The organism is Micromonospora sp. NRRL B-16802 (assembly GCF_001279555.1).
Lineage (GTDB): Bacteria > Actinomycetota > Actinomycetes > Mycobacteriales > Micromonosporaceae > Micromonospora > Micromonospora profundi.
Genome location: NZ_LGEB01000048.1, coordinates 1 through 55693 on the forward strand (window position 1 = coordinate 1; position 55693 = coordinate 55693).

Annotated in this window: 55 protein-coding genes, 1 tRNA gene and 1 riboswitch (1 of these 57 cut by a window edge); of the genes, 28 read left to right on the top strand and 28 right to left on the bottom strand. The window is 71.8% G+C overall.

The features are described from left to right. Nucleotides 1-404 (top strand): cellulose binding domain-containing protein (locus ADK66_RS07340; protein WP_197281445.1); only part of this gene is annotated, 404 nt, incomplete at its 5' end. Nucleotides 405-596: 192 nt separating this feature from the next. Here the strand turns inward: ADK66_RS07340 and ADK66_RS07345 are convergent. Both ADK66_RS07345 and ADK66_RS31350 read right to left on the bottom strand, forming a co-directional pair. Further along, complete coding sequence (locus tag ADK66_RS07345; protein ID WP_053653151.1) at nt 597-1004, bottom strand: hypothetical protein; 408 nt, start codon at nt 1002-1004, stop codon at nt 597-599. Nucleotides 1005-1138: 134 nt separating this feature from the next. Further along, nucleotides 1139-1282, bottom strand: a complete 144-nt coding sequence (locus ADK66_RS31350) for a hypothetical protein (protein ID WP_157552313.1) — start codon at nt 1280-1282, stop codon at nt 1139-1141. Nucleotides 1283-1713: 431 nt separating this feature from the next. Here ADK66_RS31350 and ADK66_RS07350 point away from each other — a divergent pair, with 431 nt between their 5' ends. Next, complete coding sequence (locus ADK66_RS07350; protein ID WP_053653152.1) at nt 1714-2076, top strand: STAS domain-containing protein; 363 nt, start codon at nt 1714-1716, stop codon at nt 2074-2076. A 24-nt stretch (nt 2077-2100) separates the two neighbouring features. Here the strand turns inward: ADK66_RS07350 and surE are convergent, their stop codons facing one another. After that, a complete protein-coding gene (gene surE, locus ADK66_RS07355) occupies nt 2101-2928 on the bottom strand; it encodes a 5'/3'-nucleotidase SurE (RefSeq protein ID WP_053653153.1) in 828 nt (275 codons plus the stop codon). Further along, nucleotides 2925-3887 carry a 1-phosphofructokinase family hexose kinase gene (locus tag ADK66_RS07360; RefSeq protein WP_053653154.1) on the bottom strand — a complete coding sequence of 321 codons (963 nt, stop codon included), beginning with the start codon at nt 3885-3887 and terminating at the stop codon, nt 2925-2927. Before ADK66_RS07360 ends, surE begins: the two co-directional genes overlap by 4 nt. Nucleotides 3888-4074: 187 nt before the next feature. On the opposite strand from ADK66_RS07360, the gene ADK66_RS07365 reads away from it, so the two are divergent. Further along, a complete protein-coding gene (locus tag ADK66_RS07365; protein WP_053653155.1) occupies nt 4075-4542 on the top strand; it encodes an SRPBCC family protein in 468 nt (155 codons plus the stop codon). Between the two features lie 116 nt (nt 4543-4658). Here the strand turns inward: ADK66_RS07365 and ADK66_RS07370 are convergent, their stop codons facing one another. The 4 genes from ADK66_RS07370 to ADK66_RS07385 form a co-directional block, all read right to left on the bottom strand. Next, nucleotides 4659-5675, bottom strand: a complete 1017-nt coding sequence (locus tag ADK66_RS07370) for a hypothetical protein (RefSeq protein WP_053653256.1) — start codon at nt 5673-5675, stop codon at nt 4659-4661. Between the two features lie 53 nt (nt 5676-5728). Further along, nucleotides 5729-5860, bottom strand: a riboswitch (cyclic di-AMP (ydaO/yuaA leader). A 141-nt stretch (nt 5861-6001) separates the two neighbouring features. Continuing rightward, entirely contained in the window at nt 6002-6919 is a 918-nt protein-coding gene (locus tag ADK66_RS07375; protein ID WP_053653257.1) for a cation diffusion facilitator family transporter, read from the bottom strand. A 106-nt stretch (nt 6920-7025) separates the two neighbouring features. Then, nucleotides 7026-9143 carry an AAA family ATPase gene (locus ADK66_RS07380; RefSeq protein ID WP_053653156.1) on the bottom strand — a complete coding sequence of 706 codons (2118 nt, stop codon included), beginning with the start codon at nt 9141-9143 and terminating at the stop codon, nt 7026-7028. 107 nt (nt 9144-9250) lie between these two features. Next, entirely contained in the window at nt 9251-10219 is a 969-nt protein-coding gene (locus ADK66_RS07385; RefSeq protein WP_053653157.1) for an alpha/beta fold hydrolase, read from the bottom strand. Between the two features lie 148 nt (nt 10220-10367). On the opposite strand from ADK66_RS07385, the gene ADK66_RS07390 reads away from it, so the two are divergent. Next, entirely contained in the window at nt 10368-11024 is a 657-nt protein-coding gene (locus ADK66_RS07390; RefSeq protein ID WP_231639952.1) for a carbonic anhydrase, read from the top strand. A 101-nt stretch (nt 11025-11125) separates the two neighbouring features. On the opposite strand, the gene ADK66_RS07395 is transcribed toward ADK66_RS07390, so the two are convergent. Continuing rightward, nucleotides 11126-11455: a hypothetical protein gene (locus tag ADK66_RS07395; RefSeq protein WP_030330285.1), complete on the bottom strand. Its 330-nt coding sequence runs from the start codon at nt 11453-11455 to the stop codon at nt 11126-11128. Nucleotides 11456-11762: 307 nt separating this feature from the next. On the opposite strand from ADK66_RS07395, the gene ADK66_RS07400 reads away from it, so the two are divergent. The 3 genes from ADK66_RS07400 (at nt 11763) to ADK66_RS07410 (ending at nt 14429) form a co-directional block, all read left to right on the top strand. Beyond that, entirely contained in the window at nt 11763-12254 is a 492-nt protein-coding gene (locus ADK66_RS07400) for a DUF3145 domain-containing protein (protein ID WP_053653158.1), read from the top strand. Nucleotides 12255-12362: 108 nt separating this feature from the next. Further along, nucleotides 12363-14099: a glycoside hydrolase family 3 protein gene (locus ADK66_RS07405; RefSeq protein ID WP_053653159.1), complete on the top strand. Its 1737-nt coding sequence runs from the start codon at nt 12363-12365 to the stop codon at nt 14097-14099. Nucleotides 14100-14210: 111 nt separating this feature from the next. Beyond that, nucleotides 14211-14429, top strand: coding sequence for a hypothetical protein (locus ADK66_RS07410; protein WP_053653160.1), 219 nt, complete (start codon nt 14211-14213; stop codon nt 14427-14429). Between the two features lie 75 nt (nt 14430-14504). Here ADK66_RS07410 and fabF read toward each other — a convergent pair whose 3' ends face one another. The 8 genes from fabF to ADK66_RS07450 form a co-directional block, all read right to left on the bottom strand. Beyond that, entirely contained in the window at nt 14505-15731 is a 1227-nt protein-coding gene (gene fabF, locus ADK66_RS07415) for a beta-ketoacyl-ACP synthase II (RefSeq protein ID WP_053653161.1), read from the bottom strand. Between the two features lie 2 nt (nt 15732-15733). After that, entirely contained in the window at nt 15734-15973 is a 240-nt protein-coding gene (locus ADK66_RS07420) for an acyl carrier protein (protein ID WP_053653162.1), read from the bottom strand. Between the two features lie 87 nt (nt 15974-16060). After that, complete coding sequence (locus tag ADK66_RS07425; RefSeq protein WP_053653163.1) at nt 16061-17005, bottom strand: beta-ketoacyl-ACP synthase III; 945 nt, start codon at nt 17003-17005, stop codon at nt 16061-16063. Then, a complete protein-coding gene (locus tag ADK66_RS07430; protein WP_053653164.1) occupies nt 17002-17958 on the bottom strand; it encodes an ACP S-malonyltransferase in 957 nt (318 codons plus the stop codon). The genes ADK66_RS07425 and ADK66_RS07430 overlap by 4 nt, the downstream gene beginning before the upstream one ends. Before the next feature lie 78 nt (nt 17959-18036). Continuing rightward, nucleotides 18037-19338 carry a CdaR family transcriptional regulator gene (locus tag ADK66_RS07435; RefSeq protein ID WP_304438217.1) on the bottom strand — a complete coding sequence of 434 codons (1302 nt, stop codon included), beginning with the start codon at nt 19336-19338 and terminating at the stop codon, nt 18037-18039. Between the two features lie 11 nt (nt 19339-19349). After that, nucleotides 19350-20198 carry a septum formation family protein gene (locus tag ADK66_RS07440; RefSeq protein WP_197281446.1) on the bottom strand — a complete coding sequence of 283 codons (849 nt, stop codon included), beginning with the start codon at nt 20196-20198 and terminating at the stop codon, nt 19350-19352. A 96-nt stretch (nt 20199-20294) separates the two neighbouring features. Next, on the bottom strand, nt 20295-20993 hold the full coding sequence (locus tag ADK66_RS07445; protein WP_053653167.1) for a response regulator transcription factor: 699 nt from the start codon (nt 20991-20993) through the stop codon (nt 20295-20297). Beyond that, a complete protein-coding gene (locus ADK66_RS07450) occupies nt 20990-22189 on the bottom strand; it encodes a sensor histidine kinase (RefSeq protein WP_053653168.1) in 1200 nt (399 codons plus the stop codon). The genes ADK66_RS07445 and ADK66_RS07450 overlap by 4 nt, the downstream gene beginning before the upstream one ends. 199 nt (nt 22190-22388) lie before the next feature. Here ADK66_RS07450 and ADK66_RS07455 point away from each other — a divergent pair, with 199 nt between their 5' ends. Together ADK66_RS07455 and ADK66_RS30625 are read left to right on the top strand one after the other, a co-directional pair. Next, a complete protein-coding gene (locus ADK66_RS07455; RefSeq protein WP_053653169.1) occupies nt 22389-22928 on the top strand; it encodes a hypothetical protein in 540 nt (179 codons plus the stop codon). A gap of 102 nt (nt 22929-23030) precedes the next feature. Then, nucleotides 23031-23372: a hypothetical protein gene (locus ADK66_RS30625; RefSeq protein ID WP_082377293.1), complete on the top strand. Its 342-nt coding sequence runs from the start codon at nt 23031-23033 to the stop codon at nt 23370-23372. Nucleotides 23373-23443: 71 nt separating this feature from the next. On the opposite strand, the gene ADK66_RS07460 is transcribed toward ADK66_RS30625, so the two are convergent. Next, nucleotides 23444-24094 carry a hypothetical protein gene (locus tag ADK66_RS07460; RefSeq protein ID WP_053653170.1) on the bottom strand — a complete coding sequence of 217 codons (651 nt, stop codon included), beginning with the start codon at nt 24092-24094 and terminating at the stop codon, nt 23444-23446. 271 nt (nt 24095-24365) lie between these two features. Here ADK66_RS07460 and ADK66_RS07465 point away from each other — a divergent pair, with 271 nt between their 5' ends. Then, nucleotides 24366-24959, top strand: a complete 594-nt coding sequence (locus ADK66_RS07465; protein WP_231639953.1) for a copper resistance CopC family protein — start codon at nt 24366-24368, stop codon at nt 24957-24959. A 200-nt stretch (nt 24960-25159) separates the two neighbouring features. Here the strand turns inward: ADK66_RS07465 and gltX are convergent, their stop codons facing one another. The 3 genes from gltX to ADK66_RS07480 form a co-directional block, all read right to left on the bottom strand. Continuing rightward, on the bottom strand, nt 25160-26569 hold the full coding sequence (gene gltX / locus ADK66_RS07470) for a glutamate--tRNA ligase (RefSeq protein WP_082377294.1): 1410 nt from the start codon (nt 26567-26569) through the stop codon (nt 25160-25162). Nucleotides 26570-26656: 87 nt separating this feature from the next. Further along, nucleotides 26657-27934 carry an MFS transporter gene (locus tag ADK66_RS07475; protein ID WP_053653173.1) on the bottom strand — a complete coding sequence of 426 codons (1278 nt, stop codon included), beginning with the start codon at nt 27932-27934 and terminating at the stop codon, nt 26657-26659. Then, nucleotides 27931-29280, bottom strand: a complete 1350-nt coding sequence (locus ADK66_RS07480; protein WP_053653174.1) for a GH1 family beta-glucosidase — start codon at nt 29278-29280, stop codon at nt 27931-27933. The genes ADK66_RS07475 and ADK66_RS07480 overlap by 4 nt, the downstream gene beginning before the upstream one ends. A 190-nt stretch (nt 29281-29470) precedes the next feature. Here ADK66_RS07480 and ADK66_RS07485 point away from each other — a divergent pair, with 190 nt between their 5' ends. Continuing rightward, complete coding sequence (locus ADK66_RS07485; protein WP_053653175.1) at nt 29471-29917, top strand: SRPBCC family protein; 447 nt, start codon at nt 29471-29473, stop codon at nt 29915-29917. A 185-nt stretch (nt 29918-30102) separates the two neighbouring features. On the opposite strand, the gene aceE is transcribed toward ADK66_RS07485, so the two are convergent. After that, nucleotides 30103-32841 (bottom strand): pyruvate dehydrogenase (acetyl-transferring), homodimeric type, encoded by a 2739-nt coding sequence (gene aceE / locus ADK66_RS07490; protein ID WP_053653176.1) that lies wholly within the window; start codon nt 32839-32841, stop codon nt 30103-30105. 175 nt (nt 32842-33016) lie between these two features. On the opposite strand from aceE, the gene ADK66_RS31810 reads away from it, so the two are divergent. The 6 genes from ADK66_RS31810 to ADK66_RS07520 all read left to right on the top strand — a co-directional run bounded on the left by ADK66_RS31810 (nt 33017) and on the right by ADK66_RS07520 (nt 37934). Then, nucleotides 33017-33436: a hypothetical protein gene (locus tag ADK66_RS31810; protein ID WP_197281447.1), complete on the top strand. Its 420-nt coding sequence runs from the start codon at nt 33017-33019 to the stop codon at nt 33434-33436. Between the two features lie 26 nt (nt 33437-33462). Then, on the top strand, nt 33463-33867 hold the full coding sequence (locus tag ADK66_RS07500) for a secondary thiamine-phosphate synthase enzyme YjbQ (protein ID WP_197281448.1): 405 nt from the start codon (nt 33463-33465) through the stop codon (nt 33865-33867). Nucleotides 33868-34129: 262 nt separating this feature from the next. Further along, complete coding sequence (locus ADK66_RS07505) at nt 34130-36688, top strand: thiamine pyrophosphate-dependent enzyme (RefSeq protein WP_053653179.1); 2559 nt, start codon at nt 34130-34132, stop codon at nt 36686-36688. 112 nt (nt 36689-36800) lie between these two features. Then, nucleotides 36801-37238 (top strand): DUF3052 domain-containing protein, encoded by a 438-nt coding sequence (locus ADK66_RS07510; RefSeq protein WP_030330240.1) that lies wholly within the window; start codon nt 36801-36803, stop codon nt 37236-37238. Between the two features lie 80 nt (nt 37239-37318). Then, a complete protein-coding gene (locus tag ADK66_RS07515) occupies nt 37319-37783 on the top strand; it encodes a peroxiredoxin (protein WP_053653180.1) in 465 nt (154 codons plus the stop codon). A 79-nt stretch (nt 37784-37862) separates the two neighbouring features. Next, nucleotides 37863-37934 (top strand) — tRNA-Val (locus tag ADK66_RS07520). Nucleotides 37935-38104: 170 nt separating this feature from the next. On the opposite strand, the gene ADK66_RS07525 is transcribed toward ADK66_RS07520, so the two are convergent. The 3 genes from ADK66_RS07525 to ADK66_RS07530 all read right to left on the bottom strand — a co-directional run bounded on the left by ADK66_RS07525 (nt 38105) and on the right by ADK66_RS07530 (nt 40043). Further along, nucleotides 38105-38662 carry a GNAT family N-acetyltransferase gene (locus tag ADK66_RS07525; protein WP_053653181.1) on the bottom strand — a complete coding sequence of 186 codons (558 nt, stop codon included), beginning with the start codon at nt 38660-38662 and terminating at the stop codon, nt 38105-38107. 98 nt (nt 38663-38760) lie between these two features. Then, a complete protein-coding gene (locus tag ADK66_RS31360) occupies nt 38761-39189 on the bottom strand; it encodes a hypothetical protein (RefSeq protein ID WP_157552315.1) in 429 nt (142 codons plus the stop codon). 89 nt (nt 39190-39278) lie between these two features. Next, entirely contained in the window at nt 39279-40043 is a 765-nt protein-coding gene (locus ADK66_RS07530; RefSeq protein WP_157552317.1) for a hypothetical protein, read from the bottom strand. 201 nt (nt 40044-40244) lie between these two features. Here ADK66_RS07530 and ADK66_RS07535 point away from each other — a divergent pair, with 201 nt between their 5' ends. The 4 genes from ADK66_RS07535 to ADK66_RS07550 all read left to right on the top strand — a co-directional run bounded on the left by ADK66_RS07535 (nt 40245) and on the right by ADK66_RS07550 (nt 43689). Beyond that, nucleotides 40245-41042, top strand: a complete 798-nt coding sequence (locus tag ADK66_RS07535) for an alpha/beta fold hydrolase (protein ID WP_053653183.1) — start codon at nt 40245-40247, stop codon at nt 41040-41042. Between the two features lie 152 nt (nt 41043-41194). Beyond that, nucleotides 41195-41824 carry an HAD-IA family hydrolase gene (locus ADK66_RS07540; RefSeq protein ID WP_053653259.1) on the top strand — a complete coding sequence of 210 codons (630 nt, stop codon included), beginning with the start codon at nt 41195-41197 and terminating at the stop codon, nt 41822-41824. Between the two features lie 167 nt (nt 41825-41991). Continuing rightward, nucleotides 41992-42459 (top strand): GNAT family N-acetyltransferase, encoded by a 468-nt coding sequence (locus ADK66_RS07545; RefSeq protein WP_053653184.1) that lies wholly within the window; start codon nt 41992-41994, stop codon nt 42457-42459. Nucleotides 42460-42546: 87 nt separating this feature from the next. Next, nucleotides 42547-43689, top strand: coding sequence for a polysaccharide pyruvyl transferase family protein (locus ADK66_RS07550; protein WP_053653185.1), 1143 nt, complete (start codon nt 42547-42549; stop codon nt 43687-43689). Nucleotides 43690-43697: 8 nt separating this feature from the next. On the opposite strand, the gene ADK66_RS07555 is transcribed toward ADK66_RS07550, so the two are convergent. Then, nucleotides 43698-43904 carry a hypothetical protein gene (locus ADK66_RS07555; RefSeq protein WP_053653186.1) on the bottom strand — a complete coding sequence of 69 codons (207 nt, stop codon included), beginning with the start codon at nt 43902-43904 and terminating at the stop codon, nt 43698-43700. A gap of 223 nt (nt 43905-44127) precedes the next feature. Here ADK66_RS07555 and ADK66_RS07560 point away from each other — a divergent pair, with 223 nt between their 5' ends. Together ADK66_RS07560 and ADK66_RS07565 are read left to right on the top strand one after the other, a co-directional pair. Beyond that, entirely contained in the window at nt 44128-47325 is a 3198-nt protein-coding gene (locus ADK66_RS07560) for a DEAD/DEAH box helicase (protein ID WP_053653187.1), read from the top strand. After that, complete coding sequence (locus ADK66_RS07565) at nt 47325-48224, top strand: SWIM zinc finger family protein (RefSeq protein ID WP_053653188.1); 900 nt, start codon at nt 47325-47327, stop codon at nt 48222-48224. Before ADK66_RS07560 ends, ADK66_RS07565 begins: the two co-directional genes overlap by 1 nt. 4 nt (nt 48225-48228) lie before the next feature. Here ADK66_RS07565 and ADK66_RS07570 read toward each other — a convergent pair whose 3' ends face one another. After that, nucleotides 48229-48486: a DUF3040 domain-containing protein gene (locus ADK66_RS07570; protein ID WP_053653189.1), complete on the bottom strand. Its 258-nt coding sequence runs from the start codon at nt 48484-48486 to the stop codon at nt 48229-48231. Between the two features lie 432 nt (nt 48487-48918). Between ADK66_RS07570 and ADK66_RS07575 the strand changes: the two genes are divergently transcribed. From ADK66_RS07575 to ADK66_RS07595, 5 genes are read left to right on the top strand one after another with little or no spacing between them, the layout of a single operon-like run. Further along, on the top strand, nt 48919-51039 hold the full coding sequence (locus tag ADK66_RS07575) for a DUF1800 domain-containing protein (protein ID WP_053653190.1): 2121 nt from the start codon (nt 48919-48921) through the stop codon (nt 51037-51039). An 8-nt stretch (nt 51040-51047) separates the two neighbouring features. Further along, nucleotides 51048-52430, top strand: coding sequence for a DUF1501 domain-containing protein (locus ADK66_RS07580; RefSeq protein WP_053653260.1), 1383 nt, complete (start codon nt 51048-51050; stop codon nt 52428-52430). Beyond that, complete coding sequence (locus ADK66_RS07585) at nt 52427-53845, top strand: ferric reductase-like transmembrane domain-containing protein (protein ID WP_053653191.1); 1419 nt, start codon at nt 52427-52429, stop codon at nt 53843-53845. The genes ADK66_RS07580 and ADK66_RS07585 overlap by 4 nt, the downstream gene beginning before the upstream one ends. Nucleotides 53846-53856: 11 nt before the next feature. Then, entirely contained in the window at nt 53857-54477 is a 621-nt protein-coding gene (locus tag ADK66_RS07590) for an FMN-binding protein (RefSeq protein WP_053653192.1), read from the top strand. 49 nt (nt 54478-54526) lie between these two features. Then, nucleotides 54527-55249, top strand: a complete 723-nt coding sequence (locus ADK66_RS07595) for an FAD:protein FMN transferase (protein WP_053653261.1) — start codon at nt 54527-54529, stop codon at nt 55247-55249. A gap of 391 nt (nt 55250-55640) precedes the next feature. Here ADK66_RS07595 and ADK66_RS07600 read toward each other — a convergent pair whose 3' ends face one another. After that, nucleotides 55641-55693: the end of a bifunctional DNA primase/polymerase gene (locus ADK66_RS07600; RefSeq protein WP_053653193.1), read on the bottom strand. 619 nt of this gene lie beyond the right edge of the window; the window shows 53 of its 672 coding nt (coding positions 620-672); the start codon falls outside the window, past its right edge; it ends in the stop codon at nt 55641-55643.

Genomic DNA, 55693 nt, shown 5'->3' on the forward strand with positions numbered 1-55693 from the left:
CTCCGACGACGCCCCCTCCGACGACACCGCCTCCCACCACGCCCCCTCCGACCACGCCCCCTCCGACGACGCCGCCTCCCACCACACCGCCTCCGGGTGGCGGGTGCGCGGCGACGTACCGGGTGACGGGCTCCTGGTCTGGCGGTTTCCAGGCCGAACTGGTGGTCAGCAATCCCGGCAGCGCGCCCATCGCCGGCTGGACGTTGGGCTGGACCTTCCCGAACGGCCAGCGGATCGGCCAACTCTGGGGCGGCACGCACACCCAGAGCGGTGCGGTCGTCTCGGTTCAGGACAGCGGCTGGAACGGCGCGCTCGGCGCTGGCGCCAGCACCACTGTCGGCTTCCTCGGCACGTGGACCGGCAGCAACGCACCTCCGGCCACCGTCACCTGCACGAGTCGCTGACCTCGGGTGGTCCGGGGGGCAACCCCCGGACCACCTCCGGAACACCGGTCCGCCGGGCTGTCTGAGGGGTCCGGCACCTCGGCGGACCGGCCTGACACCCGCTCAGGTCGAGCACCGAGCCAGCCCGTACACACACAAGAGCGAGCCCCGCCGACCGGTTGGTCGAGCGGGGCTTGTCGTGCGGTTGGGCTGTCAGTCGTCCAGGCCGACGGGGGAGTTGGGGCGGTCCACGTCGACGAACTCGACGTCGTTCACCGCGCGGTCGTCCCGGCTGCCGGCGGCACGGGCGGCGGAGCCGACGGCCCAGCCGACCGCCGCGCCGACAAGCGCGGCACCGATCAGCAGCGTCCACGGCAGCGCCGGCTGGCGACCGGCGAGCGCGTCGAAGGCACGCGAGGCGCGCCGCCGCGCCTCCTCGGCTGCCGAGCCCACCAGGTCACCCGCGCCGTCGGCGAGGCCACCGCTGTTGCGGCGGGCCGAGCGGGCGGTGTCCCGGACGCTGTCCCCGGCGGAGCTGACGGTGGAGACCAGGTGCTCCCACGCCTGGTCCGCGATCCGCTCCGGCTTGCTGCGGCGGTCCAGCAGGTTGGTTCCGAACATCGTGGTTACCTCCTCGGGTGCCGAAGCCACCTACCTCGGACTTCGGCGGCTGTCCAGCGCGTCACGGCTCGCTCACCTCGCAGTGCCCCGCGCCGACCGCGCGCAAACCCGGCCGGCACGGGCTCCCGACCGGTTCAGCGCACCGTCACCACGGCAGCGCCCCGCGCGAAGTCGTCGTCATCGTCGTCATCGTCACCCCCGCCACCGCCGAAACCGCAGGCCAACACGAGGGCAAGCAGCAGGCCGACGCCAGCTATCCCGGCCAGTTTCTTGATCATCGAAGATCCTCTCCGTCACGGTGGGCGTCCCGGGCTGATGCTAGGAGGAAGCGGCAACCTCGGACGGGTGATTCGAGCCGGCATCGGGTTGCCGGATGGAATCACGCCCATCGAGCTCTGCATCCCGGGAGGCGCGACACGCCGGGCTCAGTCGGGCCGAGACGCGGGGCGGGCCGATTGTGGGGCGTGTCGGGTCCGGGCCGCTACCCTTGTCGGCGGCGCGTCGGTTCCGACCGATTGCCGACTGAGCAGATAACGAAAAGTATTGAGTGATCAGATACCGAAATGAAGGGATATGGGCCACTTTGGGTGGCCGGATCCGTGAATTGCTCATCCTGAGGGGTGGCGACCGAGGCCGTCGGAGGAATACTCTCGGTCGCGGCCCGCGTACTGATGAGGCGCCCGGGGGACGGGCGGGTGGAGGTGCTCGCGTGAGCCTGTCGATCGTGCAGTCAGTTCTGTCCGGTGGTGTTGTGGAGATCTCCCCGCGTGGCGAGATCGACGTCGACACCGCGTACGAGGTGCGGGAAGCGATCGCGGAGGTGCTGGCCAAGGGCCGCCCGCTGCGCATCGAGCTCAACATGAGGCTTGTCACCTTCATCGACTCCGTCGGCATCAGCGCCATGGTCGCCGGCTTTCAGACCGCCGAGGTCAGCGGCGTCAAGCTCGTCGTCACCGAGCCCAGCCGGTTCGTGCACCGGCAGCTCTGGGTGACGGGCCTGCTCGGCCTCTTCGGTGCTCCCGAGCCCTACTTCGCCGGCGCTGCCACCCCCGAGGTGCTCCCCGGCGCCTGAGACGTCGACACCTTGCTCGGCCCGTCAGGGCTCCTGGTCGAGACCGCTCAGGTCCACGTCGGCCACCTCGGTGACCGCCCGGATGGCCGTCACCGACGCGTACCCGCCGGCCAGCAACGCGACGTCCGTGCCGGGCTGCGCGGCCTGGCCCGGCTCCTCCAACGAGGTACGCACGAAGCCGTGCCCCGACTCGGCAACAGTCATCTGCACCTGGCCGAAGCTGGCCAGCGAACCACGGCGCACCCCGCGCAGCCGCCCGTGCGGCAGGTCGGGGGCGTTGACGTTGAGCACGCTCTCCGGTGGGCCTGCCGTGAGCCGGGGCAGCAGGTCCAGGGCTACCCGGGCGGCGGTGGCCCAGTGCCGCTCGACGTCGCGTACCCGAGCCGCGGCGTCCACCGCCGCGCCACCACTGGCGGCCGTGGCCTCACCGGCGGACAGCACGTCCAGCGACACCGCCATCGCCCGACAGCCGTTCGTGGCGGCGGTGAACGCGGCACCGACAGTGCCCGAGTGCAGCACGGCGCGGCCGGCGTTCGCGCCCCTGTTGATGCCGGACAGCACCACCGACGGCGGCGGCCCGAACGCGCCGTGCAGCGCGATGAGCGTGATGAAGCCGGGCGAGCCACCCACCCCGTACGCGGGCACACCCGGCAGGTCCGCCAACGGATGATCGTGCACCACGACCCGGCCGTCCCGTTCCACAGCGCTCATCGCGGCGCTGGTGCCGCTTGCCTCTTCCAGCGGTGCCGCGACCACGACGTCCAGTCCCCGCTGCGCCGCCGCCCACGCCAGCGCCTGGATGCCCGGCGCGGCGATCCCGTCGTCGTTGGTGACCAACACCCGCAGGCTCATCTGTCGACCACCCGGTCGGCCAGCTCGTCGGGGGTGGTCCGCTCCTGCGGCCGGCTGTCCGCCGGTGCCAGCTGGACGCGCTCCACCAGCCCGGTGATGGAGTCCAACCGGCCGGTGCCCAGGCCGTGCCGGGTGACGTTCAGTGCCCCGGCGGCGGCGCCGGTACGGATGGCGGTGCGGATGTCCCCACCGCGGGCGATCACGGCGGCCACCCCGGCGGTCATCGAGTCGCCAGCGCCACGCGGGTCGGCGGCCTCCAGCCGAGGCATCTGCACCTCGAAGAGTTCCCCGTCGATGAGCGTCAACGCCGGCTGGTCGGCCCGGCTCACCACCACCGTCTCCGCGCCGGCCGCGTGCAGTTCGTACATCGCCCGGGTCAGCTCCGCTGTCTCGTCGTTGCGGGCGCGCCCGTCGCGGATCAGCTCCTCGTGGCTAACCTTGAGGAAGAACACCCCGCTCTCCAGCGCCGCACCGAGGTGGTCCCCGGAGAGGTCGACCACCACCCGGCTGCCGTTGGCGCCGAGGTCGGCGGCGAAGCGCCGGTACACGTCGGCCGGGACGAGCCACGGCTCGTTCGGCCCGCTCAGGATGCTCACCTCGGCGCGGAGGCCCTCGCCGAGCGCCAGGTTGTAGAGCTCGTCGAGTTCGTGCCGGCTCAGCGGATGCCCCGGCACGTCGACGATCTCCTGCCGGGAGCCGTCCCGACGGTCGTGCACGTAGCCGCCGCTGCCGGAGTCCCGGACCACCACCTTGAGGTCGACGCCCTCGCTGACCAGCAGTGGTTCCAGCACCTGGCCGATCTCGCCGCCGAGCGCGGCGCACAGCACCACCTCGACACCGAGCGACAGGACCATGCGGGCCTGCCAGACGCCCTGACCGCCGGGGTGCAGATGCAGCTCGGGGTGGTCGTTCGGCTGATCCACAGTTACCGTCAGCTGCGGCGTGGGCGCGAAGACCATCACGTGCCCGCTCACCGGTCATCCCCGTTCATGCGTCCACCCTTCGTCACGACCGGTGATACCCCAACAGCCGACGGTAGTGATAACGCGCCGCCAATGCCCGGGCAACGGCCGGTGTCCGTCCGGGCGTTGCCAGCCCCACCTGTGTACGGGACGATCGTGCGACCCATCGACGGCGGGAGACGGCGTGCTCAGCAGCGACACGTTCAGCTACACCGTGCAGGCCCGCTGTTCGCTCGCCGACGCGGCGGCCCTGCTTGGCGACCTGAGCCGCCAGGGCGAGCTGCATCCACTCATCGTCCGGGTGCGGCGAGTTCCGCCCCGGGACGGAGCCGTGGCCAGCTACACCATCAACGACCGGCTGGTCGCCGGCCCGGTGCGCTTCCGAACCACCTATCACGCGGACGTGCTGACCCTCGACGACGACGAGATCGTCACCGTCGCACGCCAGTGGCCGGCCACCACCGTGCGTAACCACACACGTCTACGCGCCGAGCCCGACGGCCTGGTCCGGATCGACGTCGAGATCACCCTGCGGGCACCGAAACCCCTTTTCCGGTACGCCTTCAGCCAGGCCCGCGTCGCCCACCTGGCCCTGGCGGCCCGGCTGGGAGCGGCCCTCGACCGCAGCGACAACCCCCCACCGTCGACCTGACCCAGCCCGCCCCGCTGGCCCTCCGCGCTGCGCGGCGCGAACAGGACGGGCTGCGCCCGCTGACGCACACCGGCCGACGCCCCCCGTGGGGGAGGCGCCGGCCGGGTCGGGGTCGATCAGTACACGGACAGGTGTACGTGGTTCGTGTGGTCGCTGGACGGGTCGCCGTTCGCCCCGCTGTACGACTTCCACCCGCTGCTGGGCAGCCAGATCTGCCTGTACCAGATCACGTACAGCACGGCGAGCCGGTCGGCGTTGCGGATGAAGTACGCGGCGAGGTTGTTGCCGTACGTCTTGTCGCCGCCGGTGGCGTCCCCACCGAAGCCGTTCTTCTGCGCGGCGAAGTCGCAGGCGCGACCCTTCGGGTGCTCGCCGGAGCCGCCGGAGCGGTGGCAGGAGACGTACCTGGTGAAGCCTGCGGCCTTGGCCTGGTTGAGGGCGTGCAGGGTGCGTGGGGTGATGCAGCCGTTGGCCGGGGTGGGGTCGTTGACGCTGCACGACTCGGACGGCCAGGAGCCGTCGGAGTTGCGCGGCGCGGGCTTGGCGTTGGCGGTGGAGGTGCCCCGGTTGGAGCCGGAGTCGGAGGCGGTGGACTGCTGCCTGGTGTTGGCAACGGTCAGGGCGCGTTCGGCCTGCTCCTTGCGCTTGGCCATCACCTCGACCTGCTTGCGCTGCTCGCGGATCTCGCCGTCGAGGGCGACGCGGGTGCGGTTGGCCTCGTCCTTCGTGGCGATCAGGTCGCGCAGCACCCGGTCCTCGTTGGCGGCGACCACGTCCAGCGCGGCGGCGCGGTCCATGAAGCCTTCGGGGGTGTTGGTGTTGAGCAGCGCCGAGACGGTGCTGAGCCGGCCGGTGCGGTACGCGACGCCGGCGATCTCTCCGACCTTGCCGCTGCGCTCGTTCATCTCGGCTTCGGTGGTCTTGAGCTTGGCGGCGAGTTGCTGCTGCCGCTGGACCGAGGTGTCCAGGGCGCGCTTCGCGTCCAGGTAGCCCTTGCTGGCCGCGTCCAGTGCGGCGCGCAGGGCCGGGGTGCCGCCCTCTTCGTCGTTGTCGGGTGCCGCGGCCCGCTGGGTGGCCGGGGGAGCGGCCGAGGCGGCGCCGGCGGGGATGGCGACGCCGAGGGTGAACATCATGACGATCAGCGCCGCCAATCGGGCGGCGGGGGGTCGTGCTCGTGCCACTGCGCATGTCCTTCCGTCAGCCGCCGACCGGGTTAGCTGACGGGTTCGGGACGGAAGATCCCTACCGCTGACGCGGATGCACCCCAGGAACATGGTTCCCCGGTTCGCCCTCTCGGGTGATTAGGCGGCGGCCGCCACCGGCACCGGGAGGGCGCCGCCGGGTGGTGGCCGGGAGCCAGCCTACCGGTGCTCATGGGGCTGGTGCAGCCATTGTGACTGACGGTGTGCACGGCGCTACCCAAAAAGCCGACAAAAGGGATTAAGGGCGGAATCTCGCCCTACCAGGTGACGGCACCGCAGGCCCCCGGGGCCGCGCCGGGCTCGATCTGGAGCGTGGCGTGTTCGATCCGGAACTCCTCCTGCAGGGCGGTGCGTGCCGCGGTGAGCACGGTGCCGACCTCCGCGTCGGGTGCCATTGTCAGGTGTGCGGAGGCCACGTCCATGCCCGAGGTGAGCGTCCAGACGTGCAGGTCGTGCACCTCGACCACGCCGGGTACGGCGGCGAGCCGGTCGTGCACGGCGGTGACCTGGAGGTGTTCCGGGGCGGCCTGCACGAGGATGCGGACCGCGGCGCGGCCGAGCCGCCAGGTGCGCGGCAGGATGAACACGCCGATGGCGACCGCGACCAGCGGGTCGGCCCACCACCAGTCGGTGACCGCGATGAGCAGCGCCGCGCCGATCACGCCGAGCGAGCCGAGCAGGTCGCCGAGCACCTCCAGGTAGGCGCCCTGGAGGTTGATGCTGTCCCGGGCGCCGGCGCGGAGCAGGGCGAACGCGACCACATTGGCGAGCAGGCCGAGCACGGCGACCACGAGCATCGGGCCGACCACCACCTCGTGCGGGTCGCCGAACCGGCCGATCGCCTCGATCAACACGTAGATCGCCACGCCGGAGAGTAGGACGGCGTTGGCAAGGGCGGCCAGCACCTCGAGGCGGTAGAGCCCGAAGGTGCGCTGTGGGTCGCGGGCGGCCCGTTGGGTTGCGGTGATCGCGGCCAGGGCCATCCCGATGCCGAGCACGTCGGTGAACATGTGCCCGGCGTCGGAGAGCAGTGCCAGTGAGCCGGTGTGCAGTGCGGCCACCGCCTCGACCACCATCAGGGTGGCGAGCAGGCCGAACGCTACCCAGAGTCGGCCCCGGTGCTGTTGTGCGGCGTTGCTGACCGAAGCGTGGTGGTGGTCATGACCTGAGCCCACGAAACCCACCTTCCTGTGCCAGCCGGGACCGGGTCAAATGTATGTTCACATCGCTATGTATGCAACTGTAGGGCAACGATGTACCCCCGGCCCCGCCAACACGGATTCAGCCGATCGGGTCGATGGTGGTGAGTCGCTGGGTGGCCCGGGACAGCGCGACATAGAGCGTGCGGACACCCGCACCCGGATCCGCCCGGATCTCACTCGGCGCGACGAGCACCACCCCGTCGTACTCCATGCCCTTGGCCTCCAGGCTCGTCACCACCTGCAACCGCGACCCGCCGAGCGCGCCGAGCCAGCCGGCGACCTCGTCGCGGCGGGGGACCGGCGTGATCACACCGACCGTGCCGTCCACCTCGGCCAGCAGGCCGGTGGCCGCCTCCACCGTCGCGGTCTCCAGCCCTGCGGCCGGTACGACCTGCTCGACCGGATCGACCCCGGTGGAGCGGACGGCCCTGGGCAGCGGCAGGTCCGGATAGAGCCTGCGGATCTCGGCCGCCGCCACCGCGAAGATCTCCGCCGAGTTGCGGTAGTTGGTGGTGAGCGTGAAGTCCAGCCGCTTGCGCCGACCCAGCGCCTGGTCACGGGCCCGCGTCAGCTCCTCCGGGTCACCGGTCCAGGCGGTCTGCGCCGGATCGCCCACGATGGTCCACGAGGCCAGCCGGCCGCGCCTGCCGATCATCCGCCACTGCATCGGCGAGACGTCCTGCGCCTCGTCCACCACGATGTGCGCGTAGTCCCGGTAGTCCGCCGGGCGCTCCCGCGCCGCCGCGCGGGCCGCCCGCTGGCGGTCGCCAAGGGTGCTCAGTTCCCGGACGCCGCCGGCGAGCTGGAACGGGTCACGCCGGGCGCGGGCCGGCTGCACGGGCTTGCCCAGCAGCGCGTCCAACTCGTCGAGCAGCGCCACGTCCGCGATGGTCAGGCCGTCGGTGTCCAGACTCCGGTACGCCGCACCGAGCAACCGGATCTCCGCGCCGGAGAGGATGCCCCCGGCGTACCTGCGCAGCCGGTCGGGACGGGCCAGCCAACCGAGCACGTGCCGAGGATGCAGCCGCGGCCACCACGCCTTGAGGAACTCGCGGAACTCCGGCCGCTCGGCGATCTCGTCCTCGAAGGCACGCTGCTCCGGCAGCCGGCCGATGCCCAGGCGGCGGGCCTGCGCCCAGAGCGCGGCGAACACCCCGTCGAAGCCGGCCCGGCGGACCTCGTTGCGGCGGGCGCCCCGGTTCAGCACGCGGTCCCGGATCGCGTCCAGCTCGGCGCGGTCCAGCCGCAGCAGCGTGCCCCGGTAGAGCAGTCGCAGCTCACCCGGCCCGCCCGGCACCGCGTCCCGGACGGCCCGCTCCAGCACCCGGCGCATCCGCAGCGAACCCTTCACGGCCGCCACGTCCGGCGGATCGGTGCGGGTGGCGGTCATCCCCGGAAAGAGGGTGCCCAGCGAGTGCAGGGTCGCCGTGTCCTCGCCGAGCGACGGCAGCACCGAGGCGATGTACTCGACGAAGACGGTGGACGGGCCGACCACCAGGATGCCGCCACCGGCGTACCGGCTGCGGTCGGAATACAGCAGGTAGGCGGCCCGGTGCAGGGCGACAGCGGTCTTGCCGGTGCCCGGACCACCGGCGACGATCGTCACCCCGGAACCGGGCGAGCGGATCGCCTCGTCCTGCTCCCGCTGGATCGTCGCCACGATGTCCCGCATGCCCCGCCCGGTGGCCTGGGACAGGGTGGCCAGCAGCGCGCCGTCGCCGACGACAGTCATCCCCTCCGGCGTGGCGGTGGGGTCCAGCAGGTCGTCCTCGATGCGGGTGACCCGCTCCCGCCGGGACTGGATGGTCCGTCGACGCACCACGCCCAGCGGCTGCGCCGGGGTGGCCTGGTAGAACGCGGCGGCGGCCGGCGCCCGCCAGTCGACGACAAGTGTCGTGGCGTCCTCGTCGCGGATGCCGAGCCGCCCGACGTGCAGCACCTGACGGTCCCGCAGGTCCAGCCGGCCGAAGACCAGCCCCTCGTGCTCGGCGTCGAGGGTGTGCCGCCGCTGCGCGGCGTGGAAGACCATCGCGTCGCGCTCGACGAGCGCGCCGAACGTGCCCACCCGCGCCATCCGGTAGCCGTCGCGCTCGGCGCGGACCGCCGACTGGCGCAGCTCGGCCAGTCGGGTGTACACCCGGTCGAGATGCCGCTGCTCGACGGCGATCTCCTGCTCCAGGGCGGTCTGGTCGGTCAACGCACGCTCCTTCGATGTCGCCGGCAAGCGGCGCGAACCGCGCGGGCCAACCGCAGAAGGGTACGGCTTCCGCCCGGATCCGCCGCGCCCGAGGTGCGCGAACGTGCTCAGGCACCCGTTCCGACGACGCTCGCGTCGCCCGGGCGCGGCGGCGCGGCGCTCACGGCGTCGGCCGGCAGCGCGGCGAGCACCCGACGCAGGACGCCGCTCAGAGCGGCGTTGACCTCGTCGGGACGTTCCATCATCAACATGTGCCCGGCACCTGAGCAGATGGTCAGCTCGGTGGCCGGCAGCGCTGCGGCGATCGACTCGGCGCAGGGCGGCGGCGTGAGCCGGTCCCGATCGCCGACCAGGGCGGCGGCCGGCAGGTGGGCGAGCGCGCTGAGGGTGTCCAACCGGTGCTGGGCGCCGATCGAGGCGCGGAACCCGCCGATCGAGCGTAGTGAGGCGCGGGCCACCGCCGAGGTCACCAGCCGGATGTCGGCCGGATCGCAGCGGTCGCCGAAGAGCATCCAGCGGATGCTCGGTTGCAGCGCGCGCAGCAGCGGGCGGGGCGGCCGCCACGAGCCGCACCGGGCCAGCACACCGGCCCCGGTGGTCTCGGCGAGCCGGATCAGCCGGGTGATCCGCGGCGAGAGCCCGTAGGCGGTGTGCGTGTGCCCCTCGGCGGTGGTCGAGACGAAGACCAGGCCGGCCGTGCGGGCGGTGAAGTGCGCGGGGTGGCGGTGCGCGTACTCCATGATCGTCATGCCGCCCAGGGAGTGCCCGACCAGTACCACCCGGCCGGCCGGCGCGACCGCGTCGATGACCGCCGCGAGGTCGTCGCCGAGCTGGGCCAGGGTGGCTGTGGGCAACGCCATGCAGCTGGACCGGCCGTGGCCCCGCGCGTCGAAGGTGACCACCCGCACGGCGCCCTCCGACAGCCCGGTGAGCGCGTCGAGCTGCCGGTGCCAGGCACGTCCGTCCAGCGTCCAGCCGTGCAGCAGGACGGCGGTGACAGGGGCGTCCGCCGGCCCCGTGGTCTCGACGTGCAGCCGCACGCCGTCGGGCAGACCGACCTCGAACCGCTCGGGCATCGCCACCTCCCAGGGTCGCCCAGGCACCACCGGCACCGAGATACCCGGTGGTAACACCGGCTACCCGCCAGCACACCACGCCAATCGCGTCGAGGGAACATTCCCGAGCGCCCACCTGCCCACCGCCGACGGGGTCAAGCTGGACGGCATGGGGTCGACGCAGGCGACGCCCGGCCCGTCAGCCGGCGGACCGGCAGCTCAGGGGCGACAGGCAGGGGGTACGCCGAGGGTCGCGCTCGCGGAACTGCTTGCCGGCAACCGGCGCTTCGTCAGCGGTCAGCCCATGCACGGACACGACGTGACGGCCGCCGCCGCGGCCTCCGGCGACCAGCAGCCGTACGCGGTGGTGCTCGGCTGCATCGACTCGCGGGTTCCGCTGGAGGCGATCTTCGACCAGACCTTCGGCGCGATGTGCGTGATCCGCACCGGCGGGCATGTACTCGACCGCGCGGTACGCGGCTCCATCGAGTTCGCCGTGGGCCAGCTCGGCGTACCGCTGGTCATGGTGCTGGGCCACGAGCGGTGCGGGGCGGTGGGGGCAGCGGTGGAGGCGCTGCGCAGCGGTCAGCGGCCGGAGGGATCGCTTGCCCACCTGGTCGACGAGATCGCCCCTGCGGTCGTCGAGGCAGGGCTCGACGATCCGGCGGTGCAGCCGCTGGCGATCCGCCGGCACGTGGGGCGTACGGTGCGCGCGCTGCGCCACGACGACCTGCTGGCCGGGCCGGTCGCCGCTGGCCGGGTGGCAGTGGTCGGCGGCCTCTACGACCTGGCCACCGGTGAGGTCGCACTGCTCGACCCGCCCTGACGCCCGGGGCCCGAGCGCCCGGACCCTGCCGGACGCGGACGCGAAACCGCCCGCCGGGAAGTCCCGACGGGCGGTTTGCTGATGATGCGGTGGGGGAGGGCTCAGCCCTCGAAGACACCGGCCGCGACCAGGCGCTTCTCGGTGGCCTCCCAGCCGTCACCCGGGTGGGTGGCAGCCAGGTTGTTGATCTCCGCCCGGATCTTGGCGGCGTGGCCGGCGGCGGCCAGCACCCGGATCTCCTCGACGAAGGCGTCGGAGTCGGTGCGCAGGTGCGCGGTCTTGCCGTTGGTCAGGTTGCGCACGTAGGCGTGCTTGCCGCCGTTGAGCGGGATGAGGTACTTGAACTCGCCCAGCACGCTGAGGGCGCCACCCTGGCCAGCCTGGCCGGCCCGGACGGACGCGCGCGCGGTCTTAGAGGTGTTGCTCGCCACGGAGGTACTCCTTGCAAGACGTACGGGAGGACTGGACGTCCGGGGGCTGTATGCGGACGACACGTGAGTCGGCCCGCGAGGTGTAACGCGGCATAAGCCGCCGATGGAACTGTACAGGACCACGACATCAAGCTGCTCGTCGCGGTGTCCCCTGAGCCAACCGAGACCACCCGTCCGGCTATTCCGGCCAGCGAATTTTCCGATTCCCTGGCGCACCATCCGTCACAGGAGTCATCATGTGTTGCAGCAACCACCTGGGTGGCCGAGGTCGTAGGGGAAGACGCACCTCGCTCTCCGGGAGGTCACCGTGCCAACGCGTGGCGTCGTATACGTCCACTCGACCCCGCTCGCCGTGTGCTCGCACGTCGAGTGGGCGATCGCGCGCGTCCTAGCCGCGCCGGTCAACCTGCAGTGGACGGCTCAGCCCGTCGACCCCGGCGCACGCCGGGCCGAGTGCGGGTGGACCGGCCGTCCGGGGACGGGCGCCGAGCTGGCTGCTGCCCTCAGGCAGTGGCCCATGATCCGTTTCGAGGTCACCGAGGAGCCGAGTTCCGGCGCCGACGGTGAGCGCTACATGTACGTGCCGGCCCGCGGCCTGTTCCGGGCCACTGTCGGCGCGGCGGGGGACATCCAGCTCGGCGAGGACCGGTTGCGGGCGCTCATGGCGTCCGCTCGGGCCCCGGAGGCGCTGTCGCACGCCCTCGACAAGGCGCTCGGCACGGCCTGGGACGATGATCTGGAGCCCTACCGGTACGCCGGTGACGGGGCTCCGGTGACGTTGCTCACCCGGGTCGGCTGACCGGGCCCGTCGCCCCGGTGCTCACCGGGGTTGGGCAGGCCGGCGCCGCGGGCATGCCGACGCCGACCGGTAAGGTCAAGTTGCCCCGATAAGGGGGGACCTGGTGGGATGGGCGGCGTGCCGATTCGCCCGCGACGCGCCGGCATCGCCGTCGCCGCCCTGACCGCCCTGCTCGTCTCCGGCTGCTCGGGTACCCCGGAACGCCCCGACCCGAGCCCCAGCCCGGCGGCGACCTCCGCCGCGCCGAGCACCGCCGCCGCGACGCCGGCCGCCGCCGACCCGGCCGCCCGCGCCGCCGCGCTTGTCGCCACGCTCTCCGACGAGGACCTGGTCGGTCAGGTGCTGATGCCGTACGCCTACGGCGACTCGGCGACGAAGGTCTCACCCGGCTCGGCGGCCGGCAACCAGGCACTTGCCGGCGTCGACACCCCCGCCCAGATGATCGCCAAGTACCGGCTCGGCGGGCTGATCCTGGTCGGCTTCAGCGCCGACGACCCGACAAAGGGCAACCAGGAGACCACGAACGTCGACAACCCCAAGCAGGTCCACGAGCTGACCGGTGGGCTGCGCGAGGCCGCCGGTCGTCTGGCCGCCGGCCCGGCGCCCTTCCTGATCGGCACCGACCAGGAGTACGGCGTCGTCACCCGCGTCACCGACGGCGTCACGCTGCTGCCCAGCGCCCTGGCGGCCGGTGCGGCGGGCGACCCCAAGCTGACCGAGAACGCCTGGCGGGCCGCCGGCACCGAACTCGCCGCGATGGGCATCAACGTCGACTTCGCCCCGGTCGCCGACGTACTGGCCACCCGCAGCAAGGTCATCGGCTCCCGCTCGTACGGCTCCGACCCGAAGATCGCCGCCGCGCAGGTCGGCGGGGCCGTCCGGGGTCTGCAGGCAAGTGGCGTCGCGGCCACCCTGAAGCACTTCCCGGGGCACGGGCACAGCGCCGACGACTCGCACCAGGACCTGCCCGTGCTCACCCAGTCCGCCGAGACGCTGCGCACCGGCGCGTGGCCGCCGTTCACCGCAGGCATCGACGCCGGGGCCATGGCCGTGATGTCGGCACACCTGGACGTGCGGGCCGTCGACCCGGGCACCCCGGCGACCTTCTCGCACAAACTGCTCACCGACGTGCTGCGCGGCCAACTCGGCTTCAAGGGCGTCGTGATCACCGACGGGATGAACATGCCGCCGGCGAAGCGCTGGGCGCCCGGCGAGGCCGCCGTCCGGGCGTTGAACGCCGGCAACGACCTGATCCTCATGACCCCGAACGTCGGACAGGCGTTCGACGGGCTGCTCGCCGCGCTGCGCGGCGGATCACTGCCCCGCACCAGGCTGGTCGAGGCGGTGACCCGGGTGCTGACCATGAAGTTCCGGCTCGCGGACGCCCCGGCCGCGCAGATGTCAACGCTCAACTCCCCGGCGCACCGGGCGGCGGCGGAGGCGCTGGCCGCCGGTGCCGTCACAGTGCTGCGTGGCGAGTGCGGCAAGGCGGTACGCGGGCCGGTCACCGTCACCTCCTCGGGCGGACGGGACGGCACCCGGGCGGCGCTGACCGCCGCGCTCACCGCTGCCGGCGTGGCAGTGAAGCCGAGTGGCGGCACTGTGGTGCACCTCGTCGGCTACGGCGACGGCGCCGACGATCTACGCGCCGACGCGGCGGTCACCGTCGCCATGGACACCCCGTACGTGCTGGCCGGGGCGGCGTCGCCCACGCTGCTGGCGACGTACTCCTCCAGTCGGGCGTCGATGACCGCGCTGGCGGCCGTGCTGGCCGGCAAGGCCCGGCCCGGCGGCCGGTCCCCGGTTGCCGTGTCGGGCCTGCCCGCCACGACCTGCGGCACCTGACCCCGGGGCCGCGACGCTGAACCGACGCCGGCCGGCGCGGCGCCCCTGACGCCGTTCGGCGGCGCGGAAATTGTGTCGCGGCAGGCCAGGTGATCTGGGACCCTCTGCCGCATGCCAGCACCAGCGGGATTCCGGTACGACCAGCGGGCCGACGGCACCGTGGTGATCACCCATCACGGGCGGGTGGCGAGCACGCTGCGCGGCGGCCGGGCAGCGGAGTTCCTCGCCGAGGTCGACGACGACCCGCAGTTGGTGATGGCCCGCTGGACGGGCAACTACCGCCGGGGCAACGAGCGCACCGCCAAGCGGCACCCCCGCAACCGGGCCTGAAACGACACCTGGCCCTGTCCCGTCGCCAGGCGACGGGACAGGGCCACTGCTCACCCGCTGCCGCGGGCGGTGGTGTCAGGGTCGCGTGAAGACCAGCGCCACGTTGTGACCGCCGAAGCCGAACGCGTTGTTCAACGCGGCCGGGATCTCCATGGGCCGCGCCTTCTGGGCTGCCACGTCCAGGGTGAGGCCGTCGTCCGGGTCCTCCAGGTTGACAGTCGGAGGGACGACACTGTCGCGGATGGCGAGGATCGTGGCGATCGACTCCAGCGCGCCGGCCGCACCGAGCAGGTGACCGGTCATCGACTTGGTCGCCGCCAGCACCGGGTGATCGCCGAGCGCCTTGTGCAGCGCGCCGATCTCCAGCATGTCGCCGACCGGGGTCGACGTGGCATGCGCGTTGACGTGCACGATGTCCTGCTTGGCGACGTCCGCGTCCGCGATCGCCTTGCCGATGGCACGGATCGCGCCCTCGCCCTCGGCGTGCGGCTGCACCATGTCGTACGCGTCGGAGGTGATACCCGCTCCGGCGAGCCGCGCGTACACCCGGGCGCCCCGGGCGGCGGCGTGGTCGGCGCGTTCGAGCACCACGACGCCCGCGCCCTCGCCGAGGACGAAGCCGTCACGGCCCTTGTCCCACGGACGGGATGCCCGCTCCGGGTCGTCGTTGCGGGTCGACATCGCCCGCATCGAGCTGAACCCGGCGATCGGCAGCGGGTGGATGACCGCCTCGGTGCCGCCGGCCACCACCACGTCGGCCCGGCCGGCGCGGATGATGTCCAGACCCAGCGCGATGGCCTCGGCGCCGGTGGCGCAGGCGCTGGCCACCGTGTGCACGCCGGCCTTGGCGCCCAGCTCCAGCCCGACCCAGGCGGCCGGACCGTTCGGCATCAGCATCGGGATGGTGTGCGGGGAGACCCGCCGCGGCCCGGACGCCTCCAGGATGTCGTCCTGGGCGAGCAGGGTGGTGGCGCCGCCGATGCCGGAGCCGATGCTGACGGCCAGCCGCTCACCGTCGAGGCCGGAGTCGGCCAGGCCGGCGTCCGCCCACGCCTGCTGCGCGGCGATGATGGCGATCGCCTCGGAGCGGTCGAGCCGGCGCAGCCGGACGCGGTCGAGGACCTCCGACGGCTCCACGGCCAGCTGCGCGGCGATCCGGACGGGCAGTTGCGCGGCCCACTCCTGGGTGAGGGCACTCACCCCGGAGCGGCCGGCGAGCATTGCGTCCCAGGTCGACGCGACGTCCCCGCCGAGCGGGGTCGTCGCGCCGAGCCCGGTGACGACGACGTCAGGACGACTCATGATCAGGACTGCGCCTCGATGTAGCTGACGGCGTCCCCGACGGTCTTGAGGTTCTGCACCTCGTTGTCCGGAATCTTGACGCCGAACTTCTCCTCGGCCGCCACCACGACCTCGACCATGGAGAGCGAGTCGACATCGAGGTCGTCGGTGAAGGACTTCCCCTCGGCCACGTCGTCCGGGTTCACCCCGGCAACCTCTTCGAGGATCTCGGCGAGGCCGGTGGTGATCTCGTCACGGGTCATTGCGGTTGGTTCCTCTCATAGGGGGATCTCCGGCGGCCGGCGTCGCCGACCGCCGCTCCTCGACGCGTACGCGCCCGAGGGGGTTCATCAGGGGCAGCGGACGACCTGACCGGCGTAGGTCAGGCCACCGCCGAAGCCGAACAGCAGCACCGGGGCGCCCGAGGGCACCTCGCGTCGCTCGACAAGCTTGGACAGAGCCAGCGGTACGCTCGCCGCCGACGTGTTGCCCGACTCCACGATGTCCTTGGCGATGATCGCATTCGGGATGTTGAGCCGCTTGGCGATGCCGTCGATGATCCGGCCGTTGGCCTGGTGCGGCACGAACGCGGCAAGCTCCGACGGGTCGACCCCGGCGCGTTCGCACGCCTGCAGGGCCAGCGGCGCGAGCGCGGTGGTGGCCCAGCGGAACACCGACTGCCCCTCCTGCTGGATGTACGGGCGCCAGCCCTCGATGCGTACCGCGTCGCTCTTCTCCGGCACCGAGCCCCAGACCACCGGGCCGATGCCGGCGGGCTCGTCGTCGGCGGTGGCGGTGACCACCGCGGCGCCGGCGCCGTCAGCGAAGATGATGCAGGTGGAGCGGTCGGTCCAGTCGGTGAAGTCGGAGAGCTTCTCCGCACCGATGACGAGGGCGTTGCGGGACGCCCCGGCCCGGACGGCGTGGTCGACGATGCCCAGCGCGTAGGCGAAGCCCGAGCAGGCGGTGTTGACGTCGAACGCGCCCGGTGCGGTGATGCCCAGCTTCGCGGCGACCCGGCAGGCCACGTTGGGGCTGCGGTCGATCGACGAGCAGGTGGCGACCACGACGAGGTCGATGTCGGCGGCGCTCAACCCGGAGTTGGCAAGCGCCTTGCCGGCTGCGGCGGCGGCCATGTCGGCCACCGTCTCGCTGTCGGCGATGCGGCGGGTGGCGATGCCGACGCGGTCCCGGATCCACTCGTCGTTGGTGTCGACGAGCTGGGCGATGTCGTCGTTCGTCACCACCCGGGAGGGCTGGTAGTGCCCCATCGAGACGATGCGACTGCCGGTCATGAGTTTCCTCCGATGGGGGCGAGCGGTTGGCCCGGTGTGCCGTGACGGGCGATGAGATCCCGCGCGGCCGGCAGGTCGTCCGGTGTGTTCAAGGTGACGATCTCGGGGGCGCCGTCGCCCTTGAGCTCGCGCTTCACAAGGCCGGCGAGGGTGCCGGCCGGGGGCAGCTCGATCACCCCGGTCACGCCGAGGTCGGCCAGGGTACGCATGCACAGGTCCCACCGGACCGGGGCGGTGACCTGGCGGACCAAGCGTCGCACCATCTCCTGGCCGTCGGTCACGGAGGTGCCATCGAGGTTCGACAGCAGGATCCGCGCCGGGTCGGCGGGGGTGATCCCGGCGGCCACCGAGGCCAGCGCGGTCTCGGCCGGAGCCATGTACGGGGTGTGGAACGCGCCCGCCACCTGAAGGCGGATGACGCGGGCCTTCGACGGCCGCTCGGCGGCGAGCTTGTCCAGGCCGTCAAGCGCGCCGGCGGCGACGATCTGCCCGGCGCCGTTGCGGTTGGCCGGATGCAGGCCGTGCCCCTCGATCGCGGCGAGCACCTCGTCCGGGTCCCCACCGAGCACGGCGGCCATCCCGGTCGGCTCCAGCGCGCACGCGGCGGCCATCTCCCGGCCCCGCACACCGGCGAGCGTGATCGCCGCCTCCGGCGACAGCACCTCGGCGAGCGCCGCAGCGCCCAGTTCGCCGACGCTGTGCCCGGCGGTGACCGACACGTCGTGCAGCGGCAGGTGCTCGGCGGCGAGCAGCGCCGCGGCGACGAGCAGCGGCTGGGTGCGGGCGGTGTCCTTGATCTCGTCGGCGTCAGCCTCGGTGCCCAGGTGCACCAGGTCGACCCCTGCCAGCTCGGACCACGACCGCAGTCGTGCCTCGGTGCCGGTCAGGTCGAGCCAGGGGGTCAGGAAGCCGGGTTTCTGAGAACCCTGGCCGGGACTAAGTACGGCGAGCACGCCTATGACTCTTCCGGATGCCGCTACGGAACGCTGTGCCGGCCCGGACCAAACCGCACTAGGACCTTTGGAGGGTTCCTACAAAGATCGGCCAGTATCGTCGCTGATTTGAGCGGATTTCCGGATGGCCGGGGTCAATGTCTGGGTCGGCACCGGCGATGTGACAGGCGCCACCGGATCCAGCCGGCCGACGGTCAACGCCACCTGGAGTGCGAACGAGTCCCGGGGCGACAGCGGCGAGAAACCTGTCACCTCCGCGATGCGGCGCAGCCGGTAGCGCACCGTGTTCGGGTGCACGAACAACGCCCGCGCGGCGCTCTCCAAGGTGCCACCGGCGGCCAGGAAGGCGTCAAGGGTCTCCAGCAGCTCCCCACCGGCGCGGACAAGCGTCGCGTACACGTCGTGCCGCAGCCGCCGGCGTGCCTCCGCGTCGCCGGCCAGGGCCCGCTCCGGCAGCAGGTCGTCGGCAGGCACCGGCCGCGGGGCCGTCGGCCACGCCGGCGCGGCCCGGAAACCGGACAGCGCGGCACGCGCCGACTCCGTGGCCTCGTCCAGACTGGGTACGGCCGGACCGACCACCACCGGGCCGTCCCCGAACGCGTCAAGCAGCTTGCCCGCCGCGCTCAGCGGATCGGCCGCGCCGCCCAGCACGATCACCAGCCGGTCGCCGTGCACCCCGCCGATCACCTCGACGTCGATCCGCCGGGCCAACCGGTAGACCACGTGCAGCACGGCGGAGACCTCCCCGCCCGGGGAACGGCCCACCGCCACCGCGACCGGCGGCGCGTCCGCCCAGCCCAACGCGGCAGCCCGGCTGGCCAGGACGTCCGGCGAATCACCGCGCAGCAGCGCGTCGACAAGCAGGGCCTGCAACCTCGCGTCCCACGCCCCGCGTGACTCGGCGGCCCGCGCGTACACCCGGGCGGCCGAGAAGGCGATCTCCCGGGAGAAGCGCAGCACCGCCTCGCGCAGCTGGTGCTCCTCACCCTCGACGGCCAGGTGCGACACCTGCTCCTCGACCACGTCGATGGTCACCTTGATCAGCGCCACGGTCTGCTGAAGGGTGATCGACCGGGCCAGCGCCAGCGGTGCCGTGGCGAAGACCTCGTCGGAGACCTCCTGCGTGCTGTCGGCCGTGCCGCCGCCGTCGCGCAGCCACTCCACCAGCGATCGCGCGCCGGCCTGAGCCACGAGCATCACCCAGGAACGCTGGTCGGCAGGCAGGGCGCGGAACCACGGCAGCGTCTCGTCCATCCGGGCCACACTTGCGGTGGCCAGCGCCCCCGCCGAACGCTCGATGCGGCGCAGCGTGGCCGACAGGTCTCCACCGCCGGGCGTACTCACCGCCCTAGCCTGACATGTCGTGAGCAGGCCATCCACGCCGGCACCTGTCAACGGGCCGCCGCGAGGCCGGTACGGCCGACACCTTTCAGCGACGTGTTGAGCGGCCGATCGGGGCTGTAGAGGAAACACCAGACGCCGGGCGTGCCCGCCAGCCACTCGGGCTCGCCCTCCGGCAGCAACGCGAACACGTCGAGCCGGCCGTCCAGGTCTCCCTCTGACACCCCGACGTACCCGGAGACGGTCGACCGGCACCCCGCGTCCAGGACTTCGTCGGTGATCTCCTCGACCTCCGGTTCGGCCCACCAGATCCCGGCGAACTCGGTGGCGTGTGGCCCGCTGCAGGAGGTGGGCGGTAGGTCGACGGTGTCGCCGGACTCGGCCGGTTCGGTGAAACAGGTGTACCGCAGCGGCGAATCGCCGGTCAGTCCGTTGCGCAGGCTGTTCGCCCGGGGGTTCGGGAACCACCGGTCCACCGCATGCATCTCCAGCAGGTCGCAGCGGTACCACCGCTCGCCCGCCTTCCAGCGCGCCGCCGACGGGGTCAGCGCCCGCATCGCCAGCCGCGACTCGCGCCACTCGCCGCCCAGGAAACGGGCAGCCTCGGCGTCGCAGGATTCGTACACCCGCCAGATCGCCTCGGTGTCGGCGGCCGGCGGCGCCTTGGCGGCGGCGTCCGCGCCGTCGAACCGGCCGACCAGGAACGTCTCCACCTCGTGCTTCGAAGAGCAGGGGATCGGTGTGTACGACTTGGGGCTGCGCTCGTCGGACGCGGTGGCGTGGCACACCCCCGCCTCGGGAGCGAAGGTAGAGAGCTTCTCCTCGGATAGAACGCTGTCGCAACCGCCTGCCCCTACGGTCAGCGCCACAAGGACCGTCGTCCCCCACCACCGTCGCACGTCGTCTCCATTTCCGGGCAGCCGCCATCGGCATCGATGGCGCGCAGCGTACGGCAGCCGGGACACCCGTCGGTGTCCCATTGGGACCACCCCGGTTCAGGGCTGAGGGGGAGTGGGCAGGCCCAACTCCTGGGCCAGGATCGCTGCCTGCACCCGGCTGCGCAGGTCCAGTTTCGCCAGGATCCGGCTCACATGCGTCTTGGCGGTGCTCTCCGCAAGCGCCAGCCGGTCGGCGATCTGCTGGTTGGACAGCCCCAGCCCGAGGCAGGCAAGCACGTCGCGCTCCCGCGGGGTCAGCGTGTCCAGCGCGGCCCGGCCGCCCGCCGATGCCGCCGGCGCGGTGGCCGCGAAGGCGGTGATCAACCGTCGGGTCACCGCAGGGGCGATGAACCCGTCGCCCCGCGCGACGGTGCGCACCGCCGCGATCAGCCCGGCGGCGTCGGTGTCCTTCAGCAGGAAACCTGCCGCACCGGCGCGCAGCGCGCCGAAGACGTACTCGTCGAGGTCGAAGGTGGTGAGCACCAGCACGTCGGCGAGCCCGTCGGCGACGATGGTCCGGGTCGCGGCGATCCCGTCGAGGCGGGGCATCCGGATGTCCAGCACCGCCACGTCGGGGTGCAGTTCGCGGCACAGGCGAACCGCCTCGTCGCCGTCGCCCGCCTCGCCCACCACCTCGATGCCCGGCGAGCCGGCCAGGATCAGGGCCAGCCCCGCGCGTACCGCCGGTTGGTCGTCGGCGAGCACCACCCGCACCGGCGGTGCCGCGTCGCCCGGGTCGCGCGCCGGCCCGGTCATCCGCCCACCCCGGTGGGCAGGGCGGCCCGGACCTGCCAGTGGCCGTCGTGCGGTCCGGCGGCGAACTGGCCGGCAAGCAGCGTGGCCCGCTCCCGCATTCCGATCAACCCGGCCCCGGCGCCCTCAAGGTCCGTCCCGCCCGGGCGCACCGGGTTCTCCACGGTCAGCACCACCTCCGCCGGTCGGTACGCGATTGTCAGCTCCGCCTCGCCCGTGCCGTGCTTGAGCGCGTTGGTGAGCGACTCCTGCACGATCCGGTACGCGGCGAGATCCACCCCGACGGGCAGCGGGCCGGGCGTGCCGTCGGTGCGCACCCGCACGGCGAGCCCGGCGGCCCGGATCCGGTCCACCAACCCGTCCGCCTCGGCCAGGCGCGCGGTGACCGCATCCGGCAGGGCCGGGTCGCCACCCGCCGAGGGCTGCCCACCGCTGGGTCCGGGCTCGCGCAGCACGTCGATCATCTGCCGCATCTCCGCCAGTCCCTGCACGCTGCTCTCCCGGATCACCCGCAACGCCGACTCGACCTGGGCGCGATCCAACCCCGGCACGGACAGCGCGGCGGTGGCGTGGATGGCCACCGCGCTGAGGTGGTTGGCGACGACGTCGTGCAACTCCCGGGCCATCCGGGCGCGCTCGGCGCTCACCGCCTGCCGACGGTCCAGCTCGACCAACCGGGCGGTCTGCTCGGCGCGCGCCCGCTCGGCGGCGGCCTGGTCGCGGTACTGCCGCACGCTGATTCCGGTCAGCACCGGCAGCAACCCGGCGAGCACCACAGGCACCCCGACGGCGACGCCGCGCCACTGCCCGAACCCGACCACACCGACCACCGCGCCGAGCAGGCTCAGCCCGACGGTCACCCGCAGCAACCACCGCCACAGGCGCGGCGGGCCGTACACGCAGGCGTCGTAGAGCACCTGGGTGTAGATCAGGATCGTCCCCAGCGAGGAGCCGAGCGCGGTGTCCACGACCAGCGCCCCGGTGCCGACGGCCAGGCTCGCGCGCGGGGCGACGCGGCGCAGGCCCACGGCCACGCAGACCGCCAGCAGCGGCGGCAGGAACAGCACCTGCGGCACGTCCGGGTGCGGACGGACCTGCGGTTGCCAACCGAGGCCGTACAGGATCAGGCCGCCGGCCAGCGACGCGCCCGCCAGCATCAGATCCCGGCCGGGGGTGCCGGAGCCGAGCCACCGTCGCATGCCCCGATCCCACCACAACCGTCGGCCATCCGGTTCCGACCGGGGGAGGACCTCGCCACCCGCGACATGCGCCGAAAGGGGTACGCCGAGCGCTCACGGGCGGACGAGTCCGTCGAAGGGAGGACACGATGTCGTCTCTCGTGCCGAGGTCAACGCCCTCTTGATCAGCGACGCTGGGTGGCGACGAAGGGAAGTCGACATGCTGGTCGCCTTGATCATCGGCTGTGAGATCGCGTTCTGGGTGGTGCTCGCCGCCGGACTGGTGGCCCGCTATCCGCTGCGCCGGCCGCGGCTCGGAGCGGCGCTGCTGATCTGCGTACCGCTTGTGGACCTGGTGCTCCTCGTCGCGTCGGTGATCGACCTGCGGCGAGGCGCGACCGCGAGCGTCGGCCACGGCCTCGCCGCCGTCTACCTCGGCTTCTCGGTGGCCTTCGGCCACTCGGTGGTGCGTTGGGCGGACCAGCGCTTCGCCCACCGGTTCGCCGGTGGCCCGCCGCCGGTCCGGCCGCCCCGCCACGGCTGGGCCCGTACCCGCTACGAGTGGCGGGAGTGGGGCAAGGCACTGCTGGGCTGGGCCGTCGCGTGCGGTCTGCTCGCCGCTGCGATCCTCTGGGTGAACGATGCGGAAAGAACCCGTGAACTGGGCGGCTGGATCCGCGGCCTCACCGTCGCGATCGTGGTCTGGCTGGTGGCCTTCCCGGTGTGGGAGACCCTCTTCCCGCGCCGTCCGAAGCACTGACCCCCGGGTACGCGTGCACGAGCCGTCGGCCCCGGCCAGTACGGTGACAGGGCACGGTCGGGGGGAGCACCCGCGTGTGAGTGCGAGCGTGAGGAGACCGGGATGGCGCACGGGGAGGCCGAGCACGGCTGCGCCCAGGGCGAGCCCTGCCGGCCGGGTCACCACGACCACCAGGTGGCAGGCAAACCCCGTCGGCCGGTCGGTGGGTTGCCGGCGCACCCCGCACACCCAGCGGAGCCGACAGGTTGCCGCCCTGCCGAGTGGGCCGACGACGTACCGGTGCCGCGCCAGCGGGCCGGTGAGCAGGCGCTGCCCGCCGAGCCCGACGACGACGCGGGCTGCCGCAGCGGCCTACCCGGCTGGGCGGGGGCCCACCGGCACGGGCCGGTCCGGCCACGTCAGCGGGCCACCCGACGGGAGCGCCCACCGCGCCGCTGGTGCTGACGACGCGGCCGTGCTGACCACTTGGCTGTGCTGACGACGCGGCCGTGCTGACCAGGCGGCCGTGAGGCCGGTCAGCGGGTGCGGCGACGGATGAGCAGGGCGATGCCGGCCAGGCCGACCGTGATGGTCAACATCACCGCGACGTTGAGCAGCAGCAGCCGCTGCAACTCGCCCAAGGCCTCGTCGATGTCCCTGGCGGGGTCGAGGGCCTCCTCCGGGAGCACCCGCTCGCCGCCACCCACGCCGCCGCTGACCGTATCGAACTGCCGCTCCAGCGGCACTCCGGCGGTGCGCAGCGTCTCGGACATACTGAGCCGGCCGAGGAACCAGCCGGCGCTGGTCTTGCGGCCGTCCGGCTGCTTGGCCGGCCGGTAGACGCGCGGCCCGCCCACAGCCTTGGGATAGAGGTCGTACGTCTGCTTCGGGGTGTCCCCGGCGAGCACCACGACCGTGTACTTCGGCCCGAGATTGGCAGCCTTCGGCCCGTTCGGCTGGCCGGTGCGGCCGAGGAAGTTGACCTGGTCGATGACCGCCACCACGTGTGCGTGCTGGGTGTCCGAGCGCAGCCGCAGCGGCTCGGACAGCCCTTCGCCGGTGACGTCCACCCCGGGGGGCGGCGACTTCGGCGCTGCGGTGGCCGGGCCGGTGGTGCCGAGCGTCAGCAGTGCCGCGGCCAGCGTTCCCGCCAGCACGGCGAGTGCCCGCCTCATCTGTCGGACCATCCCGCCTCCTCGCCCCGTTCGATGGATGGCTTCGTCGTGACGTCCGGATCGGTCGGCCGATGATGCCACCGGCCGTGCGGTCGGGCCCACTCTCACAGACTCCGCAGAACGTCGATGAATTGCAGCTTGTGGAACAGTAATTGGAACTATTTGCGATCTCTGCTCGACTAAATGATGAGCCGTTGATCAGCGGGCGGATCGTACCCTTAGGGAGGGGTTCATGGGGGGCAGGGTTACACGTGTTGCGTGGGTCGTGCCAGTGGTGCTCGGCGTGGCGTTCGGTGTGTCGTTGCTGGCCCCGGCACCGGCCGCCGCGCACAACTCGTTGACAGGCAGCGACCCGCGCGACGGGGCCCGAGTGGCGACCGCGCCGGCCCGGATCGAACTGCGGTTCCTGGCCCGACCCGCTCCGGCTACGACGAAGATCACAATAACCGGTCCGGACAATGTGGTCGCTGGGGGGCAGCCCGTCTTTGACGGCAGCAAGGTGCGAGTGCCGTTCACACCGGGTGCCGCCGGGCTCTACATCGTCGGCTACCAGGTGGCCTCCAACGACGGCCATCCGGTGAAGGGCGAGGTGCGGTTCACCCTCACCACCGGCACGGCCGCCCAGCCACCGTCGCCGGTTGCCAGTCCGGATGCCGCGGCGGCCGGTACCACCGTCGCGTCACCGCTGCCGTCGGCATCGCCGACCGCCGTCGCGACCGATGGAACGGCTGCCGCTTCGGGCACGCCCGTGCCTGCCGCACAGGAGAGCAACAACCCGGACGGGCGGAACTGGTGGCTGTGGACGGTCGCTGCGGTTGTGGTGCTGGGGTCTCTCGTGGCGGGACTCCTGTGGCGCCGACGCGCCGCGCGCCGCTGACCACGTGGGCTCGCCCGGCCCGGCCTTGACCAGCCGGGCGACCCCACCTCGCGTCCTTTGCACTGCTTCAACGGACGCAACAAAAATGCCTGCTCGGTGGTGCGTGGAGTGAAGCAGAGCAAGGACGCGCGGGGTTAGGGGGACGGACCCAGGCCGGAGCGGGTGACGCCGACCGGGTGAGGCCCTCGGACCAGAGGCCGTCAGACGAGGCGGAGCCGGGCGGCGCGCATCCGGGTCAGGGTGCGCTCCCGACCGAGCACCTCCAGTGACTCGAACAGCGGCAGGCCCACGGTGCGGCCGGTGACAGCGACCCGGACGGGTGCCTGTGTCTTGCCGAGCTTGAGGCCACGCTCGGCGCCGACGGCCTCCAACGTCGACTTCAACGAGTCGGCGTCCCAGGACTCCAGCGCCTCGAACGCGGCGACGGCGGCGTCCAGCAGGTCGGCGGAGCCGTCCTTCATGGTCTTGGCCCAGGCCGCCTCGTCGATGAGCGGCGAGGCCAGGAAGAGGAAGTCGACGTTCGGCACGATCTCGCTGAGCACAGCGATCCGGGTCTGGGCCAGCGGGGCGACGGCGGCGAACGCGGCGGCGTCGTACTCCTCGGGCTGCCACGGCGGCGGCGCGATCGTCCCCGTGCCGGTCAGCCACGGCTGGCAGGCGTCGATGAACTCGTCCACCGGCAGCGCCCGGATGTACTCGCCGTTGAACGCGCGCAGCTTCTTCTCGTCGAAGAACGCCGGGGAGGGGTTGACCTCGTCCAGCCGGAACTCGTCCTCGATGACGGACCAGGGCACGATCTCCCGGTCGCCCGAGGGCGCCCAGCCGAGCAGCATCAGATAGTTGCGCATGGCGCTGGCGAGGTAGCCCTCCTCGCGGTACGCCTCAAGGGCCACCTTGTCGCGGCGCTTGGACAGCTTCTGCCGCTTCTCGTTGACCACCACCGGCACGTGCGCCCAGACCGGCGGCTTGACGCCGAGAGCCTCCCAGAGCAACTGCTGCTTTGGCGTGTTGGGCAGGTGCTCCTCGGCCCGGATCACGTGGGTGATGCCCATTGTCATGTCGTCGACGACGTTGGCCAGCAGGAAGACCGGAGACCCGTCGCCCCGGGCGATCACGAAGTCCTCGATGAGTTTGTTCTCGAAGGTGGGCTCGCCGCGGATCAGGTCCACCACCACTGTCGCGCCCTCGTCCGGCGTACGGAAGCGCAGCGCCCGACCCTCACCCGGGGCGAGGCCCAGGTCACGGTGGTAGCCGTCGTAGCCCTGGAACTTCGAGCCGGTGCGGGCCTGCACGTCCTCGCGGGTGCAGTCGCAGTAGTAGGCGCGGCCGGACTCGTAGAGCCGGGCGGCGGCGGCGCGGTGCTCGCCGGCGTTCGTCGACTGGAAGTACGGCCCCTCGTAGCTGTCCCGGGAGATGCCGATCCACTCCAGCGCGGTGAGGATGCCCTCGGTCCACTCGGGCTTGTTGCGCGCCGCGTCGGTGTCCTCGATGCGGAGCACGAACACGCCGCCCTGCTGCTTGGCGAAGATCCAGTTCTGCAGGGCCGAGCGGGCACCGCCGACGTGGAACATACCGGTCGGGGAGGGGGCGAAGCGCACACGTACCGTCACGTCCCCCAGCCTACGGCGACGGACAACCGAGTAAGGAAGGGCCCCTTCTTATCGCCTGGTGTTGTACAGGGGGCCCTTCCTAACAGCTCAGGGGACCGAGCGGATCTTGACCACCAGCGCGCTGCCGATCAGGGTGACCACGGCGGTGACCGCGTAGAGCGTGGGGTAGCCGCCCAGGTAGACCACGAGCGGGGCGGAGAGCGCGGGCCCGAGCACCTGTGGCGCCGAGTTGGCGATGTTGATGACGCCGAGGTCCTTGGCCCGGTCGGTGGCCCGGGGCAGCACCTGCGTGATCAGCGCGGCGTCCACCGAGAGGTAGACGCCGTATCCGGCGCCGAGCAGCAGGGCGGCGACGATCGCCATCGGCCAGATCGGCGCGACCGCGAGCAGCAGCGCCGCCACCGCCATGATTAGCCCAGAGGCGATCACGTAGATCTTGCGCCGACCGGAACGGTCCGACAGCCGGCCGGCCACCACAGCGGTCAGCATCATGCCGAGCGTGTAGAGCAGGATCAGCATCAGCAGCCCGCCCTCGGGGTCGGGGTGGCGCACGCCGTCGGTGAGGAAGTACAGCAGGTAGAGGGTGCCCAGCGCGTTGCCGAGCTGGACCAGGAACCGGGTTATCCACGCCCAGGCGAAGTCCGGGTGCTGGCGCGGGCTGACCCACATCGAGGCGAGCAGCGCCCGCATCCGCAGCGCGGGCCGGTGCGTACGCGGCAGTGGCTCGTCGGGTGTGAGCAGCGCGAACGGCAGCGACAGCAGCAGGATGGCCACGGCGATGGCCAGGTAGCCGGCGGCGTTGCCGGTGACCAGGGCGGTGACCAGCACCGCGCCGAGCACCAGCCCGAGCGCCTGCGGGATGCCCACCCAGCCGGACACGCCGCCGCGTTGCGTCACAGGCACCCGGTCCGGGATGGCTGCGGTGAGGCTTGCCAGCATCGCGTTGAAGCAGACCTGCGCGGCGACCCAGCCGAGCGCGACCCCGAGGATGGTCCGCTGCTGGGCCAGCAGCACCAGGGCCGCCGCGCCGAGCACCGCCCCGCCAGCGGTCCAGACGTGCCGGCGGCCGAACTCCCGCCCGGCGATCCGCAGGCAGGTCCGGTCCGACAGCGCCCCCGCGAGGGGGTTGGCGAGTACCGCGGCCAGCGCACCGAGGCCGGTGACCACGGCCAGCATGTTCTCCTTGTTGCCGGGCGCGATCTGCTCGATCTGCTGAGGCAGCAGCACCTGGATGGGGGTGAAGAACGCCATCCACACCCCGAGGTTCGCCGCGAAGATCAACCCGATCCACCCGCGCCGCACCGGCGTGGTCGGCTCGGCGAGCGCCGCCGGCAGCGACGCCGGTGTCGGGTCGACGGTGGTCACCGCGCCGACCCCTCCCGGCTGGCCGCGATCACGTCCCGCAACCAGGTGTACGACGACTTCGGCGTACGCGTCTGGGTGGCGTAGTCGACGTGCACCAGGCCGAAGCGCTTGGTGAACCCCTCGGCCCACTCCCAGTTGTCAAGCAGTGACCAGACGAAGTACCCGCGCACGTCCACCCCGTCGTCGAGGGCGGCCCGGACGGCACTCAGGTGCCCGTCGAGGTACGCGATCCGCTCCGGGTCGACCACGCGCCCGTCCGCGTCGGGTACGTCGTCGTACGCGCAGCCGCTCTCGGTGATCTCGATGGGCGGCAGCGCGTCGCCGTAGGTGTCGCGCAGCCAGCCGAGCAACTCGTGCAGCCCGTTGGGTGCCACCGGCCAGTCGAAGGCGGTACGCGGGTAGCCGTCCAGCGGGACGAGGTCGAACGGCAGGGGCGAGCCCTCCTCCGCAGCCCGTACACCTGTGGGGTTGTAGTAGTTGACCCCCAGTACGTCGATCGGGGCGGCGATGGTGTCGAGGTCGCCCGGGTGGATGAGGTCGAGGTCGAAGCCGGGTAGGTCCGGGTAGCCCCGGCCGAGCAGTGGGTCGGTGAAGAGGCGGTTGTGCAGCGCCTCGTACGCGGCTCCGGCGGCGCGGTCGGCGTCGGTGTCGCCGAGCACCCGCACCGGCGAGTAGTTGTTGGCGATCGCCACCGGGCTGGTGCTCCGGCTGCGCAGCGCGGCGACGGCGAGTCCGTGCCCGAGCAGTTGGTGGTGGGCGACGGGAAAGGCGTCGAAGAGCAGCGTTCGGCCGGGGGCGTGCTCGCCCGTGCCGTAGCCGAGGCTCATGTGGATGAACGGCTCGTTGAGGGTGATCCAGAGTCGGACGCGGTCGCCGAGGCGGGCGGCGGTCTTCTCGGCGTAGTCGGCGAACCGGGCGGCGGTGTCGCGCTGCAGCCAACCGCCGGCGTCCTCAAGGGGTTGGGGCAGGTCCCAGTGGTAGAGGGTGGCGACCGGGTCGATGCCGGCGGCCAGCAGTTCGTCGACCAGCCGGTCGTAGAAGTCCAGGCCGCCGGGGTTGACCGTGCCGGTGCCGGTGGGCTGCACCCGGGGCCAGGCGATCGAGAACCGGTACGCGGAGACGCCCAGCGCGGTCAGCAGCGCGACGTCCTCGGCGTACCGGTGGTAGTGGTCGCAGGTCACCTCGGCGGTGCTGCCGTCGCCGATCCGGCCGGGTGTCTGCGCGAAGGTGTCCCAGATGGACGGTCCGCGACCGTCGGCGGTGGTGGCGCCCTCGATCTGGTGCGCCGAGGTGGAGACACCCCAGCGGAAGCCGGTGGGGAACTGGGGCATCGGTGCTGTCGACATGCGCGCCCTCCCGGTCAACGTGAAACGTGCTCGGGACTTTAGGGCGCTGTCGATGAATGCGCCATAGGCCGGCCTGGCGCAATCCGCAATGGTTGATCGGCGTGTCTTTTTCCGAACCCGTCCAGGTAAGTCCGATTTAACGCATAGAGTGCCGATATCGTGGGATGTCCTCACTGGAGGAAAGACGGAAATGATCCTCGTGGAACGCAGTGCGCACGTGGCGGCGCCGATGGAAGTGGTCTGGGACGTCGTGCAGCGGGCCGAGCAGTTGCCGGCCTGGCTGGCGGGAGTCCGCGCGGCCGAAGTGCTCTCCGGAGAGGGCTTCGGCCGGCGGCAACTGGTCCAGGCGGGGCGCGGTTCGGCGCATGAGGCCGAGGTGATCGCCTATCAGGAGCCGACGTTGATCGGCTGGCGGGAGCGGGCCAAGGGCGCCGGTGCTCGTGCGGAGGCGCGCACCGAAATCTACGTCCAGCTCACCGCGGACGAGGAGGAGGGCGGGACCATCGTGCGGCTCATCGTGGTCCGCTGGCCGGCCGGCCCGGTCAAGGCGGCCCTGCTGCGCCTTGGCCTGCGCCGGGTGGGCGCCGACCTGGAGGAGTCGCTGGCCCGGCTCACCGACCTGGCCGCAGTCGGCTGACCGCTTCACCTCCTGGCGTCACCCGCCCCCGGCGGTGGCCCCGGGTCCCCGCCAGGGACTCCGGACCGCCGTCGCCCCACCTCACCCGCCGTCCGCCCGGTCGATCGGGGAGTACGGGGCGAGGGTGCGGGTGCACCAAAAAGGGCCCGGCGCGGGTGCGCCGGGCCCTTCTCGTCACCGCTGGATCAGCTGTCCCCGCCGGTCTCCCCGACCGGGGCGGCGTTGACGTCGTCGATCGCGTACTTCTTGGCGGCCTCGGCCGGCACCGTGGCCGGCACCGCGCCACTGCGGGCGAGCTGCCGCAGCGTGGCGACCACGATCGACTCCGCGTCGACGTGGAAGTGTCGGCGCAGCGCGTGCCGGGTGTCCGACATGCCGAACCCGTCGGTGCCGAGCGACGTGTAGTCGCCGGGTACCCAGCGGGAGATCAGGTCCGGTACGGCCCGCATCCAGTCGCTCACCGCGACCTTCGGCCCTTCGGCCTCGGCAAGCTTCTGTGCGATGTACGGGACCTTCGCCTCCGCACCCGGGTTGAGCAGGTTGTACTCCTCGACCTGTACCGCGTCGCGACGCAGCTCCGTCCAGGAGGTCACCGACCACACCTCGGCAGCCACCCCCCAGTCCTGGGCGAGCAGCTGCTGGGCCTTGAGCGCCCACTGCATGCCAGTGCCGGAGGCGAGCACGTTGGCCTTCGGGCCGTCCACCTGCGGTGCCGGGGAGTAGCGGTAGATGCCCTTGAGCAGGCCCTCCACGTCCACGTCGGCCGGCTCGGCCGGCTGAAGGGTCGGCTCGTTGTAGACCGTCAGGTAGTAGAAGACGTTCTCCTGCGCGTCCCCGTACATCCGGTGCAGGCCGCTCTCCAGGATGTGCGCGATCTCGTACGCGAATGCCGGGTCGTACGCGACCACCGCCGGGTTGGTGGCGGCCAGCAGCAGCGAGTGCCCGTCCTCGTGCTGGAGACCCTCACCGTTGAGCGTCGTCCGCCCCGCGGTCGCGCCCAGCAGGAAGCCCCGCGCCATCTGGTCGGCCGCGGCCCACAGCCCGTCGGCGGTCCGCTGGAACCCGAACATCGAGTAGAAGATGTACATCGGGATCATCGGCTCGTCGTGGGTGGCGTACGCCGAGCCCGCGGCGGTGAACGAGGCGACCGAACCGGCCTCGTTGATCCCCTCGTGCAGGATCTGCCCGGTCGTCGACTCCTTGTACGACAGGAACAGCTCCCGGTCGACAGAGGTGTAGCGCTGACCGTGCGGCGAGTAGATCTTCGCGGTCGGGAAGATCGAGTCGAGGCCGAAGGTGCGCGCCTCGTCCGGGATGATCGGCACCCAGCGCTTGCCGAACTCCTTGTCCTTCATCACGTCCTTGAGCAGACGGACGAAGGCCTGCGTGGTGGCCACCTTCTGCTTGCCCGAGCCCCGCTTGATGTCGGCGAACCGCTCCGGCCCGGGGATGGCCAGCCGCTTGGTGCTGGTCCGCCGGGACGGCAGGTAACCGCCGAGCTGCTCGCGCCGCTCCTTGAGGTACGCCAGTTCCTCGGACTTCTCACCCGGGTGGTAGTACGGCGGCAGGTAGGGGTTCTCCTCCAGCGCCGAGTCCGGGATGTCCAGGTAGAGCCGGTCGCGGAAGGTCTTCAGATCCTCAAGCGTCAGCTTCTTCATCTGGTGGGTCGCGTTGCGGCCCTCGAAGTGCGAGCCGAGCGTCCAGCCCTTGATCGTCTTCGCCAGGATGACTGTCGGCTGGCCGGTGTGCTCGGTGGCCGCCTTGTAGGCCGCGTAGAGCTTCCGGTAGTCGTGCCCACCCCGCTTGAGGTTCCAGATCTCGTCGTCGCTCAGCGGCTCGACCATCTTGCGGGTCCGCGAGTCGCGGCCGAAGAAGTGCTCCCGCACGTACGCGCCGGACTCCGCCTTGTAGGTCTGGTAGTCACCGTCGGTCGTGGTGTTCATGAGGTTGACAAGCGCGCCGTCGGTGTCGGCGGCGAGCAGCGGGTCCCACTCGCGACCCCAGACGACCTTGATCACGTTCCAGCCGGCACCCCGGAAGAACGACTCCAGCTCCTGCATGACCTTGCCGTTGCCCCGGACCGGGCCGTCCAGCCGCTGCAGGTTGCAGTTGATCACGAAGGTGAGGTTGTCCAGCTCCTCGCGGGCCGCCACACCGATCGCGCCGAGCGTCTCCGGCTCGTCCATCTCGCCGTCGCCGAGGAACGCCCACACGTGCTGCTGGGACGTGTCCTTGATGCCGCGGTGCTGCAGGTACCTGTTGAACCGGGCCTGATAGATCGCGTTCAGACCGCCGAGACCCATCGAAACGGTGGGGAACTCCCAGAAGTCCGGCATGAGCCGCGGGTGCGGGTACGACGGCAGGCCGCCGCCCGGGTGCGACAGCTCCTGGCGGAACCCGTCGAGCTGGTGCTCGCTGAGTCGGCCCTCCAGGAACGCCCGCGCGTACATGCCGGGGGAGGCGTGACCCTGGTAGAAGATCTGGTCGCCGCCGCCGGGGTGGTTCTTGCCCCGGAAGAAGTGGTTGAAGCCCACCTCGTAGAGCGACGCCGAACTGGCGAACGTGGAGATGTGCCCGCCGACGCCGATCTCCGGGCGCTGCGCCCGGTGCACAAGCATCGCGGCGTTCCACCGGACGTACGCCCGGATCCGTCGCTCGACGTGCTCGTCACCCGGGAACCACGGCTCGCGCTCCGGGGTGATGGTGTTGATGTAGTCGGTGGTGGTCAGGGGCGGAACCCCGACCTGGCGCTCCCGAGCCCGCTCCAGCAGGCGCAGCATGACGTAGCGAGCGCGTTTGGCGCCGCGATCGTCGATGACACCATCAAGCGACTCGACCCATTCGCTTGTCTCTTCAGGGTCGATGTCCGGAAGCTGGCTCGGTAGGCCGTCGCTGATCACCGGGCGCTTGCGTTCCGTAGCCACAGGCGGTCCCTCGGTTGTGTGTGGGATAGGTCTCTAGCGCCATCCTGCCCCCTGGTGGCACCCCTCGTCACGTCTAGGTGCCCCGGACGCGATGCTGAACACAGGTACCCATCGGTAACTTAGTGCGACGGTCGCCCGAACCCTTCTCTTGTCCCGCACCACTACCGTGCCGGGCATGGACAGGCGACGGGTGGCGGTGGGTGTCCTTCTCCTGGGGGCCGGCGTCCTCGCGGTGCTTGCCGCCGCGCGGGTGCTGTTGACAGGTGACCTCGCGCCGCTGCCGATAATGATCATCGGCGGCGGCGCCATTGTCTTCGGCGCGGTACGTCTGCGCGCCGGCCTGCGGGCGCCGGCACCACGCCGCTCGGTGCGCCCAGGGCAGGGCGGCCGGCACGCGGACACCAGCATCCCGTGGACGTACTACGGCGGATCAGACAGTGGTGGCTGGTCCGGCGGCGGAGACTCGGGCGGTGGCTGGCCCGGGGGCGGAGACTCCGGGGGTGGCTGGCCCGGCGGCGGAGACTCCGGGGGTGGCTGGTCCGGCGGCTCGTCCGGTGGTGACGGCGGCGGTGGTGGCGGTGGTGGCGGTTCCTGAGCGCGTACTGCGGCAGAATGCGGCCTATGCGCAGTGACGTGATCACCGTCCAGACCGGGTCGCGGCCGACCGTCCGGGACATCACCGCCGAGGCACAGGCGTTCGTCTCCAGCGAAGGCGACGGGCTGCTGCACGTGTTCGTGCCACACGCCACCGCCGGCCTGGCCATCATCGAGACCGGCGCCGGCTCAGACGACGACCTGCTCACCGCGATCGACGCCCTGCTGCCCACCGACGGCCGCTGGCGACACCGGCACGGCTCGCCCGGCCACGGACGCGACCACGTGCTGCCGGCGTTCATCCCGCCGTACGCGACGGTCCCGGTGCTCGACGGCCGACTGACCCTGGGCACCTGGCAGTCGATCTGCCTCGTCGACACCAACGGTGACAACCCCACCCGCCAGGTCCGCTTCTCGTTCCTGCCCGGCTGACGCTCGCGCGGCGCGGATCTTGATCCGGCGCGATCGCCCGCCGCCGGGCAGCGTCGTTCGCCGCCGGTGCGGCACCGCTGCCGGGTGATCGAGGTGATGTCTGACTCCCGACTCGTGGCCGGGCTGGCCGGCCAGGAGCTGTCCATCCCTGCCTGACCTGGCGTGGAAGGTGTCCGACAGTGGCTGCCTACAGCCGTGCGAACCGGAGCCAGTCGACCCGTGCCTGTCGTGTCCCAGTGGGCGACGATGGCCCGCGTCGGTAATGCTGTGCGACGTGACCACCCCGCAAGATCTCGACGACCGCTTCCGGGAGACGCTGGCGGCACTTCCCGCCGCGCAACGCCGGCGTGATGCCGCCGACCCGGTCACCGACGACGCCCCACTGACCGGCGCGCAACTGCTCGACCTGTTCGACGCGCAGGTCACCAGCAGGCAGCTCGACCTTGCCGGTCGTTGGCTACGCAGCTTCGGAGAGGGCTTCTACACGATCGGTTCGGCTGGGCACGAGGGCAACGCCGCGGTCGCCGCCGCGCTACGCCCCACCGACCCGGCGTTGCTGCACTACCGCTCCGGGGCTTTCTACTGCGTGCGCGCCGCCCAGGCCGCCGCCGACGCACCACCGACGTCCACCGTCGAGCCAGGCTCCACCGTAGAGGCGACCTCCGCTGCCGGGCCCGACTCCGCTGCCAGGCCCACCTCCACCGTCGCGCCTGCCCCCAGCACGGATGTGCGGTCCAGTACCGAGCCGCCGTCCGGCGCCGCGCCGTCGACCGCTGGGGAGCCGACGGCAGGCCCGGAATCGGCCGACGCCGCCGAGGGGGAGCCGACCGGGGCCACGCCGCCCGGTGGCTTCGAGGCGTACGCGGAGGCGGCCCGGGACGTACTGCGGGGGATGGTCGCCTCCAGCCAGGAGCCGATCGCCGGCGGGCGGCACAAGGTGTTCGGCCGGGCCGACCTGGCCATCGTGCCGACCACGTCCACCATCGCCTCGCACCTGCCCCGGGCGGTCGGGATGGGGCTGGCCGTGGAGCGACTGCGCCGAATGGACAGTGCGGGTCGGCGTACCGGGGCGGGGGCGCAGGTGGGCGGTGCCGAGAACGCGCCGTGGCCGCCGGACGCCATCGTTGTCTGTTCTTTTGGTGACGCGTCGGTCAACCACGCCAGTGCCACCGCCGCCTTCAACACAGCCGGCTGGTACGACCACGCGGGGCTGCGCATCCCGGTGCTCTTCGTCTGCGAGGACAACGGGCTGGGCATCAGCGTCCGCTCCCCGAAGGGCTGGGTGGAGGCGACGCTGCGGTCCAAGCCGGGCATCCGCTACTTCAGCGCCGACGGCGCAGATCCGGTGGGTACGTACGCGGCGGCGGCCGAGGCGGCAGCCTGGGTACGCCGACACCGGCGACCGGCAGTGCTGCACCTGCACACCGTCCGGCTGATGGGGCACGCAGGGGCGGACGCCGAATCGGCGTACCGAAGCCCGGCCGAGCTCGCCGACGACGTGGCCCGGGATCCGGTGGCCGCCACCGCCCGGCTGCTCGTCGAGGCGGGCGTGGCGACGGGCGATGAGCTGTTGGCCCGGTACGACGAGACCGGCTGGCAGATCCGCCGGCTCGCCGAGGACGTGTTGGGTGAGCCGAAGCTGGCCTCCGCAGCCGAGGTGGTGTCGGCGCTGGCGCCGCGCCGCCCGGTGCGGGTGGCACGGGCGGTGGCCGACGCGGCCGCGCGGGCCAGCGGGCCCGGCGCGGGTGCCCGCGCGGAGGCGTTCGGGGGCAAGCCGCCGGAGCTGGCCGGGCCGCTGACCCTGGCGCAGAGCATCAACGCGGCGCTCGCCGACGGGATGCTCGACCACCCGCAGATGGCCGTCTTCGGTGAGGACGTGGCCGCCAAGGGTGGCGTGTACGGGGTGACGAAGGGTCTGCGCGACCGCTTCGGAGCGGCACGGGTCTTCGACACCCTGCTCGACGAGACGTCAGTGCTCGGGCTCGGGCTGGGCGCCGGGCTGGCCGGGATGCTGCCGGTGCCGGAGATCCAGTACCTGGCGTACCTGCACAACGCCGAGGACCAGCTGCGCGGCGAGGCCGCCACCATGCAGTTCTTCTCGCAGGGGGCGTTCCGCAACCCGATGGTGGTCCGGGTGGCGGGGCTGGCGTACCAGGAGGGGTTCGGCGGGCACTTCCACAACGACAACTCGGTGTCCGTACTCCGGGATGTGCCCGGTCTGGTGATCGCGGTGCCGGCGCGGCCGGACGATGCCGCGCCCATGCTGCGGACCTGCCTGGCAAGTGCGGCCGTGGACGGCAGCGTCTGCGTCTTCCTGGAGCCGATCGCGCTCTACCACACCCGCGACCTGTACGCCGATGGCGACGGGGAGTGGCTGGCCGGCTATCCCGAGCCGGGCTCGTGGGTGACGGGGCACGTGCCGATCGGCCGGGCGCGGGTCTACCAGGTCGGTTCGGCCGACGACCTCACGATCATCACCTTCGGAAACGGGGTACGGATGTCGCTGCGAGCGGCGGCCGCCCTCGCCGAGGAGGGGGTGGGTACGAGGGTCGTTGACCTGCGGTGGCTTGCTCCGCTGCCGGTGGCCGACATCATCAGGGAGTCCTCGGCGACCGGCCGCGTGCTCGTGGTGGACGAGACACGCCGATCCGGTGGGGTCGGCGAAGGTGTGATCGCCGCGCTTGTCGACGCCGGATATGTCGGCGCGGCGCGTCGAGTAGCCGGAGTTGACTCGTTTGTACCATTAGGTCCGGCAGCACGCCAGGTTCTGGTCTCCGCGGAAGCCATTACCGAGGGTGCCCGTACGCTGCTGGCACGGTAAATTCCGATCCACCCGGTGTGCCACTTGCGCGGGGACGCACAACTGTGTGGACTTTGCCAGACGGCGTCGGCACGACGCCGCGAGCAGGAACAAGAAGAGGAGGCACGCGACAGTGAGCGCGACCGCTGGTCAGGCCGCCGACGGGGTACGCAGCCTGGCGGACCGGTTCGGCATCGAACCGGGGATGGTCGTCATGGAGATGGGGTACGACGACGACGTCGACCAGGATCTCCGGGACGCCCTGACCGACCGCTGTGGAGACCTGGTCGACGAGGACACCGACGAGGTGGTCGACGCGGTGCTGGTGTGGTACCGCGACGGCGACGGTGACCTCTTCGAGCTTCTCGTCGACGCCCTTGGCCCGCTGGCCGACAACGGTGTCGTGTGGCTGCTGACCCCGAAGGCGGGGCGCGAGGGTCACGTCGAGCCGAGTGAGGTCGCGGAGTCCGCGCCCACCGCCGGCCTTCAGCAGACCTCGACCGTCAACGCCGGCCGGGACTGGAGCGGCGCCCGCCTGGTGCTGCGCCGGGGGGCCAAGGCCAAGAAGTAGCCCAACCGGCTCCCCGCACCCGGCGGTCGACACCGCCGGGTGTGGCAGGCTGGCGTCATCGAGCAACACGAGGAGTCCTCATGCCCATCCAGGTCGGCGCCGAGGCGCCGGACTTCCTCCTGAAGGACCAGAACAACCAGGAGGTCCGCCTCTCGGCCTTCCGAGGGCGTCGCACCGTGCTGCTGGTCTTCTACCCGCTCGCCTTCACCGGCGTCTGCCAGGGCGAGCTGAGCGAAGTGCGAGACAACCTCGACGAGTACGTCAACGACGCCGTCCAGGTCCTGACGGTCAGCGTCGACTCGGTCTACAGCCACAAGATCTGGGCCGACCGCGAGGGCTACCAGTTCCCGATGCTCGCCGACTTCTGGCCACACGGTGCCGTCGCCCAGGCGTACGGGGTCTTCAACGACGTGGCCGGCGTCGCCAACCGGGGCACCTTCGTCATCGACAAGGCCGGCATCGTCCGCTTCGCCGAGATGAACAGCCCGGGGGAGGCCCGCGACCAAACCCGCTGGCGCAAGGCCATCGCGGAAGCCGCCGCCTGACCGGGGTACGCCGCGCGCCCCGAGCGGGCGGGAGCAGGTAAGCTTGCCAGCCACCGGCCCGCCACACACGGGGCGTTCCGGGCGCGTAGCTCAGTGGGAGAGCACTCGCCTTACAAGCGAGGGGTCGCAGGTTCGAAACCTGCCGCGCCCACCCTTCACCAGAACCATTCAACTCCCCGACCTATGGGTCGTGGCCGCCTGCGAATGCACGACTCCCGTTGTTCTGCGGGGTGGGGTTATCCGTCCGATGCCGTGCTTCCGCTCAGCGCTGCGGAACGTTCGGGAGGGTGCCCGCCTGAACCCCACCGCCAAGACCCCCGCTCAGGCATCTCGCGGAGAAGTGTCTCGGATCTTGGAGAAGACCACCGCGTCAGCACGACGGCCGGCAAAAGAGAGGAAGCTGCGCAGCACGCCCTCCTGCTCGAAGGCAGCCGCGGTGAGAACCCGCCGCGACGCCTCGTTGTCTGGCTCCACCCACGCCTCAACCCGCTCGATGCCCACGACGACCAACGCCCAGGACGACACCAGCCTCGCCGCACGAGTGGCGATTCCTCGCCCTCGCGCCCATGGGACGAGCCAGTAGCCGAGACCAGCCACCCCCGGCTGTGGCCGCAGCATGAGCACGACTGAACCGATCGCCTGGTCGGTCATCGCGTCGGCGATCGCAAAGGAGACGCCCTCACCACTCTCGGCTCGATTCCACTGTCGACGGATGAACGCTCGTCCCGCATCGGCCGAGATCACTCCCGGAACCGTGGTGGACTCGACAATTCGCGCATCCTGGGCTGCGGCGCGAACACAGTCCAGATCAGCTTCCCGCCACGGGCGAAGACGTATCGTCCCATCACAAAGATCAACAGTAGGGTAGGTCAACGACACCGGATCAAGCTACGCCACAGGCCCCTCGGTGCGGTTCTGCTGATTGTGCTTTCCGTGCGCCTGCCGCACGGCATGAGGGCTGGCGTACGAGCGGATCTTCACGTCGCCGTGCCGGAGCGGCCGTCTGGACGACGTGCAACGGCGCGCCCAGTTCCATCAGCAGCGACACGACCGGGTGCAATTCGGTGCTGTGTCGAAGGGCGCCGCCTGCGCCCTCTCTTGATCAGGAGAACCCACACGCTGGCACACACAACCGAGCAGAGGCCCATGACTGCCGCCCCGAACAGATTGCCTTTCGGGCTTGTTGCAGCGCTCATCGATGCAAGCCCGAGCACGACGGCAAGAAGGGGCAACATTACGCGTGTCGCGGCGCGGTGATGACGCCGATTGTGCGCAAGATTGATCCGGCGCTGCTCGTCGGTGAGGTTCTTCTCCCACGGGGTGTTGAAGGGCCAGTTGGCGACCCAGATTATCGAAGCCAACCCCGCAATGATCATCAGCACTGTCGCGATTTCTTTGACGAGCATGCTCTACCTCCAGAAGTCGGCAGTCCGTGACCGAACCGACTGTGTTGGCAAAGGGCCGTGCCCGCTGCGCCACCCTTCACGTGGTGGCCTCACGGTCGTGCTGCTCTCAGTTCGCTTCGAAGTCGGTCCAGCTCATGTTGTGTGCCGATCGCTGACCGATGTTCGGGGTGCTCGACGTAGTGGCGGATCGTTTCCGCGAGGAAGGCTGGATCGACGTCCAGCGGCCGCGTCGGCAGCGAGGTCGGTACGGGTGGGCGGCCCGGCGTCGCCGGCTGTGGCATGAGTGTGAGGTTCGCGGTGCCCCGCGCAGGCGGCGGGCCGCCGGGTAGCAGTTCGTCCCAACGGAGAAGGGTGCGCCGGATCAGGCCCTGTCTGGTGATGCCGTTCCGGTCCAGGATCAGGCGCGGTCGGTCCAGCAGCAGCACGGCCGCCATGGCTGCCAGGACGATGGCCGGGACGGCGATGCTCAGGGCGAGGGCCCCGGGTATCTCGGCGAGCCGCACGCGATCCTCGCCCGGAACCCGCTCGGTGAATACCGCGCCAGCGGCCAGCCATCCGACGAGGATCGCCCAGGGGCCGAGCCAGCGCGGGCTGGCCGAGGCGACAAAGCTCTCCGCCCCGGCCGCGATCTCCCAGGTGGCCGGCCGCTGGCGGACCCGTCTGGTGAGCAGGGCGTGTCCGGCCGCCAGCAGGAGGAAGCATGCGCCCTGGGCGGCAACCCAGGCCAGGAAGGCGAGACCACTCGGTTCGATCCGCCAGGTCACCGGCTTGAACCACAGTTCGGTGCAGATCCGCAGGGCGAGCGCGGCCACCGCGAAGGGCCAGATCAGCAGGCGCGCCACGCGAGGGGACATGTCCGCAAGCTAGACGACCCGGGCAACCCGCCCACCAACTCACCCTGGCCTGCCAGGGGAACACCGGTGCCGCTGCGCGACCGGCACCGGGAGCGCTGGCGTGCCGCGATCGAGGTACGGACTGATCGGCGCGTTGCGTTCGTCGATGCTGTGCGCCCCGTGTTGGATCGGGACCTGTGACGCCGTAGAGCGGGAGGCCGAGTGGGGTACGCGCAGATCAACGGGCTGCGGCTCTGGTACGAGTCGTACGGCACGGGTAGGCCGTTGGTGCTGCTGCACGGCGGCTACGGGTCGACGGAGATGTTCGCCCCGATGGTGCCGGCGCTGGCCGAGCGACGCCGGGTCGTCGCGGTCGACCTTCAGGGCCACGGGCGTACCGCTGACGTCGACAGGCCTCTGCGGTACGAGACGATGGCCGACGACATCGCCGCGCTGCTCGGGCACCTCGACCTGTCCACTGCCGATCTGCTGGGCTACTCACTCGGCGGGGGTGTCGCGTTGCGTACCGCCATCGAGCATCCGGCGCTGGTACGTCGGCTGGTGCTGGTCTCCACCCCGTGCAGGAGCGCCGGCTGGTATCCGGAGGTCCTGGCCGCCATGGCCGCCCAGGACGAGCGGACCGGCGAGCGGATGCGCGGCACGCCACCACACCTGCTCTACGAGCGCGTCGCGCCGCGCCCGCAGGACTGGCCACGCCTGTGGGCAAAGAGCGGTGACCTGCTACGCCGTGACTACGACTGGTCGGCGGAGGTGGCCCGGCTGAGCATGCCGACGATGTTGGTCTTCGCCGATGCCGACTCGATCCCGACAAGCCATGCGGCGGAGTTCTACGGGCTGCTCGGCGGCGGGCACCGCGACGCCGGCTGGGACGGCACGGACCGGCCCGCCGCCCGACTGGCTGTGCTGCCCGGCCACACGCACTACGACATCGTCGGCGCGCCGGCCCTGCCGACGGCGGTGCTGTCGTTCCTCACCCACCAGGTCGGTACGCCCACCTGACCCCCGAGCCGGCACGCCCACCTGACCCGTCGATGCGGCGTACGCCGGGTGGCGGGCCGGTTGTGGTCCAGGACGCGACGGTGGCCACCTGGCCGGCGGTCCGATCCGAAGCGCCCTACCCTCGGGGCAGAGCGTATTCAGGGAGCGTGATCGTGGAACTGGCGCACATCGACGCGGTGCTGTTCGACATGGACGGCACGCTTGTGGATTCCGACCCCGCCGTGGAGCGGGCGTGGGAGCGGTGGTCGGCCGAGTACGCCGTCGACCCGGCGGCGGCGCTCGCCATAGCGCACGGCAGGCCCGCCGATCAGACCATTCGCCGGCTGCTGCCCGCGCTGGACGACGCGGCGGTCGCCGGGGCGGCGGCCCGGCAGTTGGCGTTGCAGTACGACGACCTGTCGGACGTGACGGCCACCCCGGGCGCGCACGAGTTGTTGACGGTCCTCGGCCGGTTGGGTTTGCCCTGGGCGGTGGTGACAAGCGCCGACGTCCGACTGGCGCAGGCCCGGCTCGGTGCCGCAGGCATCGAGGCGCCGGTGTTGGTGACCGTGGAGGACGTACGCGCGGGTAAGCCGGACCCGGAGGGCTATCTGCGTGCGGCCGCGTTGCTCGACGTACCGCCGGCGCGGTGCCTTGTCGTCGAGGACGCTGAGGTCGGGTTGCAGGCCGGCCGCGCGGCTGGCGCGATGACCGCGGCGCTGAAGGGACTCGACGGCGACCTGCGGCTGGTCGACCTGACGCAGTTGGCGGACGGCCTGCTGTCGGCTCCCACGGCACGGTGACCTGGCCAGCTGCGGCGGTCACCCGCGCAGCCGTCGCGGTGGCCAGCCGCCCAGCCGTCCCGGCGGCCGGCTGACGGGGTGGCAGGGTCGCGCCGGTTCTGCTCCACTTCCTGCTGGATCCCGAGACCCAGAGAAAGGCGGAGCCGGTGGAGTTGACCTTGAGGCCGATGAGTGAGCAGGAGCTGGCCCGACTCCGGGGCCCGCTGGAACGCGCGTACGCCGAGGATCTGGCCACGCACGGGGGGATGAGCCTGCAGGCGGCGCAGGAGCGGTCGGCGGACCAGCTGCGGCAGTTGCTACCGGCGGGCGCGGCCACCGAGGGTGCGCTGCTGCGGCTGGCGCGGGTCGGCGACACCGAGGTCGGCTGGATCTGGGTGACCCTGCCCGGGGCGGCCGGCACCACCGACGCCAAACGGGCCTGGATTCACAACATCGAGGTGCATCCGGCGCATCGGGGCCGGGGGTACGCGCGGCGGATGATCCAGCTCATGGAGGCGGAACTCGCCCGACTCGGGGTGCCCGAGGTGGGGTTGAACGTCTTCGGCACGAACACCGTGGCGATCGGGCTCTATCAGAGCCTCGGTTTCGAGGTCACCGCGCAGCAGATGGCCAAGCCGATCGACCCGGTGGGCTGAGCCGGCGGCGACGCCGGTCCTCTGAGCAGGACTGTTCGTCCGTCCAGCGGGAAACCGCGCCGGACCGCACCCGGGGAGGAGCGACGGATGACGCATGGCGCCGGACTGACAATCGGTGTGCTCGGCTCGTACGGTGGTCGGAACCTCGGTGACGAGGCGATCCTCACCGGCCTGCTCACCGATCTGCGTACGCAGGAGCCGAACGCCCGAATCATCGTCTTTTCCCGTAATCCCGAGCACACCCGTGCCGCCCACCCGGATGTGGAGGCGGTGCCCTGGGAGGGCGTCAGCCGTACCGACTCGGCGCTTGTCCTGGCCCAGCTCGACCTGCTCATCCTGGGCGGTGGCGGCATCCTCTACGACCGGGAGGCCCGCCGCTACCTGCGGGTCGTCCGGGTCGCGCAGGAACGCGGGCTACCCCTGATCACGTACGCGGTGGGGGTCGGGCCGCTCAGCGACTCGGTGGACACCGGCATGGTCCGGGAAACGCTCGCCAGCGCCGTGCAGGTGACCGTCCGTGACCAGGAGTCCCGGATGGTGCTGGAGGAGGCCGGGTTGCTCAACCCGATCACCGTCACCGCCGACCCGGCGTTCCTGTTGAAGCCGGCGGACTTCCCGGCCCACCTGCTCGCCGAGGAGGGCGTGCCGGTGGGCAAACCGCTTGTCGGGATCAGCGTGCGGGAGCCGGGACGGGCCGCCGAACGCCTCGACGTCGACGGCTACCACCGGCTGCTGGCCCAGATCGGCGACTTCCTGGTGCACCGGATCGACGCGCACGTGCTGTTCGTGCCGATGGAACGCGACGACATCCGGCACTCCCACGGCGTGCTGTCGCACATGGTCGCCGCCGAGCGGGGGCGGATCCTGCACGGCACGTACTCGCCGCAGCAGGTACTCGGTCTGATGCGCCACTTCGACCTGGCCGTCGGCATGCGCCTGCACTTCTTGATCTTCGCGGCGATGGTGGGTACGCCGTTCCTGCCACTGCCGTACGCCGGCAAGGTCTTCGACCTGGCCCAGCGGCTCGGAGTGCCGGCGCTGCGGGGCGTGGAGCGGGAGGTCGAAGGGCCGCTACTGGCCGAGGTCGACCGGCTCTGGGACGAACGCGAGGAACGCGCCGAGGCCACCGCGCGGCGGGTGGCAGAGGTCTGCGAGCAGGCCCAGGGCACCTCGGAGGTCACCCGCGCGGTGCTGGAGAGCCTGCGCAGCCAGGCCCTCACCCGGGTCTGATCCGGCCGTCACACCGCCGGGCCGGTCCACCGGTAGCGCCACTCGCGGTCTTCCTCACGGGCGGACTCCAACTCGTAGATCTGCGCCTCGGCCAATCCTCCGGACCCGAGGTGATGGTGGGTGAGCGGCGGGCGGCCGTTGCTGTCCAGTTCGACGGTCACGGTCTGCCCGTCCGCCGTGCCGCCGACGAGGAGGATCTGCACGGAGGAAGCCATGCGCCCATCCTGCCTGCCGTGCGGCCCGCCCGCAGCGGATGCGGGGCAGCGCGACGACCGTTGCGGCGCTACCGATTGATCAACACGGGTTCATGGAAATCGCGGTGTCCCGTCGACGTGGACACCGCGATTTCAGTGAAATCGAGTCGATCATGGCCGGCGGCGCGCCGCCGGCTCACTCGGGCCGCCTATCCTGGGCGCGGGCGGCGACGAGGGGGAGTACGTGCTTGTCATCCACGGGCTGTGGCTGCCCGGCGACGGCGCGTCCGCAGGGCTCGCGGTGTGGGCCGAGGACAGCGCCGCCCCGGCAGCCGCCACACCCCGCTCCGGCCGCCCGCCCCGGGAGCGCCAGCACCCGTTCGCCGCCGGGCACGCCGACCTGGCCGCAGTCCTCGCCGACGCCGCCGAGCCGGCCCACCCGGACACCGCCGTGCTCACCCTGCCGACCCGGGCGGGCACGCCGACCGACTCACCCGAGCTGATCCGGACCGCCGTCGCACCTCCGGCCCGCGCCCGGCTCACCCTGGCCAGGTGGCGGGTCCCCATCCTGGTGTACGCCCCGGACGACGCCCTACCGCTGCTCCGCGCCCTGGACGACCTCCCCGTGGTGCCCGGGTCGACCCTGCGCCACCTCGCCGAACTCGCCGACTTCGCCGCCGACCTGGTGACCCGTGGTCGCGTCCTACCCGGCGTCAGCTCGACGGCCGCAGGGGCGCGGTCGGGTGCTGGTGCCGAGGTCCCGGCCCTGGCCGTCTGGCGTCCACTGCTGACCGGCACCGACGCCGCATGGGCGCGATCCCTGGCGCTGGCCCTGCCGCCAGCGGCCCGAGCCGCCACCTCGGAGACCACCGATTCGAGCGATGCCGAGCTGACCGCTGCCGCGCTCGTCGCGGACGCGCTCGACGCGCTGACCGACGCCGCCGCCCGAGCCGCGCTGGCGACCACCACCCTGGCCCGGGGCCTGCGTCCGGGTGGGCCGGCGCCGGTCTGGTTGGCGGCGCTCGCCGGTCCGCGACGCGACTTCACCATCGACGCGACAGCGCTGGCCACCCTCCGCACCGAACTGGACGACTGGCAACGGGACGCGGCAGGCGGCGCGATCCGGGCCAGCTTCCGCCTGGTGGAGCCGCCCCCCGACGAGATCACCGAACCGATCCTCGCCACCCGGCCCGCGCCGACCGACGACAGCCACGCCGACGGCAGTCGCGTCGCCCCCAGCCCGACCACCCTCAGCCCTGTCGAGGACGGGCCTGCCGGTGGTGGGCGGTGGCGGTTGGAGTTCGGTTTGCAGGCCGCTGACGAGCCCGGCCTGCACGTCGACGCCGGGCAGATCTGGCGGGCGCCGCACACCCTCGGTGGGCTGGCCGGCGCCACCGCCAATCCGCAGGAGACCCTGCTCGCCGAGCTGGGCCGGGCCAGCCGGCTCTGGCCGGATCTCGACGCCGCACTGCGTACCGCAGCACCCGAGGCGATGGACCTGGACGTCGACGGCGCGCACCGGTTCCTCAGCGAGGGCGCGCCGGTGCTGCACGCCGCCGGTTTCGGTGTGCTGCTGCCGTCCTGGTGGCAGCGCCCGTCGGCGCGGCTCGGCGCCCGGCTGCGCGCCCGCAGCCGTACCGCGCCCGGCACGGTGGCGGGCACCGAGGCCGGCGTCGGGTTGGATGCGCTCGTCGACTACCGCTGGGAGGTGGCACTCGGCGACCAACCGCTGTCCGCCGACGAGTTGGCGGCGCTTGCCGAGTTGAAGACCCCATTGGTACGCCTGCGCGGTCGCTGGGTGGAACTGGACCCGGGGCGTCTCGCCGCCGGGTTGCGTCTGCTCCGGTCGGCAGGCGAGCTGACCGTCGCCGACCTGCTGCGCCTCGGGCTCGCCGACGGCGAGGACACCGGGGCGCTGCCGGTGCTGGAGGTGACCGCCGACGGCCCGCTGGGTGACCTGCTCGCCGGTGCTGTCGAGCGGCGGCTCACCCCGCTCGATCCGCCGCCGGGTTTCGTGGGGACGCTGCGGCCGTACCAGCGGCGCGGGTTGGCCTGGCTGGCTTTCCTGCGCTCGCTCGGGTTGGGCGGCGTGCTCGCCGACGACATGGGGCTGGGCAAGACGGTGCAACTGCTGGCGCTGCTCGCCGGGGACCCTCCGGACGCCGGGCCGACCCTGCTGGTCTGCCCGATGTCGCTTGTCGGCAACTGGCAGCGGGAGGCGGCGAAGTTCACGCCGGGGCTGCGGGTGCACGTACACCATGGGGCGGAGCGGGTGCGGGGGCCGGAGTTCACGGCGGCCGCGCACGGCGCGGACCTGGTCCTCACCACCTACTCGGTGGCGGCCCGCGATGCCGTGGACCTTGCTGGCATCGACTGGCACCGGGTGGTGGTGGACGAGGCCCAGGCGATCAAGAACGCGTCGACCCGGCAGGCCGAGGCGGTCCGGGCGCTGCCCGCGCGGCAACGGGTGGCGGTGACCGGTACGCCTGTGGAGAACCGGCTCGCCGACCTCTGGTCGATCATGCAGTTCGCCAATCCGGGTCTGCTCGGGCCGGCGGCGACGTTCCGTAAGCGGTTCGCCGAGCCGATCGAGCGCAACGGTGACGCCGAGGCCGCCGAGCGGCTGCGCCGGATAACCGGGCCGTTCGTGCTGCGCCGGCTCAAGACCGACTCGTCGATCATCTCGGACCTGCCGGAGAAGCTGGAGATGGAGGTGCTCTGCAACCTCACGGCCGAGCAGGCGGCCCTCTACCGGGTGGTCGTCGACGACATGCTCGCCCGGATCGAGTCCAGCGACGGCATCGAACGTCGTGGGTTGGTGCTGGCCACCATGACCCGGCTCAAGCAGGTCTGCAACCACCCGGCGCAACTGCTGCGCGACGGCTCGCCGCTTGACGGTCGCTCCGGCAAGCTGGCCCGGCTGACCGAGATCCTTGAGGAGGTGCTGGCGGCGGGGGAGCGGGCGCTGCTGTTCACCCAGTACGCCGAGTTCGGTGCGATGCTGCGTGGGCACCTGTCTGCGCGGTTCGGCCGGGAGGTGCTGTTCCTGCACGGCGGTGTCGGCAAGGCCGAGCGGGACGCCATGGTGCAGCGGTTCCAGTCGGCCGAAGGGCCGCCGTTGTTCGTCCTGTCGCTCAAGGCCGGCGGCACCGGGCTCACCCTGACCGCCGCCAACCACGTGGTGCACGTGGACCGGTGGTGGAATCCGGCGGTGGAGGACCAGGCCACCGACCGGGCGTTCCGGATCGGCCAGCGGCGACGGGTGCAGGTCCGCAAGTTCGTCTGCGCCGGCACCGTGGAGGAGAAGGTGGCCGCGATGATCGCGGACAAGCGTGCCCTCGCGCAGCGGGTGGTGGGCACCGGCGAGCAGTGGATCACCGAGCTGTCCACGGGGCAGCTGCGGGAGTTGTTCGCCCTGGAGGCCGGCGCGGTGGTGGAGTAGTGAGCACCGACAGGTTCGCCGACTACGGCCGTCCCCGCCGTGTCGACGGGGGTCTGCGCGCCCGCAGCGCCCGTGGCGCGATCGGGCGGTCCTGGTGGTCCCGGCGTTTCCTGGAGGTGCTGGAGTCGTTCGCGCTCGGCACCCGGCTGACGCGCGGCAGGTCGTACGCGCGGGCCGGTCAGGTGCTCCGGCTCGACATCGCGCCCGGGCGGGTCACCGCCGAGGTGCAGGGCTCCCGACCGCGCCCGTACGAGGTCTCCATCGCTCTTGCCGCGTTTCCGCCCGCGCTCTGGTCCCAGGTCGAGGCGGAACTGGCCGGGCAGGCGTTCTTCAGCGCCCGACTGCTCGCCGGGGACCTGCCCGACGAGCTGGAGGAGCTGTTCGCCGCCGTCGGTGCTCCGCTGTTTCCAGGCACCGTGGACGAGCTGACCCAGCGTTGCAACTGTCCCGATTTCGCGGTGCCGTGCAAGCACCTCGCGGCCACGTTCTATCTACTGGCCGAGGCGTTCGACGCGGACCCGTTCGAGCTGCTGCACTGGCGTGGGCGGTCCCGCGCGGACCTGCTCGATCGGCTGCGTGCCCGCCGGGCCGAGGCCACCGGCGCGGCGGTCACCGCCCCGGAGCCGTCCACCATGGACCTTTACGGGTCCCATGTGGACGTCCTGTCGCCGGCGGGTGCGGCGCGGGCGCTCGCCGGGCTGTCGGCGACCCCGCTCGCCGAGGCGACGGACAGGTTCTGGGCGCCGCCGGTGCCGCTTCCTGACCGGCCGCCCAGGCTGGCGACCGGGCCGGACCTCCTGCTGCGCCAGCTCGGTCCGCCAGCGCCGGCCATCGGCGGGCCGGGACTGCTCGAACGGCTGCGGCGCGCGTACCGGGCGTTCGACCCGGCCGACAGGTGAGCCGTCATGTCCATCGGCGGCGGAACCGCCACATGATCGCCGCGTTGGCGATCAGCACCACCGCACAGATCGCACCGGCGAGTCGGCCGGCGAACACGGCCATCGCCGGAAGCGATGCCCACAGCACGATCGTCAACAACATCAGGTAGCGGCCCCGGCGGCCCCGGATCCGGTGATCGAGCCGGGCGAAGAACGCCGGGTCGCTCTCGCGGAGCTGACGGGTGATCTGGTCGAACCTGCGCTGATCCTCTTTGCTGAGCATGGCGCTGCCTTCCCCTCACGCGTTCAGCGGTTCGGCGGCATACCCGCTGCGGTGGCGGCTCACGCTCGCCCGCTGCCCCTACTTTTCCTCCTGCGTGAAGGCACCTCATGTCCTGCTTAGCCGTACCTTAAGTTTGCCTGTGGTCGCGGACGACGCCGAATGTCTCACGTACGGCGACGTGGTCCGATCCGTCCCCGGCTGCGGCACGTCCGCCCTGCTGGGAAGGTCGATGCCTGTCTCGTGCGGTCGACCCGTCACCGTAGCGCTGGTGAGCCCTGTCTTAAGTGCCCTCACGAGGGCGTTCAGGCCACCTTGAAGGCACCTGGGCGCTTGGTTACCTTGCCGTAGCAACCCCCTCAGGCAACAGTCGCCGCACCTGCCGCACCTGCTCGGTCGCAGCTTTCGGCGCTCATCAGAAATCGGGATTGGTACATGGCCGACCAGAATGTGCCACCACGTCGACCGCGGGACGACCGCGGCTGGGACGGACGCCAGCACCACAGTGCGGACGGGTACGGCGACTCCACCGCGTCCGCGTCGTACGGGTACGACTCGCCCCACTCCCATCAGGGCGGGTACCCGGCGCAGGCCGACCCGCGCAACCAGTACGGCGACGGATACGGACACCCCGCCGCAGCCCCGCGCGGCCCGCAGTGGGTCGGACCGGAGGGCCTGGGCCGCCCGGCCCCCGCCCGCCCGGCCGGCAGCGGACTGCCCACCCTGGACGATGACGACGAGCCTGGCCGCAAGGTCGGCCGGCGCAAGGCCATGGTCGCCCTCGGCGGTACGGCCGCCGTGGTGGCCGGCGGTGCGGCGCTCGCCATGACCCCGCAGATCCGTGGCCTCTTCGGCGACGAGGCGGCGGCCGGCGACGCGACCGGCAGCACTGTCACCGACGGCAACGCGGCGCGGCCCAGCGGCCAGCAGCCCAGCACGGTGCGCACCTACACCGAGCAGAACGAGAGCTACATGGGCTCCCGGGCCGGTGAGGCGCTGAAGAAGAACGCGCCCGCCGGTGGCCGGACGTTCTCCGGGCCGGCGGCAGCCGCCGCGGAGACCCAGGTGACCGTCAAGACGGTGCTGGCCAAGGACCCGATCCTGCACCTGGCCCGACGGGCCACCTTCGGTCCGACGCCCGGCGTGATCTCCGACATCAAGAAGCAGGGCATCGACGCCTGGATCCGCGCCCAGCTCGACCCGGACAAGATCGAGCCGAGCAAGGCCGAGCTGAAGATCGCCGAGCTGCCCACCCAGAAGCTCACCGTGCAGCAGCTGCGCGAGCAGCGGGAGAAGCTCAACGAGCAGGGCGCCCAGCCGGAGCGGGAGGTGGTCGACGCCACAATCGCCCGGCAGATCTGGTCGAAGCGCCAACTGTTCGAGGTGATGGTCGACTTCTGGAACGACTTCCTGCACGTCGCCGCCGACTTCGACGGTGGCGAGGCGTACCGGACCTCGTTCGACAAGGACGTGGTGCGCAAGCACGCGCTGGGCAGCTACCCCGAGATGCTTGTCGCCGCCAACAAGCACCCCGCGCTGCTGATCTACCTGAACCAGAAGGACTCCCGCAAGGACGCGATCAACGAGAACCTCGCCCGGGAGAACCTGGAGCTGTACTCGGTCGGCGTCGACGGCGGCTACACGGAGGGCGACGTCCGCCAGGCGGCCATGCTGCAGACCGGCCGTGGCGTCGACGACAAGGGCCAGTACCGCCTGCGGGTCAACCAGCACTACATGGGCAAGGTGAAGATCCTCGGCTTCACCCACCCGAACACGTTCTCCATCAAGGACGTCAACAACCCGACGGACAAGGAGATCGCCGCCGTGGACGCGGCGATCGACAAGTACATCACCTACATCGCGCTGCACCCGTCGACGGCCAAGTACGTGGCGCAGAGCCTTGCCACCCGGTTCGTCTCGGACACCCCGCCGAAGTCCCTCGTGGACCGGCTCGCCAAGACGTACAGCAGCAACAACGGCCTGATCAAGCCGATGCTGATGACGCTGTTCAGCTCCTCTGAGTTCTGGGCGGCGGTGGGGCAGAAGGTGCGCCGGCCGATGGAGTACCTGGTGGCCACGTACCGGACGCTCGGCGTCAGCCCGGAGGCGTCGCCGACGCACAACAACGGCGACAACAAGCGCACCCCCTTCGCCCGGGGCCTGCGGCAGGTCCACGACAAGCTGCGGGAGTTGGGCCAGTACCCGATGGGTCAACCCACCCCGGACGGCTACCCGGACGTCTACGTCGCGTGGACCTCGGCCGGCACCATGGTCAACGGCTGGAACGAGGCCGGCGAGATCACCGCCGGCTACCGCACCGTGTTCACGTACACGCCGCCGCAGAAGCTCGTCGCGAAGCCGCCGGCCACCGCCGGGGCGTACGTGGACGCGCTGTCCCTGCGGCTCGTGGGTCAGAAGCTGAGCACCCGGGAGAAGAACCTGATCCTCGGCGTGGCCGGTGTGCCGGCGACCGCCAAGGTCGATGCCACGTTCAACGGGGCCATCACCGCCGTCGCGCGGGCGATCCTCGCGTCCCCCCAGCACCACCTCCGGTGAGGCACCCGATGGAGAAGACTGTGTACAACTCTTTCCCCCTGCACCCCGAATGCCCCGACCTGCGGCGGCTGGCCGACAACCCGGCTGAGGCGCTGCTGCGCGCCGAGGCCGACGTCGTCGCCGCCGAGAACGCGGCCGAGGCGGACCGCTACCGCATGCTGGAGAACCTGGAGGAGGCCCAGCAGGACGGTCGCGGTGTCACCCGCCGGACGTTCGTCGCCGGTGCGGCGGCGACCGCCACCGCGCTGGCCACCGCCCAGTTCGTCACCACGTCGGCGTCGTTCGCGGCGACAAAGACGGGCACGTTGATTCACGTCTTCCTCTACGGCGGCCTGGACGGGCTGAGCCTGGTGGCCCCGGACAACGACCCGGTGCTCGCCAAGGACCGCCCCGACCTGCTGCTGGGCAACGACTCGCTGGCCCTGAGCCGGGGCTTCAAGCTGACAAGTGCGTTCAAGCCGCTGGAGCAGTGGCTCAAGGCCGGCCAGTTGGGCTTCATCCCGGCGGTCTCCGACGAGCGGCTGTCCCGCAGCCACTTCCAGGCCGCGGACGCCTGCAACCTGGGCGGGCTGCCCAACGAGACCGGCGGCCGGGGCTGGTTGGACGGCCTCGTCGACAACCTCGGCAAGGGCACCGCGTTCCGCAGCGTCGGCATCGGCAGCACGCTGCCGCGCTCGCTGGTCGGCAACAACGGCGCGATCTCGCTGAACAGTGTGGGCTCGCTGCGGCTCAACGGCGACGAGAAGTTCCGGGCGGCCACCGAGAAGGCCATCAAGGGGCTGTTCACCGGGATCAACCACCCGGTCGAGGAAGCCGTGCAGGAGGGCATGGGTGCGCTGGCCACCGCGCAGAAGCTCGCCGCCAAGCCGTACCAGCCTGCCGAGGGCGTCACGTACGAGGGCGTCGGTCGGGCGTTCCAGCAGCTCGCCCAGCTGATCAAGGGCGGCGCGAACGTCCGGGTCGCCACCGTCGGCATGGGTGGCTACGACACCCACGAGAACCAGGGCACCCGCGAGGGCGGCCAGCTGCACCGCCGGCTGGGCGAGCTGGCCAAGGCGATGGCGGCGTTCTTCACCGACCTCGGCCCGCAGGCCGCCGACGTGACGATCATGGTGTCCAGCGAGTTCGGCCGGCGCATCCGCTCCAACGGCGGCGGCACCGACCACGGCCACGGCGGCGTGATCACCGTCCTGTCCGGCAAGAAGCTCGCCGGTTCCCTGCTCGGCACGTGGAACGGCCTGGACAAGCCGGATTCCGGCGACGTGCCGGAATACAACAACATGTTCAACGTCTACGGCTCCATCGCCCAGGGCCGGTTCGGGCTCACCAACGCGGAGGTGCAGAAGGTGTTCCCCCGCATGAAGTACGCCCCGATGAAGCTGTACGCGTGACGTACCCGCACACCCACGCCGCCGGCCGCCGCACCGGGACCTCGTCCCGGCACGGCGGCCGGTCGGCTGCGCCCGTACCCCCGCAGGTGCCGGAGCGGCGCGGACCCGGCGGCCGCCGGTTGCTGGTCGTGCTGCTCGTGCTCGGGCTGCTGGCAAGCGTGCTGCCCTGGTGGTTGGGGACGCCGGCCGGCTCGCTGAGGACCACCGCGTCGACCGTCACCGCGGCGGGCCGGATCACCGGCCTGGTCGCCGGCTACCTGCTGCTCGTGCAGGTGCTGCTGATGAGCCGGCTGTCGGTGCTGGAACGGTGGATCGGCGGCGAACACCTGTCCCGCTGGCACCGCGACATCGGCGCGACGCTGCTGGTGGCCGTGCTGGCGCACATGTCGCTGATCCTCGTCGGCTACGCCGACCTGCGAAACCAGTCGATCGTCGCCGAGGTGGGCACGCTGCTCGGCGACTACGAGGACATGGTCTCGGCGTTCGTCGCCACCGGCATCATGATGCTCGTCGGGTTCAGCAGTGTGCGGGGGATCCGGCGGGCGTTGCCCTACGAGCTGTGGCACCTGCTGCACCGGTCCAGCTATCTGATTCTGCTGCTCGGCTATGGGCACCAGTTCACCCACGGCGCGCAGCTCTACCGGCCCGGCCCGGTGCGAACCGGGTGGATCGTCCTGTACCTGCTGGTGGTCGCCGCCCTGCTCTGGGGACGGGTGATCGCGCCGCTGGTGTTCAACCTGCGCTACAAGCTGCGGGTCGCCGACGTGGTCGCGGAGAGCCCGGACACCATCTCCATCTATCTCACGGGCGAGCGGCTGGGCCGGTTGGAGATGCTCGGCGGGCAGCACTTCCGCTGGCGTTTCCTCACCCGCGGCTGCTGGTGGCAGTCGCACCCGTTCTCCGTCTCGGCCGCCGCCAACGGCCGCTGGCTGCGCCTCACCGTCAAGGTTGTCGGCACGCACACCGCCGACCTGCGCGACCTGGAACCGGGCACCCGCGTGTGGGCGCAGGGTCCGTCGGGCACGTTCACCGCCGCGCACCGGATCCGCGAACGGGCCCTGCTGATCGCCGGCGGCAGCGGCATCACGCCCATCCGGGCCATGCTTGAGGAGTTGCCGCCGGGCGCCGCCCTCATCTACCGGGCCCGCACGCCCGCCGACGTGCTGCTCAGCCGCGAGCTGGACTGGCTGGCCCAGGAACGCGACACCTCCATCTGGTACGTCATCGGCTCCCGCGACGATCCCGGCCCCCGCCAGCTCATGAGCCCCGACGGGCTGCGCCAACTGGTGCCCGACGTGGCCCGCCGTGACGTCTACCTGTGCGGTCCGCCCGGGCTGGTCGAGCAGTCGGTGCGCGCGTTGCGCCGGGCCGGAGTACCACGCCGGCAGATCCACCTAGCCACCTTCGAGTTGTAGGAAGGCATCGCATGCGTCGCGCGTTGCTCGCGATCACCGGTCTGGCCGCCAGCACCACCGCGCTGGTGGTGCTCAAGGGCTCCCCGGGTGTCACGCCGGCTGCCCAGAACCTGCCGACCTCCCAGCCGGTCAACCCCGCCGGTCCGGGCGCCGACCCGAGCGTCGCCCCGGACGCCCCCGGCGCAGGCCCGACAGGTGCGGCACCGAAGCCGTCCGAGAGCGCCGACGCGGCCACGTCGCCCAAGCCGGGCAAGACCACCGCCCGTCCGTCGGGCACCCGCACCACGGCGAAGGCGCCGACAGCGCCGCGCACCACCACCAAGGCACCCCAGCCGACCACCCGCCGGATCACCGGGCCGGGGGTGGACGCCAAGGACGGGTCTGAGACGTACGGGTACGTGCAGGTGCAGATCGTGGTCTCCGGCAACCGCATCGTCGAGGCCACCACCCTGTCGCTGCCCAGCGGCGGTGAGTCCGACATCCACAGCGGCGACGTGCGGGACAGGTACAACGGCACCGGCGGCGAGGTGGTGCAGAAGCAGAGCGCCAACCTGAACACCGTGTCCGGGGCCACCGCGACCAGCAACGCCTACAAGCAGTCGCTGCGGGCCGCCATCGAGCAGGCGTTCTGACGTGCCGGTCACGACGTCCCGACCCGGGCTCTGCCGGGTCGAGCAGATCATGGGTACGGCGATCACCGTGGACCTCGCCGACGACCTGCCGCCGGCACGCCTGCACGAGCTGGCCGACGACGTCTTCGGCTGGATGCGCGAGGTGGACGCCAGGTTCAGCACCTACCGGGACGACAGCGAGGTGTGCCGCTTCGACAGGGGCGAGGTGTTGCTCTCTGAGGCGTCGGCGGATCTGCGGTTCGTGTTGGAGGCGTGCGCCGACCTGTGGGGTGCCACCGACGGGTTCTTCGACGCGTACGCCACCGGGCGGCTCGACCCGTCCGGTTTCGTGAAGGGCTGGGCGGCGCAGGTCGCCTCGGACCGGCTGCTGGCCGCCGGGGCGCCGAACCACTGCGTCAACGCCGGCGGCGACGTGCGGGTACGCGGGTTCTCCCCGGCGGGGGAGCCGTGGCGGATCGGCATCCGGCACCCGTGGGACGCGATGGCGACCTGCCTGGTGCTGGCCGGAACGGATCTGGCGGTGGCCACGTCCGGGGTGTACGAGCGGGGTCGACACGTGCTGGACCCGCGCCGCGGCGCTGCCGCGAGCGGCCTGCGGTCGGTCACAGTGGTCGGCAGCGATCTCGGGGTGGCCGACGCGTACGCCACTGCGGCCCTTGCCATGGGCACCGCCGGCATCGGCTGGCTGGACCGCTGCCCCGACTACACCCACGCGGTGATAACGGACAAGGGCCGCCAGTACCACTCGACGGCCCTCCCCACAACAACCTGACCCCGCCCTCACGTCGCCGCGATCTTGCAGTTCGGTCACCTTTTTGCCGTGACTAAGGCGTTTGTCCGGGCAGAAAGTGCAAGATCGCGGGGGTGAGCCCCGGGATGGGGTCAGCGCACCGGGCGGTTTGTGCCTGCTGGGCGGGTGCCGGTGGGGCGGGGACGGCCGGGGCGGGAGCCGGCGGGACGGGTGCCCGCCCAACGGCGCCCGGGGTGGCTGCGGCGGGGCGGCTCGGTGCCGCCGGGATGCGGCGCTCTGTCGTCCGTGGACATCGTTCCCCCGTTCGTGGCGCGCGTTCGCGCTGGCGCTTTGTCGCTGTCCCTCTGCTCAACGAGGACCGGCGCCCCGGCGACGCTGTCGGTCACCGGATCGAGTCCGCTCCCGGCCCGACTCACATGCCCCGGCGGGGGAGCGGCAGGTGGCCGGGGAGCAGGTCGAGGGCAA

What these genes read in the sequence shown, in the direction of transcription:
- ADK66_RS07345 (WP_053653151.1), bottom strand. Translation starts at nt 1,004, where the DNA reads ATGTTCGGAACCAACCTGCTGGACCGCCGCAGCAAGCCGGAGCGGATC.
- ADK66_RS31350 (WP_157552313.1), bottom strand. Translation starts at nt 1,282, where the DNA reads ATGATCAAGAAACTGGCCGGGATAGCTGGCGTCGGCCTGCTGCTTGCC.
- surE (WP_053653153.1), bottom strand. Translation starts at nt 2,928, where the DNA reads ATGAGCCTGCGGGTGTTGGTCACCAACGACGACGGGATCGCCGCGCCG.
- ADK66_RS07360 (WP_053653154.1), bottom strand. Translation starts at nt 3,887, where the DNA reads ATGGTCTTCGCGCCCACGCCGCAGCTGACGGTAACTGTGGATCAGCCG.
- ADK66_RS07370 (WP_053653256.1), bottom strand. Translation starts at nt 5,675, where the DNA reads ATGATGTTCACCCTCGGCGTCGCCATCCCCGCCGGCGCCGCCTCGGCC.
- ADK66_RS07385 (WP_053653157.1), bottom strand. Translation starts at nt 10,219, where the DNA reads ATGCCCGAGCGGTTCGAGGTCGGTCTGCCCGACGGCGTGCGGCTGCAC.
- ADK66_RS07390 (WP_231639952.1), top strand. Translation starts at nt 10,368, where the DNA reads ATGGGGTCGACGCAGGCGACGCCCGGCCCGTCAGCCGGCGGACCGGCA.
- ADK66_RS07405 (WP_053653159.1), top strand. Translation starts at nt 12,363, where the DNA reads ATGGGCGGCGTGCCGATTCGCCCGCGACGCGCCGGCATCGCCGTCGCC.
- ADK66_RS07410 (WP_053653160.1), top strand. Translation starts at nt 14,211, where the DNA reads ATGCCAGCACCAGCGGGATTCCGGTACGACCAGCGGGCCGACGGCACC.
- fabF (WP_053653161.1), bottom strand. Translation starts at nt 15,731, where the DNA reads ATGAGTCGTCCTGACGTCGTCGTCACCGGGCTCGGCGCGACGACCCCG.
- ADK66_RS07420 (WP_053653162.1), bottom strand. Translation starts at nt 15,973, where the DNA reads ATGACCCGTGACGAGATCACCACCGGCCTCGCCGAGATCCTCGAAGAG.
- ADK66_RS07425 (WP_053653163.1), bottom strand. Translation starts at nt 17,005, where the DNA reads ATGACCGGCAGTCGCATCGTCTCGATGGGGCACTACCAGCCCTCCCGG.
- ADK66_RS07445 (WP_053653167.1), bottom strand. Translation starts at nt 20,993, where the DNA reads ATGACCGGGCCGGCGCGCGACCCGGGCGACGCGGCACCGCCGGTGCGG.
- ADK66_RS07450 (WP_053653168.1), bottom strand. Translation starts at nt 22,189, where the DNA reads ATGCGACGGTGGCTCGGCTCCGGCACCCCCGGCCGGGATCTGATGCTG.
- ADK66_RS07455 (WP_053653169.1), top strand. Translation starts at nt 22,389, where the DNA reads ATGCTGGTCGCCTTGATCATCGGCTGTGAGATCGCGTTCTGGGTGGTG.
- ADK66_RS30625 (WP_082377293.1), top strand. Translation starts at nt 23,031, where the DNA reads ATGGCGCACGGGGAGGCCGAGCACGGCTGCGCCCAGGGCGAGCCCTGC.
- ADK66_RS07460 (WP_053653170.1), bottom strand. Translation starts at nt 24,094, where the DNA reads ATGGTCCGACAGATGAGGCGGGCACTCGCCGTGCTGGCGGGAACGCTG.
- ADK66_RS07480 (WP_053653174.1), bottom strand. Translation starts at nt 29,280, where the DNA reads ATGTCGACAGCACCGATGCCCCAGTTCCCCACCGGCTTCCGCTGGGGT.
- ADK66_RS07485 (WP_053653175.1), top strand. Translation starts at nt 29,471, where the DNA reads ATGATCCTCGTGGAACGCAGTGCGCACGTGGCGGCGCCGATGGAAGTG.
- ADK66_RS31810 (WP_197281447.1), top strand. Translation starts at nt 33,017, where the DNA reads ATGGACAGGCGACGGGTGGCGGTGGGTGTCCTTCTCCTGGGGGCCGGC.
- ADK66_RS07500 (WP_197281448.1), top strand. Translation starts at nt 33,463, where the DNA reads ATGCGCAGTGACGTGATCACCGTCCAGACCGGGTCGCGGCCGACCGTC.
- ADK66_RS07505 (WP_053653179.1), top strand. Translation starts at nt 34,130, where the DNA reads ATGCTGTGCGACGTGACCACCCCGCAAGATCTCGACGACCGCTTCCGG.
- ADK66_RS07515 (WP_053653180.1), top strand. Translation starts at nt 37,319, where the DNA reads ATGCCCATCCAGGTCGGCGCCGAGGCGCCGGACTTCCTCCTGAAGGAC.
- ADK66_RS31360 (WP_157552315.1), bottom strand. Translation starts at nt 39,189, where the DNA reads ATGCTCGTCAAAGAAATCGCGACAGTGCTGATGATCATTGCGGGGTTG.
- ADK66_RS07530 (WP_157552317.1), bottom strand. Translation starts at nt 40,043, where the DNA reads ATGTCCCCTCGCGTGGCGCGCCTGCTGATCTGGCCCTTCGCGGTGGCC.
- ADK66_RS07545 (WP_053653184.1), top strand. Translation starts at nt 41,992, where the DNA reads ATGAGTGAGCAGGAGCTGGCCCGACTCCGGGGCCCGCTGGAACGCGCG.
- ADK66_RS07550 (WP_053653185.1), top strand. Translation starts at nt 42,547, where the DNA reads ATGACGCATGGCGCCGGACTGACAATCGGTGTGCTCGGCTCGTACGGT.
- ADK66_RS07555 (WP_053653186.1), bottom strand. Translation starts at nt 43,904, where the DNA reads ATGGCTTCCTCCGTGCAGATCCTCCTCGTCGGCGGCACGGCGGACGGG.
- ADK66_RS07570 (WP_053653189.1), bottom strand. Translation starts at nt 48,486, where the DNA reads ATGCTCAGCAAAGAGGATCAGCGCAGGTTCGACCAGATCACCCGTCAG.
- ADK66_RS07575 (WP_053653190.1), top strand. Translation starts at nt 48,919, where the DNA reads ATGGCCGACCAGAATGTGCCACCACGTCGACCGCGGGACGACCGCGGC.
- ADK66_RS07580 (WP_053653260.1), top strand. Translation starts at nt 51,048, where the DNA reads ATGGAGAAGACTGTGTACAACTCTTTCCCCCTGCACCCCGAATGCCCC.
- ADK66_RS07590 (WP_053653192.1), top strand. Translation starts at nt 53,857, where the DNA reads ATGCGTCGCGCGTTGCTCGCGATCACCGGTCTGGCCGCCAGCACCACC.
- ADK66_RS07595 (WP_053653261.1), top strand. Translation starts at nt 54,527, where the DNA reads ATGGGTACGGCGATCACCGTGGACCTCGCCGACGACCTGCCGCCGGCA.